25 protein-coding genes and 26 pseudogenes are annotated in these 45,202 nt (G+C 72.4%); 26 read left to right on the top strand and 25 right to left on the bottom strand.

The window, feature by feature from the left end:
• The 5 genes and pseudogenes from RBJ77_RS54845 to RBJ77_RS54825 all read right to left on the bottom strand — a co-directional run.
• Positions 1–384: pseudogene (locus RBJ77_RS54845) on the bottom strand (hypothetical protein); the annotation flags it as partial.
• 909 nt (positions 385–1,293) lie between these two features.
• Positions 1,294–1,365 (bottom strand): annotated as a pseudogene (locus tag RBJ77_RS54840) (hypothetical protein); the annotation flags it as partial.
• Positions 1,366–1,565: 200 nt separating this feature from the next.
• Positions 1,566–1,766, bottom strand: coding sequence for a hypothetical protein (locus RBJ77_RS54835; protein ID WP_372351866.1), 201 nt, complete (start codon positions 1,764–1,766; stop codon positions 1,566–1,568).
• A 630-nt stretch (positions 1,767–2,396) separates the two neighbouring features.
• Positions 2,397–3,570, bottom strand: a pseudogene (locus tag RBJ77_RS54830) (SPFH domain-containing protein).
• A gap of 467 nt (positions 3,571–4,037) precedes the next feature.
• Positions 4,038–5,079 (bottom strand): annotated as a pseudogene (locus tag RBJ77_RS54825) (MBL fold metallo-hydrolase); the annotation flags it as partial.
• A 1,077-nt stretch (positions 5,080–6,156) separates the two neighbouring features.
• Here RBJ77_RS54825 and RBJ77_RS54820 point away from each other — a divergent pair.
• The 3 genes and pseudogenes from RBJ77_RS54820 to RBJ77_RS54810 all read left to right on the top strand — a co-directional run.
• A pseudogene (locus RBJ77_RS54820) lies at positions 6,157–6,378 on the top strand (hypothetical protein); the annotation flags it as partial.
• 119 nt (positions 6,379–6,497) lie between these two features.
• Complete coding sequence (locus RBJ77_RS54815) at positions 6,498–6,734, top strand: aldehyde dehydrogenase family protein (protein WP_372351865.1); 237 nt, start codon at positions 6,498–6,500, stop codon at positions 6,732–6,734.
• The gene (locus tag RBJ77_RS54810; protein WP_372351864.1) at positions 6,731–7,120 is read left to right on the top strand and encodes an aldehyde dehydrogenase family protein; all 390 of its coding nucleotides are present in this window, start codon (positions 6,731–6,733) and stop codon (positions 7,118–7,120) included. Before RBJ77_RS54815 ends, RBJ77_RS54810 begins: the two co-directional genes overlap by 4 nt.
• Positions 7,121–7,767: 647 nt before the next feature.
• On the opposite strand, the pseudogene RBJ77_RS54805 reads toward RBJ77_RS54810, so the two are convergent.
• Positions 7,768–8,277, bottom strand: a pseudogene (locus RBJ77_RS54805) (TetR family transcriptional regulator); the annotation flags it as partial.
• 636 nt (positions 8,278–8,913) lie between these two features.
• On the opposite strand from RBJ77_RS54805, the pseudogene RBJ77_RS54800 reads away from it, so the two are divergent.
• The 4 genes and pseudogenes from RBJ77_RS54800 to RBJ77_RS54785 all read left to right on the top strand — a co-directional run.
• Positions 8,914–9,105: pseudogene (locus RBJ77_RS54800) on the top strand (glycosyltransferase family 1 protein); the annotation flags it as partial.
• Between the two features lie 15 nt (positions 9,106–9,120).
• The gene (locus RBJ77_RS54795; RefSeq protein ID WP_372351863.1) at positions 9,121–9,366 is read left to right on the top strand and encodes a hypothetical protein; all 246 of its coding nucleotides are present in this window, start codon (positions 9,121–9,123) and stop codon (positions 9,364–9,366) included.
• Between the two features lie 461 nt (positions 9,367–9,827).
• Positions 9,828–10,587: pseudogene (locus tag RBJ77_RS54790) on the top strand (class I SAM-dependent methyltransferase); the annotation flags it as partial.
• Positions 10,566–11,657 (top strand): annotated as a pseudogene (locus RBJ77_RS54785) (prenyltransferase). The pseudogenes RBJ77_RS54790 and RBJ77_RS54785, both read left to right, overlap by 22 nt.
• A 48-nt stretch (positions 11,658–11,705) precedes the next feature.
• On the opposite strand, the pseudogene RBJ77_RS54780 reads toward RBJ77_RS54785, so the two are convergent.
• A pseudogene (locus RBJ77_RS54780) lies at positions 11,706–12,005 on the bottom strand (hypothetical protein).
• A 153-nt stretch (positions 12,006–12,158) separates the two neighbouring features.
• On the opposite strand from RBJ77_RS54780, the pseudogene RBJ77_RS54775 reads away from it, so the two are divergent.
• From RBJ77_RS54775 to RBJ77_RS54765, 3 genes and pseudogenes are all read left to right on the top strand, one after another.
• Positions 12,159–12,711, top strand: a pseudogene (locus tag RBJ77_RS54775) (hypothetical protein).
• 724 nt (positions 12,712–13,435) lie between these two features.
• Positions 13,436–13,561 (top strand): hypothetical protein, encoded by a 126-nt coding sequence (locus RBJ77_RS54770; protein WP_372351862.1) that lies wholly within the window; start codon positions 13,436–13,438, stop codon positions 13,559–13,561.
• A 51-nt stretch (positions 13,562–13,612) separates the two neighbouring features.
• On the top strand, positions 13,613–14,092 hold the full coding sequence (locus tag RBJ77_RS54765) for a hypothetical protein (protein WP_372351861.1): 480 nt from the start codon (positions 13,613–13,615) through the stop codon (positions 14,090–14,092).
• 187 nt (positions 14,093–14,279) lie between these two features.
• On the opposite strand, the gene RBJ77_RS54760 is transcribed toward RBJ77_RS54765, so the two are convergent.
• Positions 14,280–14,708 (bottom strand): hypothetical protein, encoded by a 429-nt coding sequence (locus RBJ77_RS54760; protein ID WP_372351860.1) that lies wholly within the window; start codon positions 14,706–14,708, stop codon positions 14,280–14,282.
• Positions 14,709–15,856: 1,148 nt separating this feature from the next.
• On the opposite strand from RBJ77_RS54760, the gene RBJ77_RS54755 reads away from it, so the two are divergent.
• Positions 15,857–16,507 (top strand): hypothetical protein, encoded by a 651-nt coding sequence (locus RBJ77_RS54755; RefSeq protein ID WP_372351859.1) that lies wholly within the window; start codon positions 15,857–15,859, stop codon positions 16,505–16,507.
• Here RBJ77_RS54755 and RBJ77_RS54750 read toward each other — a convergent pair.
• From RBJ77_RS54750 to RBJ77_RS54715, 8 genes and pseudogenes are all read right to left on the bottom strand, one after another.
• Positions 16,497–17,505: pseudogene (locus RBJ77_RS54750) on the bottom strand (LLM class F420-dependent oxidoreductase). The gene RBJ77_RS54755 and the pseudogene RBJ77_RS54750 overlap by 11 nt on opposite strands.
• A 115-nt stretch (positions 17,506–17,620) precedes the next feature.
• Positions 17,621–18,491: pseudogene (locus tag RBJ77_RS54745) on the bottom strand (DUF5336 domain-containing protein).
• Positions 18,492–18,616: 125 nt separating this feature from the next.
• A pseudogene (locus tag RBJ77_RS54740) lies at positions 18,617–19,557 on the bottom strand (N-acetylmuramoyl-L-alanine amidase).
• A 100-nt stretch (positions 19,558–19,657) separates the two neighbouring features.
• Positions 19,658–20,146: a hypothetical protein gene (locus RBJ77_RS54735; RefSeq protein WP_372351869.1), complete on the bottom strand. Its 489-nt coding sequence runs from the start codon at positions 20,144–20,146 to the stop codon at positions 19,658–19,660.
• 203 nt (positions 20,147–20,349) lie between these two features.
• Positions 20,350–21,678, bottom strand: a pseudogene (locus RBJ77_RS54730) (M20/M25/M40 family metallo-hydrolase).
• Positions 21,679–22,524: 846 nt separating this feature from the next.
• Positions 22,525–22,818 (bottom strand): hypothetical protein, encoded by a 294-nt coding sequence (locus RBJ77_RS54725; RefSeq protein ID WP_372351858.1) that lies wholly within the window; start codon positions 22,816–22,818, stop codon positions 22,525–22,527.
• Positions 22,819–23,233: 415 nt separating this feature from the next.
• On the bottom strand, positions 23,234–23,410 hold the full coding sequence (locus RBJ77_RS54720; RefSeq protein ID WP_372351868.1) for a DUF1177 family protein: 177 nt from the start codon (positions 23,408–23,410) through the stop codon (positions 23,234–23,236).
• A 94-nt stretch (positions 23,411–23,504) separates the two neighbouring features.
• Positions 23,505–23,834, bottom strand: a pseudogene (locus RBJ77_RS54715) (DUF1177 family protein); the annotation flags it as partial.
• Between the two features lie 353 nt (positions 23,835–24,187).
• On the opposite strand from RBJ77_RS54715, the pseudogene RBJ77_RS54710 reads away from it, so the two are divergent.
• The 3 genes and pseudogenes from RBJ77_RS54710 (at position 24,188) to RBJ77_RS54700 (ending at position 26,237) form a co-directional block, all read left to right on the top strand.
• Positions 24,188–25,011: pseudogene (locus tag RBJ77_RS54710) on the top strand (IclR family transcriptional regulator).
• A 43-nt stretch (positions 25,012–25,054) separates the two neighbouring features.
• Positions 25,055–25,768, top strand: a pseudogene (gene pepE / locus RBJ77_RS54705) (dipeptidase PepE); the annotation flags it as partial.
• A 133-nt stretch (positions 25,769–25,901) separates the two neighbouring features.
• A complete protein-coding gene (locus RBJ77_RS54700) occupies positions 25,902–26,237 on the top strand; it encodes a hypothetical protein (protein ID WP_372351871.1) in 336 nt (111 codons plus the stop codon).
• A gap of 1,198 nt (positions 26,238–27,435) precedes the next feature.
• Here the strand turns inward: RBJ77_RS54700 and RBJ77_RS54695 are convergent.
• The 4 genes from RBJ77_RS54695 to RBJ77_RS54680 all read right to left on the bottom strand — a co-directional run bounded on the left by RBJ77_RS54695 (position 27,436) and on the right by RBJ77_RS54680 (position 29,795).
• Complete coding sequence (locus tag RBJ77_RS54695) at positions 27,436–27,780, bottom strand: hypothetical protein (protein ID WP_372351857.1); 345 nt, start codon at positions 27,778–27,780, stop codon at positions 27,436–27,438.
• A 426-nt stretch (positions 27,781–28,206) separates the two neighbouring features.
• Positions 28,207–28,431, bottom strand: a complete 225-nt coding sequence (locus RBJ77_RS54690; protein ID WP_372351856.1) for a hypothetical protein — start codon at positions 28,429–28,431, stop codon at positions 28,207–28,209.
• A complete protein-coding gene (locus RBJ77_RS54685; RefSeq protein ID WP_372351855.1) occupies positions 28,428–28,736 on the bottom strand; it encodes a hypothetical protein in 309 nt (102 codons plus the stop codon). The genes RBJ77_RS54690 and RBJ77_RS54685 overlap by 4 nt, the downstream gene beginning before the upstream one ends.
• Before the next feature lie 264 nt (positions 28,737–29,000).
• Positions 29,001–29,795, bottom strand: a complete 795-nt coding sequence (locus RBJ77_RS54680) for an MFS transporter (protein ID WP_372351854.1) — start codon at positions 29,793–29,795, stop codon at positions 29,001–29,003.
• Positions 29,796–30,125: 330 nt separating this feature from the next.
• Here RBJ77_RS54680 and RBJ77_RS54675 point away from each other — a divergent pair.
• Both RBJ77_RS54675 and RBJ77_RS54670 read left to right on the top strand, forming a co-directional pair.
• A pseudogene (locus RBJ77_RS54675) lies at positions 30,126–31,187 on the top strand (acyl-CoA dehydrogenase family protein); the annotation flags it as partial.
• Positions 31,186–31,770, top strand: a pseudogene (locus RBJ77_RS54670) (acyl-CoA dehydrogenase family protein); the annotation flags it as partial. The pseudogenes RBJ77_RS54675 and RBJ77_RS54670, both read left to right, overlap by 2 nt.
• 562 nt (positions 31,771–32,332) lie before the next feature.
• On the opposite strand, the gene RBJ77_RS54665 reads toward RBJ77_RS54670, so the two are convergent.
• A complete protein-coding gene (locus RBJ77_RS54665) occupies positions 32,333–33,004 on the bottom strand; it encodes a hypothetical protein (protein ID WP_372351853.1) in 672 nt (223 codons plus the stop codon).
• Between the two features lie 400 nt (positions 33,005–33,404).
• On the opposite strand from RBJ77_RS54665, the pseudogene RBJ77_RS54660 reads away from it, so the two are divergent.
• Positions 33,405–34,362 (top strand): annotated as a pseudogene (locus tag RBJ77_RS54660) (LysR substrate-binding domain-containing protein).
• Between the two features lie 268 nt (positions 34,363–34,630).
• Here RBJ77_RS54660 and RBJ77_RS54655 read toward each other — a convergent pair.
• Positions 34,631–34,783, bottom strand: coding sequence for a hypothetical protein (locus RBJ77_RS54655; RefSeq protein ID WP_372351852.1), 153 nt, complete (start codon positions 34,781–34,783; stop codon positions 34,631–34,633).
• 7 nt (positions 34,784–34,790) lie between these two features.
• Here RBJ77_RS54655 and RBJ77_RS54650 point away from each other — a divergent pair, with 7 nt between their 5' ends.
• From RBJ77_RS54650 to RBJ77_RS54615, 8 genes and pseudogenes are all read left to right on the top strand, one after another.
• The gene (locus RBJ77_RS54650) at positions 34,791–35,156 is read left to right on the top strand and encodes a hypothetical protein (protein ID WP_372351851.1); all 366 of its coding nucleotides are present in this window, start codon (positions 34,791–34,793) and stop codon (positions 35,154–35,156) included.
• 265 nt (positions 35,157–35,421) lie between these two features.
• Positions 35,422–36,315, top strand: a complete 894-nt coding sequence (locus tag RBJ77_RS54645; protein ID WP_372351867.1) for a hypothetical protein — start codon at positions 35,422–35,424, stop codon at positions 36,313–36,315.
• Between the two features lie 236 nt (positions 36,316–36,551).
• On the top strand, positions 36,552–36,761 hold the full coding sequence (locus RBJ77_RS54640) for a hypothetical protein (RefSeq protein ID WP_372351850.1): 210 nt from the start codon (positions 36,552–36,554) through the stop codon (positions 36,759–36,761).
• Positions 36,743–36,856, top strand: a pseudogene (locus RBJ77_RS54635) (acyl-CoA dehydrogenase family protein); the annotation flags it as partial. The gene RBJ77_RS54640 and the pseudogene RBJ77_RS54635, both read left to right, overlap by 19 nt.
• A gap of 100 nt (positions 36,857–36,956) precedes the next feature.
• Positions 36,957–37,088, top strand: a pseudogene (locus RBJ77_RS54630) (acyl-CoA dehydrogenase family protein); the annotation flags it as partial.
• Between the two features lie 191 nt (positions 37,089–37,279).
• Positions 37,280–37,525: a hypothetical protein gene (locus RBJ77_RS54625; protein WP_372351849.1), complete on the top strand. Its 246-nt coding sequence runs from the start codon at positions 37,280–37,282 to the stop codon at positions 37,523–37,525.
• A gap of 295 nt (positions 37,526–37,820) precedes the next feature.
• Positions 37,821–38,339, top strand: a complete 519-nt coding sequence (locus RBJ77_RS54620; RefSeq protein ID WP_372351848.1) for a hypothetical protein — start codon at positions 37,821–37,823, stop codon at positions 38,337–38,339.
• A 1,749-nt stretch (positions 38,340–40,088) separates the two neighbouring features.
• Positions 40,089–41,359: pseudogene (locus RBJ77_RS54615) on the top strand (beta-ketoacyl synthase N-terminal-like domain-containing protein).
• Here the strand turns inward: RBJ77_RS54615 and RBJ77_RS54610 are convergent.
• On the bottom strand, positions 41,291–41,434 hold the full coding sequence (locus RBJ77_RS54610; RefSeq protein ID WP_372351870.1) for a hypothetical protein: 144 nt from the start codon (positions 41,432–41,434) through the stop codon (positions 41,291–41,293). The pseudogene RBJ77_RS54615 and the gene RBJ77_RS54610 sit on opposite strands and share 69 nt — an antisense overlap.
• A gap of 585 nt (positions 41,435–42,019) precedes the next feature.
• Here RBJ77_RS54610 and RBJ77_RS54605 point away from each other — a divergent pair.
• On the top strand, positions 42,020–42,685 hold the full coding sequence (locus RBJ77_RS54605; protein ID WP_372351847.1) for a hypothetical protein: 666 nt from the start codon (positions 42,020–42,022) through the stop codon (positions 42,683–42,685).
• 952 nt (positions 42,686–43,637) lie between these two features.
• Here RBJ77_RS54605 and RBJ77_RS54600 read toward each other — a convergent pair.
• Both RBJ77_RS54600 and RBJ77_RS54595 read right to left on the bottom strand, forming a co-directional pair.
• A pseudogene (locus tag RBJ77_RS54600) lies at positions 43,638–44,260 on the bottom strand (DNA-binding response regulator).
• Between the two features lie 553 nt (positions 44,261–44,813).
• Positions 44,814–45,202: pseudogene (locus tag RBJ77_RS54595) on the bottom strand (hypothetical protein); the annotation flags it as partial.

Genomic DNA, 45,202 nt, shown 5'->3' with positions numbered 1-45,202 from the left:
AATTTGGGTGTTTAACCGTTTCGCATTTATCGTGAAACGCGCGGTGCCGCTACGGCGACCTGCTCGCCGCAGCCGGTCCGCGGATGGCCGGAGATGGCGCGCAGCGGCGCGCTGCTGTCGTAGCGCAGCGGCGGCGACGGCGGCGAGCGCGTCGGCGCTCGTGGCGTCCTCGCCGACCCGCGCGCACGCGGTGCGCGGCTTCGGCGGCGTCTCGCCGGACGGCGCGCGTCCTGCGCGGTGCCGGGGTCGATTGACGAGCGCGACCCGCTTCGTGCCGTCGCTTCGCGGGGGTGTCCGCGCGGGTGGCGGCGAAGGTCGGCGGCGCCCGCGCGGCTGCGTGGCGTCCTTCAGTCCGGCGCTCACCGCGAGCCGGAACCCCTGCACGGCGCCGTCGTCCGGCGGTCTGCGGGGCCCGGTCGACGCGTACGTCCCTGCCGCCGCCGTCCCGCTCCCAGAACGACCGAGTACCGGTACCCGGCGGCGCTGGGCCGGGGCGACGGCAGCCGCGCCGAGCAGCACGGCGAGCGCGCCGGCCAGTGCAAGCGCGCAGACCCCGGTACCGGCGGGTCGGGGCCGTCACGACTGCTTCTTCTTTGCGGCCGCTGAGCATGATGCCGAACACCGACGGCCGCGATGAACTTTATGACGCCGACGATCCACCACGACGCGCCGCTGCCGTCGTCGTCCTTCTTCTTGTGTCCTCGTCCGCGTCGCCGGCCGAGGCGCGGCGCGAGCTGCGGGGCCCGTCCTGTTCAGGGCCTTCACGAGTCGGTGCCGCCGAAGTCACGCGGGTCGTTGCCGGTCGCGTGCGCGGCGAAGACCAGCTGGGCGTATGAGCGGCGGGACCCGCTCTGCTCGGCCCACGCCTGCGCGTTCTTCTCCAGCCGAGGCGTACGGGTCCCTTCGTGTGCGAGTGCCCTCGGCGGCCGCGACGGCGGTGACCGCGTCCGCGTGTGTTGCCGTAGTCGGGCTGGTCCTCGGCGCCGGCCAGCTGGGACTTCAGGTACGGGTGGGTGGAGAGCTTTGGTTCTGCAGGTAGACGGCGCCGTTGTGCGCGAGGCCCTCGGCGCTGCTGTCGTCTCGCACGTGTACGCGTCCGCCTCGCGCCTTGCCGGAGCGCAGAGACCGGCGGTGCCGAAGCGCGCCGAGGACGCCGGCGGCCGTGGCGTCGGCGTTCGCGGTGAGCTCGCCTTCTTGTCGGGCTGGTAGGCGAGGGCGCCACCGCTCTTGCCCCTCGGAGCAGGGAGCGCGAGGGCGGCGAGCGCGTCGACGCCGGACTTACCGGGCCCGACGTCACGTCGGCGGGCTCTCGCCGGCGGCGGCGAGCGCCCCCAGCACGACGGAGGTGGAGTTGGCGTCGCTGGCGCCGCCGGGGTTGTATCCCCAGCCGCCGTCCGCGTTCTGGTTGCTTCTTCAGCCAGGCGACGCCCTTGGCGACCTCGCCGTCCCGGCCGCCGACCGCGACGAGGGCCTGCACGGCGGCGGCCGTGCTGTTGCTGTCGACGACGGTCTTCTTGTCGCAGGCCTTGCCCGGCTCGGCACGGAACGCGGCGAAGCCGCCGTCCTCACACTGCTGCCCCGGCCAGCCAGTCCACGGCCTTCCCGGCGGGCTTCACACCCACCGTGTCCTGCGCCACGAAGGCCAGGGACTGCCGCCACGCCGTCGTACGTCGGGTCCGGACGTGCCGTACAGGCCGCTCGGCACGACGACAGGGGAGGGAGGCGCTGTCCGCGGCGGCGACCGGTGCGGCGGCGGCGCCGATCACGACGGTCGCGGCGACGAGCGCGGCGCTGCGGCGAGATGTTCATGGTGGGGCGGGTGCCTCTCCCTGCGGGGAGCCGGGCGGCACGGCACGCTCAGGCACCGGGCGGCTCCGGTTCCGTATGCCTCGACGGTCCCTGAGCCGATCGCTGACGCGGGTGAGAGCAGTCCGGCTGTGACGGTTGCGGGTCAGCGCGGACTTCCACCGGCTTCCCCTCACGAGCGCATTATGACGACCAGCCCACTGTACCGGCCGCCCCACCCGCCTCCCCAGGGGGAACGCCCCAGGGCTCCGCCCCGGCCCCCGCTCTCAATCGCCGGAGGGGCTTGAGGGTGGCCGGCGTCCGTGGCCGCCCCAGGGCGCGGGGAACTGCGCGACCAGCCACGACGGAGCTGCACTGGCCGACGTATCCTGACCGGCAACGGTGCCGGGCCCAGGGCTCCGCCGGACCCGCTCCTCAATCGCCGGAGGGCTTGAGGGTGGCCGGCGTCCGTGGCCGCCCCAGGGGCGCGGGGAACTGCGCGACCAGCCACGACGAGGCCGCACCCGCCGACGCATCCCCGACCTGCAGCGGCGCCGAGGCCGACGAGCCGCACTCGCCGACGCGTCAGAGACCCGCAACCGCGCCGAGGCCTACCGGATGTCGACGGGACCGTCGTCCTCGCCCGCTCGCCGCCCACCCACGTACCGCTCGACGGCGGAGCCGGCGTCCCCGTTCTCGCCGCCCAGGTTCTTGCGGACCGAGTCCAGGATCGTGAGGCCCCTGGCCGACCAGACCGGCGGCGATCTCGCCGAGCCACGTCCGCCCCGTTCAGCACGTTCACGTTGGCCCCGGCCAGCCCCGCCGACGCCTCCTTCACGATCTGCGGCAGCTGGTCGATGAAGGCATCCGGTCCAGCGCGACCCGGTCGTACGACGCCGCCGCCTCCGCCTGGATCTTCATCCGCTCGGCCTCGGCCAGCGCCAGCACCCGGATCCGCTCGGCGTCCGCCTGGGCCGGCTTCACGATCTCCCGCCACCGGCTGCTTCTCCGCAACTCGGCCTGCCGCAAAGCGAGTTCCGTCTGGGCGGCGGAGCACCTCCTGCTGGGCATGCGCCTGGGCAGGCGAGCGCCGGCCTGCGCGGCCTGCGCCTTGGCCAGTCGGTCTCGAAGAAGCGTTGTACTCGGCCTGCACCACCGCGGTCTGCCGCGCGCGTACTCGGCCTGCTGCGCGCCGCCGCCGCCTGCTCGGCCTCCGTCGCCGCCTGGGTGGCCCGCGCCTGGAGCGATCTGCGCCTACCGCTGGATGGCGGCCTTGTGCGGCCGGGACATCGCCTCGATGTATCCGGTGTTGCCGTCGTCGATGGACTGGATCTGCAGCGAGTCGACGTGCAGCCCGATCTTCGCCATCTCGGCCTTCGACGTGTCGAGGACCTCCGTCGCCAGCTTCTGCCGCTCGGTGACGATCTCCTCGACCGTCATCGAGCCGATGATCGACCCGCAGGTGTCCGGCGAAGATCCGCCCGGTGGCACGGACATCTGCTCCTGGTCGGACAGGAACCGCTGCCCGGCGTTCACGATCGACTCGTGGTCGTTGCCGACCTTGAACGCATGACGGCCCGTACCGTCAGGGCGATGCCCTGCCGGGTGACGCACTTCTCGACGACCTCCGACTCGCTCATCGCGAGCGACAGGAAGCAGGTCTTGCGGAACACGGGCGCACGAACTTCCGTGATCGGTGACGACGCGGAACGGCGTCCCAAGTCCCCCGCCTGCGCCCGAGATCAGCATCGCCTCGTCGGGTGCGAACGCGATATCCGGGAACATCCCTGGTGTCTCCTTAGCGGGCGCCGTCCTCGTCACCGGCGAGCAGGGATCGGCCCAGGCCGTGACTCACGACCTGCCGGCTCCCGCAGGGACTCGATCACGGTGGAGCCCCGTTCCGGGGTTCGTCGGGTACGCGAGAAAGGTCTCGGTCCGCCCTGACCCGTACCAGCACCTCACCCGGACCACCGGCCCCACGCGTGCCGACGACCAGCTTCCCCGTACAGCCGACAGCCTCGTCCGGCGCCATCGGCGGCCGCCCGCTGTCGTTCCGGCTCGTGAGAGGCCCTGAGCCCAGACCATACGCCTGCGCCGACACCCGGACCATCTACGCTCGGCAAAGATCCGCCGCCGTGCCGAAGGGATCGCACGGGCCGCCACGGCCCGCGCCCCGACCGCCTGCCGTACGGCCCCGACGGACTCCCGGCCTTCGCGAACCGGCCGCCCGTCCCCGCCGTCCCGCTCAGGGAGACCGCCGCGTACGTCACCGGATCGCTGCCGGTCACCGCCTCCGCCCGCCCCGACTTCACCAGCCTGCGCAGATGAGGCCTCCGCCTCGGAGACCGCGATGTTCCAGGAGCCGTAGGGGATGTCGGCCCAGGGGCGGTTCCACTCCATCCGTTCCGCGAGCTGCCAGGGCGTGAGGGCGTCGCCAGCAGGGCCAAGCAGATCGGTGAGGCAGGACTCGTGGTGGTCGAGCACGACTCCTGTACGCGGGCCGGGGCGTCGGTGAAGGTGTGCGCTGGTGGGCTGGGAGGACCTCGGCACGCGAGACGCTGCCGGCGCGCTCCAGGGGTCGAGGCGAGTCGCCGAGCGGATCAGTGACGGTGGCGTCGTCCGGGGTCGTACAGGAGCCGATGTGCAGGCTGATACCAGGCGGGACGTGGTCGCCGCTGAACAGCCGTCCGTTGCCCGGGGTTGGGCATGAGTGGTCCTCTTCGGGTGGGCAGACGTGGCCCGGGGGGTGGCGGCCGGTGAATCGCGCACAGCTACAGCCAGCAGAATCCGAGCAGGTCGCCGGGGGTGATGTGCAGTCAGGCAGCGCGCCAAGTCCGAAACCAAACGGGCGGCGCAGGCAGCCCACATCTAAGCTGCTGGCACGGCAGGCACGGCAATCACTTCGTCGGGGCGCCGAAGCCGCCCGTCGGCTTCACCGCCGCCATGTAGGCGTACCGGCGGGCGGGGCGTTCTCCGGGTGCGCCGCACCGCCGCGGCGATGCGACTCGTGCATCGCGATCCCCGCGGTTGCCTCCGCACCTTCGCCGACCAGGGCCGTGGTGGTCCGGTGTGATGGGTGATCAGGACGCGCCCGTGAGGTCGGTGGCTCAGGTGCCGCGCGCGGTCGGCGCCGCGGCGAGGGCGTCCCCAGGACGTCGGGTCGTCCCAGCCGGTGTCGACGACGGCACGGGGCGCGTCGGTGTCGAGGAGGTAGACCAAGGTGCTTACCCGAGGGGGTTGTCGGGGATCGAGCACGCGGATGCTCCGCACGCCGCCGCCGCGATCGGATTTCACCTGCGTCGCCTCTGTCGCCTTCTGCCATATCGGGCCGCCTCTCGATCGCCAAGCGCACCTGGACGCCTGGACGCCTGACGTCGCGCGCCGAACTCGTCACTGTAATGGAACTTGTAGAACTGTTTCAATGGTCGCCCGGGCCGACCGTCTGTCCGGTCCAGGTAGATCTCCCGTCGGCGTCACGAGGAGCGCCATGCGCCGGCGCGTCGAGACCGAGCGCGCGGGCGCCGCCGCCGACGCGTGGTGGTCCGGAGTGGATGTGCGCAGTGAGCTCCCTCGTCCCGTGCCCGGCCCGCCTACCGTGCCGCTGCCGAGCGCCGCCTCCCGCGCTACCCACGATGCGGCCCTGCCAGGTGACAATGACCCAGGCGGCCTCGGCCGTGCGCCCCGCCGTGACCGTGGCGCTGCACGTACCCGGCCAAGCGGGCCTGCGCGTCCCCTGCGTCCCTCCGTGTGGCCACGCGCACCACGGCTGAGCCGGTCGGTGCCGTCGGGCGGGCCTCGCCACCTGCCGGGCGTGCAACCGGACCCTGCAGCGCCGCGGCGGTCGGGGCCTGCCGCCGGGTGGAAGGCGTAGGAGCGCGGGGTCGGCGAGAAGCACGGGCCGCCGGCGTCGGCGTGCGCGACCTCCAGCGTGCAGCTGAGGGTCAGGCGCTCGGTGCGGATCGGCCTGGGAATCATCCCGCACCCTATGCCGCGCCTCGTCGCCTTCCGCATCGACCGGACTGGTATCGGTCTCGCACCGTCAGGAAACCGTACGCAAAGGACGCCTCACGGAAGCTGAAGTCCTACCATGCCCGAAGCTCTTCGTGGAACACGGACATTAGCTGTTCATCGGCCGGGAGATGGCGATCCCACTCGGCAAGGACGTCATCGAGGCCGTTCGCACACCGGCGAGAAGTCTTCGGGCGGGTGCCGCACGCCGCGCCCGCCGGCAGTCGGCCAGGCCGTCGCCGTGGCCCGCCGCGCCTGACGACGGGCTCCCTGGCCGCGGACGACCCTCGAGCGAGCGGATCTGCCGTCGTCGCGGATCAAGAACGCCAGCCGCTGGGCCGCCGCGAGAGCGTCGCCGGATACATGCTCTGCAGGAGAGCGGCTCCAGCGTACCCTGGTCCGTCCTCGCCCCAGGCGCTCGGCGCGATGATGGTCTGGGACTCGGCGATCAGCGTCGCCCGCGACTTCACGTCTGGCGGGGAGACGCGCGACGGCGCCCTCGGCAAGCTGCTCGTGCGCCGCGAACCGGTCGGCGTCGTCGCGGCCGTGGTGCCCTGGAACGTCCTGCGGCCTGTCGCCGCCGCCACGCTCGCGCCCGCGCTGCTTGCCGGCTGCACCTGTCGCCGCAAGCCGTCGCCCGGAGTCAGCACGGCGCGTGCCTCTCCTCGGCGAGATCGCCCAGGGAGGCCGGGCTGCCGGAGGGCGTGCTCTCCATCCTCCCCGCCGACCGCGAGGTCAGCGAGTACCTGGTCGGGCACCCGGGCATCGACAAGATCTCCTTCACCGGCTCCGTCGGCGCGGGCAAGCGCGTCATGGAGGTGGCGGCCCGCAACCTCACGCGCGGTGACCCTGAGCTGGGCGGCAAGTCGGCGGCCGTCGTGCTGCCCGGACGCGGACGCCGAGTCGACCGTCGCGGGCGACCATCCCGACCGCCTAGATGAACAACGGCCAGGCCTGCGTCGCCCTGACCCGCATCCTGCTGCCCCGCTCCCGCTACGACGAGCTCGCCGAGGCGATGTCACGCGGTCGCCTCCGCCCTCGCCGGTCGACGTCAGACGGGCCCGCCACCCAGGTCGGCCCGCTCGTCGCCCGGCGCCAGCGCTGCCCGCAACCCTCGACTACATCCGCATCGGCCGGGAGGAGAGGCGCCAAACGTCGCTGCTGCTCGGCGGCGGGCGTGCCGAAAGGGCCTGCAGGCGCGCGCTGCGTACGTCAAGAACCGGCGCTCTTCGGCGGCGTCACCAACGCATGCGGATCGCCCGCGAGAGAGATCTTCCCGCCCCGGTCGATCTGCCTGCTCCGTACGGGGACGAGACCGAGGCCCTGAAGGTATAACAACTCCGACCACGGGCTCAGCGGCAGCGTCCTGGATCCGACGTCGCGCACGGCATCGGCGTCGCGCGGCAGACACCGGCACCTACAACGTGAACACCTTCAGCCTCGACATGCTCAGCCCCCTTCGGCAGCTAAAGGCAACGGCGTGGCGGGAGTTCGGGCGGGAAGCTCGGCGCGTACCTGGAGCACAAGATAATCCACCTGCCAGCCGGTTGGAAGGCTGAGCATGGGGACGGTGGCGCGTGAGGTCGACCGGAGCGATATACACATCAAGTCAAATATAATGCGCGTGAACACACGCAGTACATTCCGCCTCGACTCGGCGGCAGTCCCCACCAGACAGAGCGGACGGTCGGGCGCAGGCTGAAAGTTCTCGCAGCAGCAGAGGGTGTCCCGTCGAGCGTCACGCTGGCGCTGGCGGCCGATTGGCGGAAGTCGTCTTCCGCCGGAGATTAACCAACACACGCTGCGCGGTGCGCACGCTCTCGGGAGCTCCACCAGGCCTCCTCTATCGCCAGAGAGCTCTCTTTGCCGATTCGGGGAGCTGTGAGGAGTCAAATCAGAGCAACAAACCATTTCGATCGTCTTTTGCCTGTTGCGTGCCGGCCCGAGAGCGGGTGATCGTGGGCCGAGTGCCCGGGTGTGCTCGATGACCCGGGACGCAATGGAGAGCCGCTCGGGCGTCGGCCGTCCCAGTTCCATCGCGTCCAGGATGATCGCCGTCGTCCGCCGGGAGGAGCCTTGGTCGACCTCAGGGCTGACGCTGCGGTCCGCGAACGTCAGGGCGCGCACCGTCGCGATCCGCGAGGTGCGGCTCGCGCGCTGCGCGCGGAAGGCGCGCGTCAGCTGAACTCGGCGACCTTTCGCCCGGCGAGGCGGCGGACGGCGGGCGCTTGCGGACCGTGGTGTGGCATGTAGCTGGAGCTGGTCCTGCATGGTGGCGACCAGCAGGTGCACCTTGCTCGGGAAATAGCGGTACAGCGTGCCGAGGGCGACCTGGGACGACTCCGCGATCTCTCCCGCATCTGCACCGCGTCGAAGCCGCCGCGCGCCGCCAGCTGGGCGCTCGTGCAGGGATCCGCGGCGCCTGGCCTCCTGCCGCTCCGTGAGCGCGTGTCGAGGGCGGAGGAGTTTCTGCGTCCGGAGCAGTCATCTGTTCGCTTCCGTGTCCCGTCGTCCCAGCCGTGGCGTGAATCACCTGATCCACCTGTCACAGGCTGGCTACCTGCCGGTAGATTCGATCCTCATTGAACGATCAAAGTCTGAAGCTTGTTCTAGATTAGCGTCCCCACGTGGTGTCCACGGGCAGCAGGGGTCATGTCCACGGGCAAGCAGGAGAGAAGCGTGCCCTGGGTGACCGCGGGAGTCGTTGCGCATCGCTCTCCTCACGTACAGAGGGCAACCCGTTCTGCGGTGGCCCAAAGGCGTGTACGTACGGCACCTCTCCATGGCTGGCCCGTCTCGGGCACCGCGTGGAGTCACTCGGCGCCCAGCGCCGTACCCCGTGCTCGACGAGGGCGAGGAGCTGGCAGGGCTCTGCTCACCGAGCTGCCCAGCCTCGACCTGTACCGCAGCCACCCGACCCCTTCGCACGCCGAAGCGCGACGAGTACCGCGACTGGATCGACGCGCTGGAAGTCGGGACGATGTGGACCGGCAGATTCGGAGCCGCTGACGCCTTCTCGCTGCGCGCCCGCCGCCATCTGCGCGCCCGGCGCGGCCCGGTTCGACGTCGTGCACGACAACCAGACGCTCGGGTACGGGCTGTTGGGCGGCTCGCGACGCCCTGGGCGCGCCCCTCGTCACCACCATCCACCACCCCATCACGGTGGACCGGCAGCTGAGCTGGACGCCGCCGAGAGCTGGCAGCAGCGGATGTCCAAGCGCCGCTGGTACGCGTTCACGCGGATGCAGAAGCGCGTCGCGCGCCGGCTGCCGTCCGTGCTCACGTGTCTCCGGCACCTCGCGCGACGAGATCGCCGACCACCTCGGAGTGCGCCGGGACCGGATCAGCGTCGTCCACGTCGGCGCCGACACGCGATCTTCTCGCCGGATCCCGCCGTGGCGGGAGGTGCCCGGCCGGATCGTGACGACCTCCAGCGCCGACGTCCTCAAGGGACTCGTCTTTCTCGTCGAGGGCGCTCGCCGGGGTGCGGGCCCGAGCACCCGGACGCGCACCCTCGTCGTCGTCGGCACGCGCCGGAGGACGGCCTGGTCAGCCGCGGCTATCGAGCGGTAGCGGCGCCTGGAAGGCGCCATCCGGTCTCGTCGGGGCATCACCGACCAGGGAGCTCGTCGACCTGGTGCGGTCCGCAGGTCGCGTGCGTGCCCTCCCCTCTACGAAGGCTTCGCTGCCCGCCGCGAGGCCATGGCCACCGGCACCCCGCTCGTCGCCACCGGCGGCGACGTCCCGAAGTCGCCGGGCCGGACGGGGACCTGCCTGGCCGTGCCGACCGGTGACGCGGGCGCCCTCGCCGCGGGCCTAGAGCGGCCTCGCGGCGCGAGGCTGCGGGCCGGGACTCGGCGCCGCGGGCCGCGCCCGGGTCCTGGAGCGCTTCATCGGGCCGCGCGCCGCCCGGGGAGCACCGCCGAGCTGTACCCGCGCGGCCATGGACGTCGCGCCGCGGCGCTCCGCCGCCCCCACCTCACGTACGACCTCACCAGGGAAAGCCGCTCAGGAAAGCAGGGGCCACGCGCGGGACCGTCGACTTCACCCCGCTTCCGCTCGCCGCGGGCGACCGCGTACTCGATCTCGGGTGCGGGGCCGGACGGCACGCCTTCGAGTGCTACCGGCGCGGGGCGCAGGTCGTCGCGCTCGACCAGAACGCCGAGGAGATCGCCGGGGTCGCCAGTGGTTCGCCGCCATGAAGGAGGCCGGCGAGGCCCCCGCAGGGCGCCACCGCGACGGCCATGGAGGGGCGACGCGCTCCAACTCCCCTTCCCCGACGAGTCGTTCGACGTCGTCATCATCAGTGAGGTGATGGAGCACATCCCCGACGACAAGGGTGTGCTCGCCGAGATGGTGCGCGTCCTCAAGCCGGGCGGCCGCATCGCCGCTGTCACCGTCCCGCGCTACGGACCCGAGAAGGTCTGCTGGGCGCTCTCCGACGCGTACCACGAGGTCGAGGGCGGCCACATCCACGCACTAGCAAGGCCGATGAGCTGCTCGGCCGGATGCGCAGGCAGCCCAAGCCGTACGGCACCCACCGCGCCCACGCGCTGCACTCGCCGTACTGGTGGCTCAAGTGCGTTCGGCGTCGACAACGACAAGGCGCTGCCGGTCAAGGCGTACCACAAGCTCCCTGGTCTGGGACATCATGAAGAAGCCCGCCCTGACCCGGGTCGCCGAGCAGCTGCTCAACCCGGTCATGGCAAGAGCTTCGTCGCGTACGCCACGAAGCCGCACCTGCCGCACCTGCCGAACCAGCCGAAGAAGCGATGCCAGCAGGGCGCTGCGTGAGCAGTCCGGAGCGGACCGAACTCCTCGTCCTCCCAGGCGTCCTGACGGCCGATCAGGCCGCACAGACGATTCGCGGGCTGCTCGCCGTGCAGCGCTCCGGCGGAGCCATACCCTGGTTCCGCGGCCACCACCTCGACCCGTGGGACCACACCGAGGCCGCGATGGCGCTCGACGTGGCCGGCGAGCACGAGGCCGCCGAGCGCGCCCTACGACTGGCTCGGCCGGCACCAGAACGACGACGGGTCCTGGTACGCCGCCTACCAGGACGGCGACGCCGGCGACGTCACGGACCGCGGCCGCGAGTCCAACTTCGTCGCGTACGTCGCCGTGGGCGTCTGGCACCACTACTGTCGACGGGGGACGAGGCGTTCCTCGACCGGATGTGGCCGACGGTGCGGTCAGCCGTCGAGTGGGGTGCTCGCTGCAGCAGCCCGGCGGCCAGATCGGCTGGAAGCGCGAGGCGGACGGGACGCGTCGACGACGCGCTGCGCTGACCGGCAGTTCGTCGATCCCACCACGCGCTGGGCTGCGCACTCGCCATCGCTGGGACGCGGTCGAATCCCGCAGCGACTGGGAGTTGGCGCTCGGCGCGCGTGAGGCACGCCATCCAGCGCCACCCCGAGCGGTTCCCTCGACAAGAACCGCCACTACTGATGGACTGGTACTACGGTGGCTCGGCGGCGCTGCGCGGCGCCCGGGGCGAGACCGGATCGAGGCCGACTGGGAGAAGTTCTCGTCGTGCGGCTCAGGGGTGCGCTGTGTCGTGCACCCAACCCCGTGGGTGACGAGGCGGCGAGAGCGCCGACTCGCCCTCGCCCTCTGGGCGATGGGCGAGTCCGGCCGTGCCCTCACGATCCTCCAGGACATCCAGCACCTGAGGGATCGCGGACCGGCCTCCTACTGGACCGGCTACGTCTTCGAGGACCGGGCCGTGTGGCCCGAGGAACTACGACGTGGACCGCAGGATCGGTGCTGCTCGCCGTGGCGGCGCTGGGCGGGGACGACGCGACGTGCCGGAGTGTTCGGCGGAGCTGCTCCCGTCCGGCGTCGAACCGGATTGCTGCGTGTAGCTCCGCTCGGTTGCGGGAGGAGCTTCTCGCCGAGTGGGGCCTGGCTCGTCAGTACCTGCGCATCCTGTTCGCCACGGCGTGCCCGACGAACAGGTGAGCGACAGCACGAGCGCCGTAGCCGGCGTCACCCGCGCCCACGCCTCGTCGGACGTGAAGAGGTCGTGGGACCAGCCGGCCAGCCAGCTCGCCGCGTCGTGGACGAACTGCACCGAGGTCGTTGCCCCGGTTCGCGTCCAGTAGGTACATCAGGATCCACAGTCCCAGGGGATCACGGCCCAGGACGTCCGCGACGATCATGATGACGCGGGCTGCTTCGTTGGTGCCTCTGTAGTGCCGGTTCGGAGACATGTATTTCGGTTGTCCCAGATTTCGCCGGGAAACACGGACGGGCTCGCCCGGGTGGCGCAGCGCCCGACCTCAGGGTGACGCGTGCAGGAAGTGCAGCCCCAGCCGCCCCGGAGGTACCCGTGGTGACCCAGTTTCGCCCAGCCCGTACGCCGCATGGTCGTGGCCGTCCTCCTGTGCGGCGCCCTGCTCAGCCGGAACCACGGCGTGCGGCGGAGACGACAGCGACGCGGCCGCCAGCCCGACGGCGACCAGCTCCGCCGAGCGGCAGAAGTTCGCGGAGACCCGGTTCGTCGGGCGAACGCCGGGCTCGCGGCCGGGGACCAGCTACCAGTGGATCAGTGAAGCCGTGGCGCGCGGGCAAGTTCAAGAACGGCGCCGACGGCCGTGAAAGTTCGCCCTGATCAAGGCCGGTGTCGCGGGCGCCTTCACGTACAGCCGGCTGAAGGCCGCCGTAGAAGAACGCCGAGGGCGACCCGACGCTCTCCAAGGCGGTCGCACCGCTCGCGGCCGGCATCGAGTCCCTGAAGGACCTGCCGAGCAAGCTGCGCAAGGGCGACGGCGTCGACTTTCGGTCTCCTCGTCGTTCGACGACATCATCAACAACGTCAAGGGACGCGCCGGGAAGAGCGCCGGTGCCACAGTGACGGACAAGGTGCCGTCGGCACTCCCAACTCGCCGGCTCCTGAGGGGAGTTGACGGGGATTGACCTCCCGTCTCGTGACGGGTGGTTCGCCTGGGAGTTCGCCGCTCCGCCGCACGCCGTTCGCTGTGGTCCCTGATGATCCTGCCCCCGGGAGAGGCAGGAGAGTCCGGTGGCCGACCACGGCACAGCACCGCCCATCACCGTCACGGAGCCCCGGCTCGCCACGCGAGCGCGCGGGGGGCCAGCGACGTCACCCGTGGCACATCCTGGTAGCCACGCCGCTGGCCGTCGCCGGCCTCGTCGCGCTCACCGTCACGGGCAACGCGCTGCGGCCCTTCGACCGCATCGACGTCATCGAGGCCAAGATGGCCTCAAGTCGGACTACTTCAAGGACCCCGAGGTCCAGCGCCTGCTGCTGAAGCACGGCATCGCGTCGACATCCACCGGCTCGCTCGCGCGGCCATCGCCGAGCAGTCCTTCGAGGGCATGGACGTGGTGTTCCCGTCGGGGCAGCCGGCGGCGAGAGCTGGTCATGGCCCGCGAGGCTCGCTCGATGCGCACGGCCCGGCCGTTCGTGACCCCGCTCGTGCTCGGACGTTCGGGACTACGCCCAGACCCTCGTGCGCGCCGGGGTCGCGACCCCGCAGAAGGCGCCGGGCGGTGGCCCACCCTACTACGACCTGCGCATGGACGCGTTCCTCGAACGGATCGAGGCCCGCAGGACCTGGAACGACATCGTTTACGACGAGGGTGGCCCGCGGCCGCAGCAGCAGCGGCCGCGTCCTGGGTGCGCACCTCCAGCGTCTGCGAGTCCAACTCGGCGGGCACCTACCTCAGCCTCGTCGCCTTCGTCCGCAACGGGAACCAGGCCCCCGGCACCCAGCCCCCGCACCCGCCCCGAGGCGGCCGGTGACCCGGTCCTCGCCGTCGCCGACGACATCAAGCCCTCATCAACCTCCAGGGCATGGCCGCGGACGAGCAGGCCGACAGCTACTTCTCGGACGAGGGCGAGAACATCGCGCCGGTCTCCCTCATCTACGAGCACCAGTACCTGGCCCACCAGGTCTCCCACCAGCGCCGGCACCACGAGCAGGACACCAGCCGGGTGCTGCTCTACCACCCACGCCGCAGGCCCTCCCACCGAGCCCGAGCTGATCGCGATCGACGACAGGGGAACGGAGCTCACCGACCTCATGGAGAGCGACCCCGAACTGCGCCGACGGGCCATCGAGCTGGGCTTCCGGGTCCGCTTCTCCGGCGAGACGGGCACCAGCGGGCAGCTCAACGACTACCTGCGCTCGCGCGGCATCACAGGTCCCCACGCCGAATCCCGACCGGACCAAGGTCGACGCCCCCGCACCTGGACGACCTGGAGCGCATCATCAACCGGGTCGGCAACTGCCCGCCCGTACCGAAGGAAGCGCAGCAGGAGACGCAGAAGTGAGCGGGGACGCGGCCGCCGCGAGGGGCAGGAACGGCCCGCTCGCCGTCTGCATGCTCCTCCTGGCGTGCGCGGTACTGGCGGCGGGCGGCTGCTCCGGCGGCCCGGACAAGGTGACCCTGAGGGTCCTGGCCGGGCCCGAACTCGCCGATGTGCGGCCCCTGTTGAAGGATCTCGCGCGACACCGGTGTCACCCTCGACATCGACTACACCGCCACCCCCCGACCTCACCGACCGTGCCTCCTACGATCTGGCGTGGCCCGCCTCCGACCGCTCCTTCCTGCTCGCCCGCCAGGCGGCTCGGCAGGGCGGGGCCCGCCCCCGAGTCCACCACGATCATGCGCTCGCCGGTCGTCGTCGGAGTCGACGCCGACGCGGCCCGCAGGCTGCGGGCCCGCACCGGCGGCGGCCGCCGACCTGGGCCGACCTCGCCGACGCCGCCGCCGACGGCGCGCTCCGCTTCGGGATGCCGGACCCCCGGCGCAGCGACACCGGCCGCGCCGCCCTCGTCGGCGTCGCCACCGCGGCGGCCGGCACCGGCGAGCGCCCTGCGCGTCCAGGACGTGTCCTGCGACCGGCTGCGCGGGTTCAAGTCGGGCCAGGTGATGACGGGACCCACGACCGCCGACCTGATCGACGCCTACGTCCGTCGGCCCGACCGCGCCGACGCGCTCATCGCCCACGAGAACGAACTGCTCGCCCTCAACGCCGCGGGCCGCCTCGCACACCCGCTGACCATCGTCCCGGCCCGAGGACGGCACGGTCCTGTCCGACTTCCCGCTGCTGCTGCTCGACCCGGCCCGGCACGACGCCTACCGCAAGGTCGTCGACTGGCTGCTCGGCGCCGACGTGCAGCAGCGGCTGATGCGGACCACGTGGCGCCGCCCGGCCGGCCAGGACCTGCCGCGGGTGCGCGAGCTGAGGGCGCCGATCGGCAACGCCCTGTCCTACCCCGACCGGCGTTCCGTCGTCGACCGGCTGCTCGCGGACTACGGCGACCCGGCCCGCGGCGCCACCTCCGACCACATCGTCTTCCCTGCTGGACTTCTCCACGTCCATGCGGGGCACGCGGATCGCCGCGCTGCGCTCCGCGTTCGCCGGACTCAGCGGCGCCGACCGGACGGCCTCGGGCAAGTTCGCCCGCTTCTACCGGGGGCGAGCGGATCACGGTGGTGCGGTTCGGCGGCACGGTGCTCGACGAGCGCACGGTCACGGTCCGCGGGCGGCGGGACCTGGACGCGCTCGACTCCCTCGTGGCGCGCGGCGACTTCGCGAACGCCACGGCCGTCTGGTCGGCCCTGGACCACGGCCGCGCCGTCGCGGCCCGCTCCCTCGCCGAGGACCCCGGCCGTCCCGTCGCGATCGTCCTGATGACGGACGGCGCCAGCAACGCGGGCATCAGCTATGCCGAGTTCACGGCCCGCGCCGCCGGGCAGCCCCGGACCCCGACGTACCCGGTCCCGATCGGCGAGGCCGACACGGCTGCACTGGCGCCGCGCGGCCCTGGGACACCGGCGGCCGCACCGTCGCCGCCGCCCCGTCCTCCTCCCTCTCCGACGCCTTCAAGGAGATCCGTGGGTGTCTTTGACCGTACGTGGTGGAGCCTGTGGCTCTGGCCCGAGATGGCCCTGTGGTGCGTGACCGCCGCGCTCTGCCTGGTCGTCGTCCGGTACGCGGCGGCCCGCGCGCTCGGCGCGCGCCGCGGCCAGGGCCCCGAACCGGGGCACCATCCCCGGCCTGTGCTTCTACCTCCACGAGCAGCGCATCATGAACCTCTACAAGTCCAGCGGCTTCCTGGCGGCCATGGAACAGGAGGTCGCCGAGTCGACGAAGACCAGTCATCGGCATCGGCGCCAAGGCCCAGAGTCCCCCGGTCGTGGAGGGGCCCAGTTGGATGGCTCAACGACGCGGGAGACGCTCACCACGTATCTGAAGGAGATCACGCCCATCACGGTCATCCGGCTGCTGATGGACACCCTCCGCAAGGAGGACAACGTCGTCGACGTGGACCTGACCACCGGCCGGCTGACCCCACCCGGCGCCTCGCGCACGTGCTCACCGGAGGACGCCGAGGACGCCGAGGAGGGGCAGGCGGGCGCCGGGTCACCAGTTCCCCCTGTCCAGGGTGACCACCGAGTTCGTCTCGAGTCACGGGCCGCTTCACCGCCACCGAGACGCCCGACCACGACGTCATCCTGTACGCCCCGTACGGCGGCCGGGACTCCGGCGCCAAGGTCAAGAGTCACCTGTTTCAAGGAGGGCATCGCCGAGGAGCTGAAGAACGAGGACTACTACACGGGCGAGTTCCGGGCGCGCTGCCTCGGCAAGGTACGCGCCTGGAACCCGGCGGCGGGCGGAGCTCACGCTGGACGCGGTGGCCATATTCCGCTGAGACGGGCGGCCCGGCTCACGCGTTGAGCCCGGCCAGCACCTTGAGGGTGTGGGGGTCGGGCGACAGGACCAGCAGGTCCGTCACCGGCCCCTGCGCCACAGGTCGAGGCGCTCGGCGATCCGCTGCCGCGGGCCCGACGAGCGAGATCTCGTCGGCGAACGCGTCCGGCACGGCGAGCACCGCCTCCTCGCGCGCCCCTCGGCGAACAGCGCTCCTGGATGTGCCGCGCCTCGGCCTCGTACCCCATCCGTGCCATCAGGTCGGCGTGGAAGTTGCGGGTCGCGTGTCCCATGCCGCCGATGTAGAAGCCGAGCATCGCCTTGACGGGCAGCAGCCCCTCGGCGACGTCGTCGCAGACCTTGGCACGGGCCATCGGCGCGATCATGAAATCGTCGCGAAGATCGGTGAGGGACGCCTCGTAGACGTCGGTCCGGGTCGGCGACCAGTACAGCGGCAGCCAGCCGTCGGCGATCCGCGTGGTCTGCGCGATGTTCTTCGGGCCCTCGGCGCCGAGCAGCAGCGGCAGATCGGCGCGCAGCGAGTGGGTGATCGGCTTCAGCGCCTTGCCGAGCCCGGTCAGTCCTCGCCCCGGTACGGATGGGAGTGGAACCGGCCCTCGACATCCACCGGCCCCTCGCGCCGCAGCACCCTGCCGCACGACGTCGACGTACTCGCGGGTGGCCGTCAGCGGCGACTTCGGGAACGGCCGCCCGTACCAGCCCTCGACGACCTGCGGCCCGGGCACAGGCCGAGCCCGAGCATCATCCGCCCGCCCGACAGATGGTCGAGGGTGAGCGCGTGCATGGCGGTCGTGGTGGGGAGCAGGGCGGCCATCTGCGCGATGGCGGTGCCCAGCCGGATCCGGGACGTGTGCGCGGCGAACCAGGTGAGCGGGGGTGAACGCGTCGCTGCCCCACGATTCCGCGGTCAGACCGAGTCGTAGCCCAACTCCTCCGCGTCGCGCACCAGTTGGAGGTGGTCCGGGTTCGCCGCGCAGTAGCCGAGTGCGACTTCCTAGCCGCATGCGCGCCCTCCAGGTCAACTGACGGTGCGTCAGGTCTGTTTCTCCGAGGGACTGCACGCAAAAGCGCCCCTCGCCCGGAAGACGGGCGAGGGGCCTCTGCGGCTCGGCGGGCGCGTCAGCCGCGCTGGATGCCGGTGGTGTCCTGAGGACGCCGCGACGGCCGCCCTGCGTCTCGCGACCAGGCCGGGACCGCGCTGCTCGACGGCCAAGTACCAGGTGCCGGGCGCCAGTTCGGCGATCGGCGACGGCGAGCCGTCCTCCGCGTACAGCGGGCGCGGCACCGGCACGGCGAACCAGAACGGCGAGAAGTCCGCCGCACCCGGCTGCCCGCCCCTGCGACGGCTGCCGCGGCGCCGGGAGCGGCGCCCTGCTGCGGCTGACCGCCGTAGGGCTGGCCCGGGCCGGGCTGGCCGGGCTGGGCACCGTACGGCTGGCCGGGGGCCGGGCTGCTGGGCGCCCGGGTACCCGTAACCACCCTGCGGCTGCCCGCCGTACGGCTGCGGCTGCTGCGGACGCGGCGCACCGACGAGGGGCCCGCCTTGAGGGGCGGGGGGACCAGGGGGGTGGCGACGGCCGCGGCGGCCATGACCAGCGTGGCGATGAGGGCGAGGATGAGGCCGATGCCGGCGTCGACACCGGAGTCGCTCGAACTGCCGAGGTTGTTGACGCCGCTGAACGGGTCGAAGATGTTGGCGAGCGCGCCCCACGCGGCGAACACCGTGGCGGCGACGCCGAACTGGCCGAGGTCGAGACCGGCGACCTTGCGCGGCTGCGGCAGACCGCGGGCCACCACGATGAGGGACGGCTCCGATGATCCCCGAGAGGACGACGCTCATCAGGATCGGGCCGCTTTCCCACGCGTTCGGGAAGTCGACGCTGTCCGGAGCGTCGTCGGCGGAGTAGATATCGAGGAACGAGGCGATGAACAGCAACACCGCTGCTCCGATCACCACGCCGTCGCCTCGAGTGAGGGAGCGGATATTCACTTCAGGTCCTTCTCAGTCGTCTCGTCTTCGGAGGAGGCGGCGCCAAGCACGGGGTGGCCCTCATCGTACGGAGGACACTATCGTCCGCCGACTGGAGGTGTCTGCCGAGATCCATAGCGTGACGGTCACCCGCGCAGGAAACTCACGATTCCCCTCAGACAGGCCCTGAGCCGCCTTCGCCGCCAGGAGCCGGAGGTCAGCCGGCCCGCGTCCTGGGGAGTCCCGCATGTTGCCACATTCGACGAAGACCTTGGGAACCTTCGACAGATTGAGTCCGCCCAGAGTCACTACGGGTGTCCAGGCTGGTGCCGCCGCCGATGAGTTCTGACGGGGGCTGCCCGTGACCTGGAGGAACTTGCCCGCGACCCGCTCGCCGAAAGTCGCGCGAGGAGGCGATCGGACGGGTGTTCGCGGCGCCCGCGTGCATGGATGCGGGAAGGATCACATGGAAGCCGCGGTTGCCCGCGGCGGGGAACCGTCCCGCGTGGACCGAGACCACGGCATCGGCCTCGGCGCTGTTGCCGATCCGCCCGCTCGTCGACGCAGGGGCCCCAGGCCCGGTCACCGTTCTGCGTCAACTGCACGGTGGCGCCCTGCTGTTCGAGGATGACCTTCATGCGGCGCCACGTCCAGAGTGAACTGGGCTTCCGTGTAACCGGCGTTGGTGGACGTCCCGGTGGTGTCGCACTCGTGGAGCCGTTGCCCACGTTCACGCTGCGATTGATATCGGCCGGGTGCCGAAAGTTACCCGGATTGTGACCCGGGTCGATGACGACGACCTTGCCCCGCGAGCGGTCCCTGAGCCGCCCCCGCGGGCTTCGACGACTTCTTCGGCGCGGACTTCGACGGCGACGCGGACGACTTCGGCGCGCGCGGCGACGCGCTCGGCTCCTTCGCGTCCGACGGCGACGGCCGACGCCGCCGACGACGTCGACGACTGACCGGGGGCCGAGCAGCACCTTCGGCGGTTCGCTCTCGGCCGGACCGCTCACGACCTGCCAGATCAGCCACGCGGCGAGCGCTCGTCGGGGACGAGCGCGGCGAGGCGATCAGCATCGGCCGCCAGTTCAGACAGGACGTGCGGAGTTCGCGAGGTTGTTGTAGTAGTCATCAAAGCCATCGGGATCCGGACCGTCGTACGACACCAGGCGAGCCTAACCGCGCCCTCAGATCCCCCGCGCCCGTTCGGCGCAGGACGCGCAACGAGTCGCACACCGAGACCTCGGTGAAACGCCCCGGACGCGAGTGCCCGCTGGTACACGCAGTGCCTGTCCCGTCCACTCGTCGTACGCGACGGGGAACACGTCGTGGATGAGGAGCAGCCCGCCGTCGGCGACGTGCGGGGCCCAGCCCCTCGTAGTCGGCGGTGGCGTGCTCGTCGGTGTGGCCCGCCGTCGATGAAGACGAGGCCGAGCCTGCCGCCCCACACCTTGGCGACCTGCGGGGGACCTTCCGACCAGTGCCACCGCGTGGTCCTCCAGGCCCGCCGCGTGCAGCGTGCAGCCGGAAGGTGGGCAGTGTGTCCATGCGCCCGACGGCCGGGTCGACGGTCTCCGGGTCGTGGAAGTCCCAGCCCGGCTGCTCGCTCCGCTGCCCCGGTGGTGGTCCACGGTCAGGGCCGTGACCCCGGCGGCCCGGGCGGCGTCGGCGAGCAGGATCGTCGAGCGGCCGCGGTACGTGCCGACCTCCAGGAGTGGCAGCCCGAGCGCCGCGGCCTCGACCGCGGCGGCGTACAGCGCAGGCCCTCGCCGAGGGGCATGAACCTTTGGCGTTCTCGAAGGCGGCGAGGACGTCGGCGGCGGGACGGGCGCTGGTCGTGGTCATGCCCACATGCTGCCGTACGCCGCCGGCCGGCCGCTCAGCAGCCCTGCCACAGCCGGGCGTCATCACCCGCGCGAAGCGCAGCCCTCCAGCGGGACCCGCTCGTCGACGCCGTGGAAGAGGCGCCCGTAGTCGAGGTCGGCCGGCAGCTTCAGGCCCTTGAAGCCGAAGCAGCGGATGCCCAGCTTAGGTGAAGGCCTTGGCGTCGGTGCCGCCCGGGTTGCAGTACGGGACCAGGTGGCCGTCCGGGTCCTCGGCGCGCACCGCGTCGCACATGGCGTCGACGAGCGGGCCGTCGAACGTCGTCTCCATGGCGATGTCGTGGTTGACCCACGCGCGGGAGACATGGACGAGGGAGCAACGCGTCGATGGTGTCGACGAGTTCCTGCTCGTGGCCGGGCAGGGAAGCGGCCGTCGACGCGGGCCGTCGCCTTCCCGGGATCACGTTCGTCTGGTAGCCGGCCGTGAACATGGTCGGGTTCGCGGAGTTGCGGAGCACCACCTGCATGAAGTCGGCGACGTGACCCAGCTAGCCAGTTCGGCGTCAGGTCCTCCGCCTCCCGAAGTCGAGCTTCCACGCCCTTGAGGTCGGCGGCCTCCTGGAGCAGGGCGCGCACCGGCTCGATGAGACGGACGGGGGAACGTGTGGCGGCCGATGCGGGTGAGGACTCGGCGAGGTCCGTGACGGCGTTCTCGTCGTTCGGCGACGATCCGTGCCCGGCCCGGCCGTTCGCGGTCAGCTCCATCAGGCCATGCCGCGCTGCGCGTTCTCCGATCGGGTAGAGGCGCCGGGTGTCGTCGAGCGCGTACGAAGCCCGCCGCCCTCGCCGATCGCCTCGGTGACGCCCTCGAACAGGTCGGGCCGGTGCTCGACGAGCCGGGTGCGCCGAACTTGCCCCTGCTTCCTCGTCCGCGAGGGAACGCGAGCGCAGGTCGCGCGACGGCTTCGTGCCCGTCCGCGCGAAGTGCCGGGCGGTCGCCAGCATCACGGCGACCGTGTCCTTCATATCGATGGCGCCGCGGCCCACAGGAGTAGCCGTCGCGGATATCGCCGGAGAACGGCGGCACCTGCCACTCGGCCGCGTCGGCCGGGACGACGTCAGATGACCGTGGACGGGAGCGGGGCGCACCAGCGCGAGCGATCGGCGCCCTCGTACGGGCATGACGCGCTGGCCCGAGCCCGGGCGCGCTCTCGACGAACTCGGACGCGATGCCGGCCTCAGCCAGCCGGCCCTCGACCCAGCAGGCGCAGGCCGCTCGTCGCTCGTCGGGTTCGACGTGTCGAAGCGGATCAGCTCGGCGCGCAGAGCTCGACGACCTCGCGCTGGGCGTCCTCGGAAGCAAGGGTGGTCGTGCACCGCTCCACGGGGGTCTGCTCGGCGGCGGCGGGGAGGCGCGTCCCTCGTCGTCCGCCAGGGTGGTGGTGCCGTACACGTCCTGACCCAGCCGAGGCAGGCCGAGGCACGGTAGCCAAGAGGACGGGACGCGGTGGCCGAGGGAGTTCCAGGGCCGGGATGCCTGCCGTCGGTAGAACTTTGCCGACGCAGAAGGCCGCGGCCCAGATTGATGACGGGGACATCGGCACCCGGAGTGCGAGGGCGTATGGTGGGCGGCGTGCCCGCCTCCGAGTCGTAAATCGAGGCGACGCGCATCCGGCGCGCACCGCGGTACTCGGCGGCGACGACGATGCCGCCGGTGGGCCGGGATATGGCCACGCCGAGGACCGTCCAGGGAAGTCGGTGAAGTGGGTTCATGATGCCGACCGCCGACAGGACGGTGCCCGCGATGCCGAGGGCGATGGTGACGGCGCCGCGCGCAGGCGCTTCTTGAAGAACTGGCCTGGAAGAAGTTGACGACGCCGAGGCGAGGAGGCCGTACAGGGTTCCAGTCGTTGATCTTCGCGGTCGAAACATCAGGACGAGCAGAGGACGCCGAAGACGCCGGACGTGGAGGCACGATCTGCGAGACCTCGGTGCTCTTGACTTCATGTGGCCGAGGGCGCCGGTCGGGCCGACGATCGCCGCTCGGAGGAGCATCGCCGAGGACGCGCGTCTCTGCGGGGAAGACGTGGCTGCCCTTCTTGTTGCGGGGTCATCTCCGGGGCGACGATCGCGCCCGTCATGCAGCCGCCCGCGATGGCGGTCGCGGCGACCAGGCGGGATATGGCCTGGCCGGGCGGCAGGGAGGCAGATCGAGGTCGCCGAGCGAGTGCTCACGCCCAGGCGCGTCGATCCACGGACCAGAGCGACCATCGCGAAGAGGGCGTCACGATCTTTCGCTGAGATCGCCATATGCGCGAGCCGAAGATGACCAGGACCGTGATGGCCAGGCCCGCGACGACGCACGCAGCCCGGTACGACAGGGCCGCCGACTGAGCGACGAGACGCTGTTGCCGAAGATCGTGTTCTGTACGCCGAACCAGCCCACCAGGCTGACCGCGATGACGAAAGCTGACGAGCGCCGAGCCGTTGCGCCCGAAGCCGACCCAGCGGGTCAGCAGCGGCATCGCGAGCCCCCTCGCGCATGCCCGCCATGCCGATCAGGAAGATCACGACTTCGAGGATGACCGCGCCCAGTGTGAGAGGCGAGGAAGGCGTCGCCGAAGGTCATGCCGACGCCGATGGTGGCGCCCAGCGTGAAAGCTACGAGATGGACCCCGACTGGGCGAGCCACTGGAGCAGCATCGTCCAGAAAGCCGACCGCTTGTCCCGAAGACTCTGGACGGCGCGTGGTCGTCCGCTTTGCCCACGTTCTTCTGCTGTGCGAGTAGCCATGGCGTGCGGCATCCCGTGGATGCGCCGCCGAAGGACTGCCGAATTGGGCGCGAAGCGGATGCCGTGGCAGCTCCACGCGGGAGCGTCGAACTCCGCGGCGTCGTGGAAGTCAAGGGAGGCGCCCGCCGCCAGGGATGGCCGCGTGGGTCATCTGACGGCAGGACCGGATGCCGCGGCCGCGATGTCGTCGCGTGGCTGGCTGCTGCCGGTCGGCAGCCGACCGCGGCGGCCAGAGTGACCGCAGGCGGCGACCGGGGCGGCGGTCGCCGTGGCCGGCTGCAGGATCGAAGTGATGTGGTGTGCACCGTTACCGTACGGGGTGATGTCCTGCGTAGTGCAGGGTACGTGACCAACAGCTCACCGGTGACGACGGCGAGCAGCTCGCCGAGCTGCTCGCTCACCGCAGCACCACCCTCCTTCACGGTGGGGGGACAGGGCGAGGCCCTTGTGGTTGATGATGCGGTTGCCCTTGGTGAGGTGTCGATGGAGGCACGGCCTCCATGTCCTCGGTCACCTCGTGCCGGTTCATCGTGGCGATGTCGACCGGCGAGTCCATGAACGGGACCGGGTCGTGCGGCGCGGTCGGCGCGTCCGGGCAGACGTGCGTGGCGACCACGTCCCCGTCGAGCACGTCGCCGCGGCGGCGCATGTCGAGGAGCTTGGCGGCGGTCGCGAGCGCGGCGGCGGCGCCGTCCGCGTCGGAGACCAGGCCGGTCATCTCGGGCCGGGCGCCGACCCCGCCGAGGCGGCCGACGACACCGAGCGTGCGGGCGCTGCCGCCGCGGCTGCGGCCCTGGCCCCCTGATGCGGACGCAGCACGAAGTCGGTGGACCCGCGCTCGCCGTCGACGGTGGTGACCTCGGCGCCCGAGCCCTCAGGGCCCGCGACCGAGTCGAGATAGGCGACGGCGCGCTTGCCGTCGGCATCGGGGGTCGTCCAGCAGCTCGACGACGTCGAGGACGTACTTCAACATGCGGGTCCCTCTCACTGCGCTGCGCCCGGTCGCGGTTTCCACCGGTGCTGACAGCAGATTCGGGATCGGATAGCGTTGTCGGCAACTGTTTCCCGTTATTGCAATTCAGGTCTGGATGGTGAGATGGCGTGCCGGAGATCCCGCTCGACCGGAAGACCCCGGCCGGCGCGCTGCAGACCGTCGACCGGGCCCCTGCTCGCGCTGCTGGCCTTCGAGCGGACGCGCCCCGACTGGGGCGTGACGGAGGTCGCCGCCGAGTTCGGCTGGGACACGTCGGTCGCGCAGCGCTGCTGTCGACGCTGGCCGGACGCGGCTTCCTGGTCTCCGACCCGGCGACGCGGCGGTACCGGATCGGCCCGGCGGTGCTGCGCTCGGCCGGCTCTGGGAGCGCTCGGGCCCGCTGGAACTGCTCGCCGGACCGGTCCTGGAGGAGCTGCGCGCCGCGACCGGCGGCACGGTCCTAGTCCTGCCTCCCCGACAACTTCCACATGCGGTGCGTGGCCGCCGTCGAGGGCGAGGAAGGACCGCTGCGCTACTACCCGCTGGTCGGCGAGCTGTACCCGGCGCACGCGGGCGCCACCAGCAAGTCGTACTACGCGTTCCTCCCCGACGAGCAGCGCCACCGCCTCTTCCGGGGCCGCCCCATGGCCCGCTTCACGGAGCGCACGCACGCAGACCGAGACCGGATGAGCTGGAGCGGGAGTTCCTCGCCATCCGGGCGCAGGGGTACGCGTGGACGGTCGGCGAGTACGACGCCGGGATCGGCACCGTCGCCGTCCCCGTCTTCGCTCGGCCGCGAGCCGTACGGGAGCCTCAGCCTCGGCGCCGCCAGAGGCGCGCTTCCCGACGGGCCTGACAGTCGCCTCGACGCGCTGCGCCGGGCCGCCCGGCTCCTGGGCGCCGCCTCACCCATCCGCCGCAGCGCACCCGCCGCGCCCGCGCCACCGACTGACCCACCCGCACCGCCCGTTGATAGGAGCGACCCTGTCGTAGATCTGCTGCTGCTCTCCAACTCCACCCAGTACGGCCGGGGTTACCTGGAGCACGCCCTCGACACCGTCACCGGCTTCCTGCCGCCGCAGGCCCGCCTCGCGTTCGTGCCGTACGCGCTCGCCGACCACGACGCCTGACCACGGCGAAGTGCGCGCGCGCGCTGGAGGGCGCCGGGATCGAGGGGTGCACCGGCGTCCACGAGGGCGGCGACCCGCTGGCCCGACTGGCCTCCCGCGGACGCCGTGTTCATCGGGGCGGCAACTCCTTCCGGCTGCTGAGCGCGCTGTACCGCACGGGTCTGCAGGACGCCCTGATCAAGGCGGTGGGGGCCGGTCTGCCGTACATGGGCGCCAGCGCGGGCACCAACATGGCCGCGCCGACGCTGCGCACGACCAACGACATGCCGATCGTGCAGCCCCGTCCTTCGCGACGCTGGGCCTGGTCCCCTCCAGATCAACCCGCACTACCTCGACCTGGATCCGTCCTCCACGCACAAGGGCGAGACCCGCGAGGAGCGGCTCACCCGAGTTCCTGGAGGAGAACGACGTGCCGGTGCTCAGGCTCCGGGAGGGCTCGTGGCTGCGGGTCGACGGGGAGCGCGCCACGGTGGAGGGCGGGCGCCCGGCCCGGCTGTTCCGCCGCGGCGCCGGGCCGCGCGAACTCCGGTCGGCGCCGACGTGTCCAGGCTCCTCGGCTCAGAGCCGGGGTTCGACGCCGAGCGCGACGGCCTGCGGTACCAGTGCACCGCCGCGCCCAGCGCGACGGGCACCCGCGACGACAGGCACGATCCACCACGGGATGCCCAGCACACGGCGGGCAGTCCCACCCCGAAAGGTGACGGCGAGGATCGTGAAGAACAGCCGCGCGCCGTACCGGTCCCAGGTGAAGGGGCCGGATCGCGCGGCCTGGCCGAGCGCGCACCGCACCGAGCACGAAGGTCTGCACGGCGAGCAGCGCGGCGCCCGTGCCCAGCGCGGCGTTCATCTGGAGCTCGTCGCCGCGGGGGCGCCCTCGGAGGTGTTCTGCCGGACGCCGTCGCTTGTCGAGCGCCATGATCTCGCCGCGCCGGGCGGTCGCGGTGACCCGGTCGTCCTTCCGCAGCCGCTCCAGGAGCGGGCCGGGGTCGCCGAAGTCGACCTCGCCCCGCCGCGTCGCCGTCCTTCAGCGTCGCCTCGTGCCGGCTGAGTCTTGCCCGAGCTCTCGTCGACCACGTCCACGACGGTGAGGTGCCAGATGCTCGAGCAGTCCAGCCGCGGCGCGTGCGCCTGGCACGACAGGGGCCGCGCCGTAGGCCTGGTAGCGCCCCGGTCGTGGGGCAGCCACACCCGCGAACGCGAGGGCGCCAGGCACCGCCGCCGCGAGGGACGCCAGGGATCAGCGCGACGCCGGTGCTCCGCACCCGCCCGCCGACCGCCGGTCCGCGCCGCTCCTCCTCGGCCGCGTGCTCTGCGCCATGGCCCTCGTCCGTGTCGTCATCGTCCGCCCCCGGCCTCATTGTCCGCGCGGGGCAACGGCAGGACACGAGGCCCCGCGGCGGTCTGCGCGGGACACCGGGCTGCCGTGGCCCGGCAAGGACGTGCAGGGACGGGCCAAGGGCGTGCCAGGGACGCGCTTACGGGAGCTGCGGCAGCGCCAGCCAGTCCTGCCAGCCGATGTCGCGGCCGATGAGCCCAGGGGCTGCCGGAACGGCCAGTCGGCGGCGATCCAGCGCGGGGACCAGCGCGTCGACCGCGCGCGCTCACTGCTCTCGCTGCCCACGAGGTCGTCCACCACCCACCAGGGAGATCTCGCCGTCGGCGCACGGCGCGCTCGGGCGGGTCGATGTACACGCAGCCGGGAGGGCGGTCTCGTCCTCGTCCAGAGGCGCGTAGTTGAACGACTGGTGCGCGGCGATCTCGCTATCTCGTGCCGCAGCAGGTCGACCCGGTCCGCCTCGTAGCTCATCGTCTCGGCAGGCCAGCCCAGGCGGGGCCGAAGATCTCCACAGGCGCTCGCGGGAGCCCATCACGGCAGGATGGTCGATCAGGGCGTCCGCCTCCCGGATCGGGGCGGAGGTGCAGTGCCGTGCCGGGCACGAGGACGTGGACGGGTGGACGAAGTCGTCGGGCAGCCAGCTCATGACGGGCGAGGCTACTGTCCGGCCTGGCTTGTCCTTCGAGTTTCCGCGCGGGCAGCCCGCGCCGTTCGGGAACGTGCCGAGGTCGGCCACCTTAGTAGCCGTTCGGATAGCCCCGCACGTTGCGGCTCTCGCGGGCGTGGTGCGGCGTGCGGCGGGCGGCAGCAGCCGGACGAACCGGCCGCGCAGCCGTATCCCGCCGCGGACCGCTCCTGGACGGCGCCGGGCGGGTCCTGGTAGCCGAACGCGGCGCGCAGCGGCGGTCCATCAGGCACAGGGACGCCGTGCGCATCGCCGCGCGGAACGGGCCGGGAGTAGAAGGACGCCATCAGGTCGAGGGTCGCCTCCGACACCGCGAACGCGCCCTTGTCGTAGGCGAAGTGGCGGCGCTCGTAGTCGTCCATGAGCGTCTCGAACCCGGCGTAGGTCTCCGATGCCGGAGATGTTCATCGTCGTCCCAGCCCGTAGTAGTTGGTGCTCGCCCGCACCTCGTGCGGGGGACAGCTTCCGCCAGCCGTAGTCGTCGATCCAGCGCGGGACGACGACGAACGTGGCCAGGACGTAGCGGAGGTCGTCGTCGGGGATGTCGTAGGCGCGGTGCATCTGGTTCATCCGGCGGATCGCGGTGCGCCCTGCTCGGACTCCATGCCGTGCTCGCCGATGGCGTCGAGGATGAGCACCGTGTCGTCGTAGCGTTTCTGCGGCCGCCCGGTGAACTCGCCCGTCCCGGCGAGGGCCGGCCGATGCTCGGCACGGCGTACGTGCGGTACAGGGCGAACCCGAGGGCCTGCATGAAGTCCCAGGGGAACTCGTGGGCCGTGCTGATCCCGTAGATCTCGTGGTAGTCCCGATCGGGGTCGAGCCGGTGGATCCGCCGTAACCAGTCGTATCGCCGCACTGCGATCGTCCCCCTCTGCTCGGCCGTCGGCTCGGCACGGTATCGGGAGCCGCCGGACAAGGAAAGACGCGTCGCACACCTGTGCGCGACGCGTCTCCTCGTCGGGACCGACCGAGCTGCCCGCAGCTCCGCCGGCCGCCCTACCGGACCGATTCGGCGAGCGCCTCCAGGGCCAGGTCCACGTCGACCGCCCGGTCCTCCCGCCGTGGTGCGTGGCGGCCGAGGCGCGCGGGGCGCGTGGCCGGAGGCCGTGGCCGCGAAAGGACGTACGAGGCCGCCCGTCGGGACAGTGAGCGCGTAGGGCCGCCGTCGGCGTCCGTGAGGGCCGCGCCCGCCTGGCGGCCGCGACGGTCGATCAGGGTCACCTGGCACGGGCCACGGGAGCGCCCGCCGGGTCGAGGACCCGGCCGCGGGCGGCGAGCAGCTCCTCGGCGCGGGCCAGGTTGGCGCTCCTCTCGCTGCTGGCCCGCAGCTGTCCGGCGAGCCGTGCTGCGCTTCGGCAGGAAGACGGCGGCAGGACGCCCACCGCGACTCGCGGCGGTGGCGATCCAGGAACGAGATGTGGAAAGCCGTGCATCGTGGGGACGGCCACGCCGTGCGCCTGGTGCGCGGTGTTGGCCAGGACCATGCCGATGACCGCCGACGACACCGAGGTGCCGATCGACCGCATCAGGGGTGTTGAGGCCGTTGGCCGCGCCCGTCTCGGACGGGTCGACCGCGCGCGTGATGATCAGCGCGGGGGAGCGAGGAGTAGGCGAGGCCGATGCCCGCGCCCACGACCACCGAGATCACGATCGTCTCGCCAGGCGGCGCTCATCAGGCCGAGGCCCGCGCCGTAGCCGATCGCGATGATCAGCATGCCGAGGATCAGCGTGACGCGGGCCGGAAACTCCGCGGACAGGCGGGCGTAGACCGGCGCCGTGAGCTATCATCGTCAGGCCCAGCGGCGCCACGCACAGACCCGCGACGACCATCGACTGGCCGAGGCCGTGGCCGGTGGCGGACGGCAGCTGAGCAGCTGGGGGAGGACCAGGAGATCGCGTAGAAGGCGACGCCCACCATGATCGACGCGAGGTTGGTGAGAGCACCTCGCGGCGGGCCGTGGTGCGCAGGTCGACCAGCGGCGCCATCCAGGCGCAGCTCCATCGCGCCCCAGCCGAGGGAGCACGACGAGCGCCGCGGGCGTGACACAGGCCGAGCGTGGTGCCCGACCCCAGCCCCAGTCGCTGCCCTTGGTGATCGGCAGCAGGAAGAGGACCAGGCCGAGGGGGAGGCCGAGGGCGCCGGCCACGTCGAACGTGCCCTGCGCGCGCAGCGCGCTCTCCGGGACGAAGACCAGGGTGAGGACGATCGACCGGACGCCGAGTCCGCCGCGCCGAAGAACAGCGCGTGCCAGTCGGCGTGCTGGGCGACGAGCGCGGCCAGCGGCAGCGCGAGGACCGCCGCCGACGCCGATGGAGGAGGACATCAGGGCCATCGCCGAGCCGAGCTTCTCGCGCGGCAGCATGTCGCGCATCAGGCCGATGCCGAGCGGGATCGCGCCCATGGCGAGTTCTGCAGCGCACGGCCGACGATCATCACGAGCAGGTTGTCCGATGAATCCGCAGACCAGCGAGCCGACGACCATGATCGCGAGGCTGGTGAGCAGCATCCGGCGCTTGCCGGCGAGGTCGCCGAGGCGGCCCATGATCGGGGTGGAGACGGCGCCGGCGAGGAGGGTGGCAGTCATCACCCAGAGTGGCGTTCGAGGGGGCGGTGCCGAGCAGCTCGGGCAGGTCCTTGATGACCGGGACGAGCAGGGTCTGCATCACCGCCACGACGATGCCGGCGAAGGCGAGGATGGGGACGACGCGCGCCGGTTCGGCGGTCTGTGGTCGTCGGCTGGGGCATCAGGGGAGGCCTCCGGAAGGCAGGTTCGGGGGTCTGTGCACGGCGGCGTGCGGGCAGGTTTCGTGTAGGTCGAACCTGTTTCCCCTCGGGCGACTATTCCGACGATCGTCGTACGAGCGGCAACCTTGACCTTTTTTCATTACGCGGGCCGGACCCTGAACGCCCTCGGATGGTTTCTGACTTGGCGTCAGATTCGGTCTTCCGCTCTACTGGAACGTGTTCTACCGTGCGCCGCATGGGCATCGCCATCACGCAGGAACAGCGGGAACTCGCGGACGCCGTGCGCGGCTGGATCGCGCGCGCCGTACCGCCCGACGAGGTGCGCAAACTGCTCGACGCCCCCGGCCGCCCCTGGCCACCGCCCGTCCCACTGGGACGGACTCGCCGCCCAGGGACTGCCTCGGCGTGCACCTGCCCGAGTCGTACGGGGCGGCGGCGGGACCCTCCTCGATCTCGCGGTGGTCGCCGAGGAGGGCGGGCCGGGCGGCGCTGCCCGGCCCGTTCCTGGGCAGCGCCCTCGCGGCCGAGGTGCTGCGCCGGGCGGGTGCCGGGAGCTCGCCCGCGGCCTCGCCACGGGGCGACCGGATCGGGGCCGTCGCGTTCGGGCCCGGCGGGCTCACGGCCGTGGCCGGGCCCGACGGACTCGTGCTCGACGGGACCGCGCCGCCCGTCCTCACCGGAGCCGACGCCGACCTGCTCGTCCTGGCCGCCGAGAGCGCCGAGGGGCCCGTCTGGATCGCCGTCGACGCCGACACCCCGGGCCTCACCGTGCGCGCCCACGAGAGCGCCGACCCGACCAGACCTCACCGCGGGGATCGCCGCGGCCGGCGCGGGCCGTCCCCGCCGACCGGTGCTCGCCGTGGACGGCTCCCTCGTCCGCGACCTGGCGGCGGTGCTGCTCGCCGCCGACGCCTGCGGCACCGCCGGGTGGGCGCTGCGCACCGCGGCCGACCACGCCAAGGTGCGCGAACAGTTCGGGCGGCCCATCGGCCAGTTCCAGGGCGTCAAGCACCTTCTGCGCCGACATGCTCGTCCGCGTCGAGCAGGCGGGCGCGCTGGTGTGGGACGCGGCCCGCGCCCTCGGCGAGACGAGGCCGCCGACGACGTCCGCGGACTGGTCGCCGCGCTCGCCGCCGGCGCCGCGCTCGACGCCGCGTACGGCTGCGCCAAGGACTGCATCCAGATCCTCGGCGGCACCGGCTTCACCTGGGAGCACGACGCCCACCTCCATCTGCGCCGGGCCGTCGTCGCCCGCCAGCTGCTCGGCGCGGGCGACGCGCACCGGCTGCGCGCCGTCCGGCTCGCCGAGTCCGGCGCCCGCCGGGAACTGCGGCTCGACCTGCCCGCCGAGGCCGACGCGTACCGGGAGCGGACCCGCGCCGTCGTCGGGGTGGCCCGCGGCCTCGACCCGGCGCCGCCCGCCGCGCCCTCGCCCCCCACCGGGATACGCGGCGCCGCACCTGCCCCCGCCGTACGGGATCGGTGCGGGGCCCGTCCAACAGCTCGCGGTCCAGAGCGAGTTGACGGCGGCCGGGGTGAAGGTCAGCGACCTCGGCATCGCCACCTGGGTCGTCCCCTCGCTCCTCACCTACGGCACCGAGGCCCAGCGCGACCGCTACCTCCCGCCGACGCTCCGCGGCGAGCTGCTGTGGTGCCAGCTCTTCTCCGAACCGGGTGCGGGATCCGACCTGGCCTCGCTGCGCACGAAGGCGGAGCGGCTGCCGGACGGGCGCTGGCGGATCAACGGCCAGAAGGTGTGGACGAGCGCCGCGCAGTGGGCGGACCACGGCATCCTGCTCGCCCGCACGAACCCGGACGCCCCCAAGCCACAGGGCCTCACCTACTTCGTCGTCGACATGAAGCACACGACGGGGGATCGACGTCAGGCCGCTGCGCGAGATCACCGGGGACTCCCTCTTCAACGAGGTCTACTTCGACGACGTGCTGCTGCCCGCGGACGCGGTGATCGGCGACGTCGACGACGGCTGGCAGGTCGCCCGGCACACGCTCGGCAACGAACGCGTCCACATGGCCGACCAGTTGACGTTCGACACGGGCCTGGAGGCGCTCCCTCGCCCGCTCCGGCGACCTGGACGGCGCCCACCGGGCCAGGATCGGCGCCCTGGCGACCGAGGCGCACGCTCTGGCCTGCATCGGGCTGCGCACGACTCATGCGCCAGGTCGCGGGGGAGGAGCCGGGGCCGGGGCGTCCGTGCGGAAGCTGGTGCAGACCCCGCACCAGCAGAAGGTCGCGGAGCTGGCCCTCGGAACTCCTCGGCCCGGCGGGCGCGTTGCGGAGGCCCGGGCGAGCGGGCGCTGCACGGGTTCCTGCTGTCGCGCTGTCTGACCATCGCCGGGGGACCACCCAGGTCCAGCTCAACGTCGTGGCCGAGCGGATCCTGGGGCCTGCCCAGGGACTGACGTCCGGTGCCTTCCGGCGGTCAGTGGCCCGCCGGAGGGCAGGTCGCAGCCGACGTGGTCGGGGTAGCTGCCGAAGGCGCGTCGGCCCGCAGGCCCGCCGGGTACAGGGCGCCCTCCACGCACAGTGGCGTCCGGTCGACGGTGACGAGGGAAGTACACCCCGGCGCTGTCCCGCTGCGCCCGCACGCCACCGTCGGGAAGCTGGGAACGCGACCAGCGCCCGCTGGCGGCGCTCTTCGCGGTGAAGTCGCCGCGCTCGCGCAGCGGCCGGAGCGCGTGCTCCACCCGCCGCACCGCGGCCAGTCCGTCGCACCGGCGCTGCCCGTGCAGCGCGAACGGCACGCGGAAGCCGTGGTTCTCGGCGTAGTGGTCGCCCGGCTGCGCGGTGGCCCCGTCGGGGACGGGGAGCCGGTCGGCGAGGGCGACGGGTCCTCGCCGGGACAGCGGAAGTCCTTCGGGACGCGCGCGCGACGAGACCGCGGTCGGGGCCGGGTGGGCGCGCCGGTAGGCGTCGCCCGCGCCCTCCGGCCGGTGCACACCGTGCGCCACCGCCATCACCAGCAGGACGAGTGCCACCGCCCCCACCACGGGCAGCAGCACCCGCCGGGCACCCTGACTTCCGGTCATCGTCGCGTCCCCCGTCGGCCTCGGTCTCCACGCCGGGCGGCGTGAGCGCGAGCATGCCACAGGGCGGCGCGGCGGGAGCGGGATCAGGCCGACGTGGCGACGCCCCCGGCTCCCGCTCGGCTCCGGCCGCGCCGGCCCCAGCGCGACGCCTTCCGGCCCCCCGGCCGTCTTCGCCGGAGTCCGCCCGGACAGCGGGACGGGCCCCGCGAAGGCACGGCCGCCACGGGATCCGGCGCGTCCTGAGGACCGGAACCCCTGGAGCCTGGCCCGCCACGGACCGTCCGCCCTCTCCATCCGGACGACCAGCACGCCGGGGCCGCGCCCCTCCTGCCACGCGCCGGCCGGCCGCCGGGCCGCGGTGAGCGGCAGCACCGTCACCTGCCCCCGTATCGTCGCCCCCGTGGAGCTCAAACACCTCACCGGATTCGTGGCCGTGGCCGAGGAACTGCACTTCGGGCGGGCCGCCGAGCGCCTGCACATCGCGCAGTCGCCGCTCAGCCAGCAGATCAGGCTCCTCGAACGGGACCTCGGGGTCAGGCTCTTCGACCGCACGACCCGCACCGTCCGCCTCACCCCGGCCGGGCAGGCGCTCGTGGAGCCCGCGCGGCGGCTGCTCGCCGACGCCTCCGCCGTCCGCCGCACCGTGCGCGCCGCGCACCTCGGCGAGGTCGGCCGGGTCACGGTCGGCTTCGCGGGCGCCAGCAGCTACTCCCGCGCTGCCGCTGCTCACCCGCGCCGTCACCTCCCAGCACCCCGGGATCGAGCTGGTGCTGATGGGACAGACCTACACCGGTGAGGCGCTGCGCCGGGTCACCGACGGCACCCTCGACGTCGGCTTCGTGGCGCTGCCGGTGCGGCGCGGCATCACCGCCCGCGTCGTCCGCATGGAGCGCCTCGTGCTCGCCCTGCCCTGACAGTCATCCGCTCGCGGCCCGCGACGAGGTGCCCGTGCGGGAGCTGGCGGGCGAACCCATCGTGACGTTCCCGCTCTCCCGGGAGTCGGCGGTGCGCGAGGCGATGGTGCAGGCCTGCCACGACGCCGGGTTCGCGCCCCGGATCGCGCAGGAGGCCCCGGACTCGTACAACATGCTGCCCTGGTGGGCGCCGGTGTCGGGGTCGCCGTGGTCGTCGAGTCCGCCCGCAGCATCCATCTCGAGCACGTGGTGTTCCGGCCCCTCGTCGGGGACGAGGTGCCTGTCCTGCCGATCGCCCTCGGCTGGCGCACCGGCAACAAGTCGGCTGCCCTGGAGGCCGTGCTGCGCGTGGCGGAAGAAGTGCTGCCGACGCCGCCCGACTGCGCAGGATCATGCTGGATGACGTCTCAATCCAGGGCGTTATTGGTCTTGGACACCACCTAATGGCGCGGTGCAGAGTGATCCACGTCTCGCGACGGAGCGAGGGCGGGCCGCACCTGTCGTTCTCCTCGCAGCGGGACCTGCCGCTACGAGCGGACGCTCGTCATGCCGCAAGCCGCCCCCGTCCCCGGGGGACGCAGCGAGCCGGGCCCGTGACGCCCGCCGCGCCGGCGTCACCGCCTTCGTCGGCACCACCATCGAGTGGTTCGACTTCTACATCTACGGATCGGCGTCCGCGCTGGTCCTCGGCAAGATCTTCTTCACCGGCGCCTCACCGGCCGTCGGCACCCTCGCCGCCTTCGCCACCTTCTGGGTCGGCTTCCTCGCCCGGCCGCTCGGCGGCCTGATCTTCGAACACTTCGGCGACCGGTACGGCCGCAAGAAGGCCCTCGTCACCACCGCTCACGATGATGGGCGCCGCCACCTTCTGCGTGGGACTGCTCCCCGGCTACGACCAGATCGGCGCCGCCGCCCTGGTCCTGCTGATCCTGCTGCGCATGATCCAGGGCGTCGCCATGGGCGGCGAGTGGGGCGGCGCCGTGCTCATCGCCACCGAGTACGCCCCGCCCAAGCGCAAGCTGCTCTACGGCGCCTTCGCCCAGCAGGGCTCCCCCGGTCGGCAACCTGCTGGCCACGATCGCCTTCCTCGGCATCGCCCAACTCCCGGACGCCGCCTTCGAGTCGTGGGGCTGGCGCGTCCCGTTCCTGTTCTCGGCCGTCCTGGTCGCCGTCGGCCTCTTCATCCGCCTCGCAGGCTCGCCGAGACGCCCGAGATGCAGGCCGCCCCTCGCCCGTGACAAGCCGGTCAAGCTGCCCATCAAGACCGTGCTGACCCGTTTTTCCGCTGCTCGTCGTCCTCGGCGTTTTCGCGGGCACCGCGGGCGTCGCCATCACCTATGTGAAGACGACGTTCGCCCTGTCCTGGGCCACCTCCGACCTCGGCTTTCGACCGGTCGGCGTTCCTCACGGTCATCGCCCTCGCGCTCGTCGTCCAGGTGGTCGTGCAGCCCTTTCGGCGCGGTGCTGGCGAGCAAGTGGCCGGTGCGCAAGGCCGTGTTGTGGATGCTGCTGCCCGAATTCGTCGTGCTGCCGCTGATGTTCGTCCTCGTCGGCACCGGCAACTTCTGGCTCGCCGTCCTCGGCATGGGCCTCGCGACCTTCCCGCACGCCATGTACCACGCCGCACTCGCCGGGATCCTCGCCCGCGTGTTCCCCGTCGAGGTCCGCTACACCGGCATGTCGCTGTCGTACCAGCTGTGCACGACCCTCTCGCCCGGCACCGCGCCGATCGTCTCCCAGTACCTCGCTCACCGCCTTCGGCTCGATCTGGCCGGTCGTGGCGCTTGGCCTGGCCTACACCGCGATCACCCTGGCGGGTGTGCTGCCGCTGCTGGCCCGCACGGAAGAGAGCGCGCCCGCCCACATCGAGCCCCCTGCGGCGATCGAGCAGCGGGGTCGGGGGCAGCGCCCCGTGACGGCACCCCTCCCACCTCACACCTGGGAAGTCCCCTTGAACTACGCCGACCGCGACCCCGCCCTGCGCCCCCTCCTCGACCGCGTCCTGTCCGCGGCGGACCGCACCCGCGTCGAACCCCTCCTCGCCGAGCTCGGCGAGCTCGCCGCGGGAGACCTCGACCGGCAGGCCGCCCCGCCGACGCCAACCCGCCGCGCCTCGTCCAGTACGCCGCCGACGGCACCCGTGTCGACGAGATCGCCTTCCACCCCGCCCACGACCGGGCGGCGGCCATCGCCTACGAGCGCTTCGACTCGCCGCGATGTCGCACGGGCCCGGCGTCCTCGGCTGGCCCACGAAGGTCCCGCACACCGTCAAGTACGCCCTCTCCTACCTGTACGTGCAGGCCGAGTTCGGCATGGCTCCGTCCGCTCTCCATGACGGACTCCGCCGCCCGCATCCTGCGCCTGTTCGACCCTCGAGCGGGTACGCCGACGAGATAGCGGCCCTGTCCTCCACCGGACCTCGAACTCCGCGCCACCGGCGCGATGTTCATGACGGAGAAGCAGGGCGGCACCGGACGTCGGACTCACGGAGACCGTCGCCACCGACCGGGGCACGCACTGGACGCTCACCGGCCAGAAAGTGGTTCGCCTCGAACCCGTCCGCCGACGTGATCACTCACCCTCGCCCGCGTCCCGGGCCAGGGCGACGGCACCCGCGGCCCGGCATGTTCCTGGTGCCGCGACTGCGCCCCCGACGGCAGCCGCAACGCGATCCGCATCGACCGCCTCAGGACAAGCTCGGCTCGAAGTCCATCGCGAGCGGCGAGGTGACCCTCGACGAGGCGTACGCGACCCCCGTCGGCCGACTCACCGACGGATTCCGGCAGATGGCCGAGATGCTCAACGTCTCCGGCTCTCCAACGCCATGCGCGCCACCGCCCTGATGCGCCGCGCCGTCCGCGAGTCGGTCGACCACACCCGCGTCCGCCACGTCTTCGGCAAGCCCCTCTTCGACCAGCCGCTGATGCGGGCCACGCTGCTCCCGATGATCCTCGACACGGAAGCAGCCCTGCACCTGGTGATCGAGGCGGCCCGCCCGCCTCACGGAGGCCGACGGCGGCGATGCCGACGCCCGCGCGCTGGTCCGCGTCCTCACCCCGCTCGCCAAGCACACCCCATGCAAGCGGGCCCGCACCGTCACCGGCGAGGCCATGGAGATCCGCGGCGGCAACGGCTACATCGAGGACTGGGTCAACCCGCGCCTGGTGCGCGACGCCCACCTGGTTCCATCTGCTCAGTCGAACGTCATCGCCCTCCGACGTGCTGCGCTGCGCGCGCCGCCAGCAGGCCCACACCACCCTCGCCGACACGCCTACGGCGACCGCCCGGCCACCCGTGACCGCTGGGAACTGTTCCGCAAGAAGGGCGACGCCTCCTCCAACTCCCGCCCGACGAGCAGGAGATGCGGATCGGCCGGTACGCCGACGAGGCTGACGCGCCGTCGTGGGACGCCCTGCACGACCAGGCCGACCACGAGACGCGCACCACCGGCGACGGCCGCGCCGCCTCGTCGCGCGCACCTACAGCGCCGTCACCGATTTCGACCCGGGCCGCGCTGCGCCGCCCCGCCCTGGAACACTTCGCCGCGCTGGCGGACGGTGGCCGGGTCCCGCTCGCCGAACCTTACTCGAGGACCGACCGTGCCTGACCAGAGCCGGCGCCCCCGGACGGGCATGAAGGTCGCGTCGACCTCTCCAAGGTCCTTCGCGGCGGGCCCGTACGTCACCATGTCGCTGGCCGACCTCGGCGCCCGACGTCATCAAGGTCGACGCACCCCGACGGCGGCTGGCACTGGACCCGCCTCCTGCGCCCTTCAGCGGCCCTCGACGCCACGTGCTTTACCTGGCCGCCAACCGCAACAAAGCGCTCGGTGACCCTCGACCTCAAGTCCGCGGGCGGCCAGGAGGCCGTGCACCGCATGCTCGCCGACGCAGCGGACGTCTGTGGTGGAGAACTTCCGCCCCGGCACCTCCGCTGGCCCGGCTCTTCGACTACAAGTGAGCTGGAGCGCGCGCTACCCGCGCCTGGTCATCCTGCACATCTCGGCGTTCGGCGACACCGGACGCGCTGCGCGACGAGCCCGGCTACGACATGGTGGCTGCCCGTGGCGAGCGCGCGGGGCCTTGATGTCCACCGGCGAGCTCCGACGGACCGCTCCGTCAAGGCCGGCTACGCGATGGGCGACCTCGCGCCGCCCTCTTCGGCCTCATCGGCGTGAACGCGGCCCTCTCGTCGAACGCGAGCGCACGGGCCGCGGCGGTACGTCACGACGTCCTTGTACGAGTCGCAGCTCGCCCTGCAACATCAACTGGGCCACCCGGTTGCTTCGCCACCGGCGAGCGGCCCGCCCGCCTGGGCTCCCGGCCACCCCAGCCTCGTCCCGGCGCCAGGCGTACCCGGCCGCCGGCGGCCCACTTCGTGATCGCTGGTCGTGCGACGACGCCCTGTTCGCCGCCTGGTGACCGCCTGGTCACGCGAGGTGGGCGGACGCCGACCCGGTTCGCGGCCAACCGCGACCGCGTGGCGCACCGCACGGCGCTCAACGCCAAGCGAGTCCGTCCTTTCGTCGACGAGCCGGTCGCCCACTGGACCGCCCTGCTCAGAAAGCCTCCTCGGCGTGCCCGTCGCCGCCATCCGCACCCATCGGCGGGTCTACGCCTCGCCCGCAGACCGCGGCCCTCGGCATGGTGCAGACGGTCGACCACGCCGGGCGTGGGCCCGCTCCAGCAGGTCGCGTCCCGTCACGTTCCGCGGCGAGCGCCCGCCGGTCCCGCAGCGCCCCCGCCCACGATATTGGGCCGGGACAGCCGCGCGATACTCGCCGAACTTCGGGTACGAGGAGAAGCGAGATCGACCGTCTTCTGAACCCGTCCGACTGGAGCCAGCACCCACCACCCTCACCGCAAGGAGCCTGGGTCCCATGCCGTTCCCCGTGCGACCCCGTCGACCCGCTGAACTCTCGAAGCACTCCTCACCGACGAGGAGCGCGCCGTGCGCGATTTCACGGTGCGCCAGGCACCTCGGCGGCAAAGGTCGAGCCGCACATCGCCGACTAATGGTCTCAGGCGGGCGAGCTGCCGTGACCTGCCCGACCTCGCGCAGGGAGTTCGGCAAGATGGGCCTGCTCGGCATGCACCTGGAGGGTACGGCTGCGCCGGCCTGTCGGCCCGATGCGTGCGGCATCGCAAGCCGTAGACTGGAGGCCACTGGACTCCGGCCTGCGGTCCTTCGTCTCGGTCCAGGGGTCCTCCTGGCCATGTTCGCGATCCACCGGCGCTCGGCTCCGAGAGGGCAGAAGCAGGAGTGGCTGCCGCGGATGGCCGCGGGCGAGTGCCATCGGCACCAGCTTCGGCCCGGCGAAGCCCGACCACGGCCCGACCCGGCCTCCATGACGGCGCGGGCGCGCCGGGACGGCGACGACTGGATCCTCGAACGGCACGCAGTGATGTGGGTCACGAACGGCTCGGTGGCGGCCGTCGCCGTCGTCTGGGCGCACAGACCGAGTGACGGGGTGCGCGGCTTCGTCGTGCCCTACCGACGCGGCTACTCCGCTCACCGCCCAGTCAAGCCACAAGATGCCGCTGCGCTTGCGTCGGTGACGAAGCGAGCTGGTGCTGGACGGCGTCCGCCTCCCCGGCCTCGGCCCAGCTCCCCGGGGCGCGCGTGCGTGCCGGAGCGCCGCTGACCCGCCTGAACGAGGCCCGGTACGGCATCGTCTCGCGTCACCGGCGCGGCCCGCTCGGCCTGGACGGCGGCGCGGGGACTGGCACGCCCTGCAGCGCGAGCAGTGTCTGGGCAACGGCCGATCGCGGGCTTCAGCTCACCCAAGCAGAAGCTGGTCTGACACCGCCAACCTCGAACTCCACAGGCGACGCTCACCGCGCTGCACCTGTCGGCCCTGAAGGGACTCGGACGCCGGGGTCCACCCGGCCCAGATCAGGCTTCGGCAATGCTGGACAACGTCCGCGAGGTCATCGAGATTCCGCCGCACTCGCCCGCACGATCCTCGGCGCGAACGGCATCTCGCTGTCGAGTGCCGGTGATCCGGCACGCCAACAACCCGGAGTCCCGTCCTCACCTACGAGGGCACCTCCGAGATGCACACGCTCAAGCGCTCGGCCAGGCGCCGACGGGCGCGCGGCGCTGCGTTACCGCCCTCGCCCTGCCACTATCTGACGGTCCGTCAGGTAGTGGCAGGAGAGCTGCGAGCCATGAAGTCGTACATAGTCGGCGTCGGCGCATGACCAAGTTCGAGAAGCCCGAGAGCCGGGACTGGCAGTACTGGGACATGGTGAAGGAGGCCGGCGGCGCCGCGCTCACCGACGCCGGGATCGCCTACGGCGACGTACAGCAGGTCCCCCGTCGGCTACTGCTTCCAGGCCTCCACGGCAGGCCAACGCGCCGTCTACGAACTGGGGTTGACGGGCGTCCCCGTCTACAAACGTCAACAACAACTGCGCGACCGGCTCCACCGCCCTGATGATGGCCCGCCAGTTCGTCGAGGGCGGCGTCAGCGACTGCGCTCGCCGTCGGTTTCCGAGAAGATGCAGCGCGGCGCGCGCTCGGCGGCAGGGGCCGACGCCGGAGCCGACTTCAAGACGTCCCCGGTCGCCCGCCACTACGGCATCATGGCCGCCCGGCACGGCTTCGAGATGAGTCCGCCCACCCGCCCAGATCTTCGGCGACGCGGCCCGCGGGCACATGGAGGTACGGCACGACCGCGACCCCAGCTCGCGGCGGTCGGCGCCAAGAACCACCGGCACTCGGTCAACAACCCGTACGCGCGGTTCCAGGACCCGTACGGTCGACGAGATCTCGCCGCGAAGGCCATCCACACCCCGCTCACCAAGCTCCAGTGCTCGCCGACCCCCGACGGCGCGGCGGCGGCCGTCGTCGTCTCCGAACGCTTCGTCGAGGAACGGGGCCTGGGGAGAAGGCCGTCGAGATCGTCGCCCAGGCGATGACCACGGACACCGAGGGTCCTTCGCGTCCGGCTCGTGCGTCGACGTCGTCGGACAGCCCATGTCGCGGGCGGCGGCCCGTCATCTGGGCGTCGGGCACCGGCATCGACGGCGTGGACGTCGTCGAACTGCACGGCTGCTTCCGTCAACGAACTCCTGCCTACAGGGCGCTCGGCATGTGCGGCGAGGGCGGAGTCGGGCAAGCTCGTCGAGTCCGGCGACGACGTACGGCGGCCGCGGGTGGTGAACCCGTCCGGCGGCCCGCGGTCGCAGGAGCCATCCGCTGGGGCGCCACGGGCGCTCGCCCAGGTCCGCCGAGCTGACCTGGCAGCTGCGCGGCGAGGCGGGCGCCCGGCAGGTCGCCGGGGCGCGCACCGGACTCGCGCGCAACATCGGGCTCGGCGGGGGCGGCCGTGGTGACGATCGTGCGGCGGCCTGACGGCGGCCGACGCTCAGCGGGCCCGCCAGTCGTCGGCGACCGCCATGGTGCCTCGTCCTGCCAGACGCCGTCCCGCAGCTGACTGCTGCGGTGCGCGCCAGGGACAGAAGCCGACCTTCTCGTACGTGCCGGGCCGGTGGTTGTCCGCGAACGCCATCAGCTGGATGCGGTGCGGTCCGGCGGTCGAGGCCGTACCCGGCGATCGGGGCGGTCGCCTCGGTGCCCAGACCGCGGCCGGCCGCGCGGGCCCATCAGGGTGCGGAAGGTGGCGCGCCGCGGTGGGGCCGGGTCCCACTCGTTCAGGACTGACCTGCGCCGACCAGCTCGCGTCACGCGGTCCGTGACAGCCAGGTCGAGCCGGTCGTCCTGCGCCCGCGCGGCCGTACCACTCGCGCAGCCGCTCCAGGGGTGGACGTTGCCTGCCGGTGTTGAAAGTGCGGCACCTCGGGATCGCGATGATCCCGGCCCGCTGGTCTCGGCGTCGGCCTCGGTGGACGGCCGCAGCGCGACCCGCTCGACCGGTCAGCACGGGCTTTGTGGGGAGAAGGCGGTGGAGGTCACCCGGGTGACTGTCGGACCGGACCGCCCGGCGGCAACGCAATATCGGGTCCTAGGTCCCGGGCCCGTAGACCGGGGGCCCCGGGACCGCTGCGCCGAAATCTGATGTACGCGGGCGCGCTCGCCCTGCGACCACGACATCCATGCTCCAGACCCCGACCGCCGCAGATGCCGCGATGTGCACGTGACCGAGGCCCGCACCGCCCACCTGGCTGGTGGTCGCCGTGGCCACAATGCCGGACGAAGTTTCCTCGTCGTTAGCATCGGCGTCTCCGTCGTGAACGTCGCGCGCTGCCTCGCGCGCGCCGACCTCGGGCTCAGCGCCTCGGGCCTGCAGTGGGTCGTGAACGCCTACTCGATCGCCTTCGCCGGTTTCATGCTGCTCGGCGGGCGCGCGGGCGACCTGTTCGGGCGCAAGCGAGATGTTCCTGGTCGGCCTCGGTCTGTTCACCCTCGCCTCGCTCGCCGGCGGGCTCACCAGGACGACTGGCGGCTGCTCGCCGCGCGGGCCGTGCAGGGCCTGGGCGCCGCGGTCCCTCGCCCCCTCCACCCTGACCATCCTCACCCTCCCGCCGTCCCCGAGGGCGCGGCCCGAGCCCAGGCCATCGCCACCTGGACCGCGGTCGGCGCAGGCGGCGGCGCGGCCGGCGGCCTGGTCGGCGGCGTCCTCACGGAGGGGCCTGAACTGGCGCTGCGGGTGCTCCTCGTCGCGTGCCGCTCGGCGCCGTCGTCCTCGCGCGGCGCCGCCCCGCTGGATCAAGAGGTCCCGCGCGGGCGGCGAGCGCGCCGGCTTTCGACCTGCCGGGCGCGCTGCTCGTCACCGCGGGCACGGCGACCTCTCTACATATGAGTGCCGGAATGGGCCGAGGGCTGGAGGCGCCGCGGCGACCCTGTTGCCATCGGCGCGACCCTCGCGCTGATCGCGGCGTTCCTCGTCGTCAGGCCCGTGCGCGCTGCCGCTGAACAACTCGCCCTGTTCAAGGTCGCTCGGTGGCGGCCGCGAACGCCACGATGTTCGTGTGCGGCATGGGCTCGTTCGCCATGGTTCTTCCTTGACGCTGTACGCGCAGAACGTCCTCGGCTACACGCCGATCGAGGCGAGGCCTGGCCTCGTGCCCTTTCGCTCGCGGTCGTCGCGGCGGGCTCCAATGCCGCATGATCCTCCCGCGCGGGGCACGGAACGTGGCGGTGGCCGGTGTCCTCGTGACCGCGGCCGGGTTTCGCCTGGCGGTCGACTGACTGGCACGCACCGACGGCAGTTTACGTCGTGACTCGCTCATGCTGCCGGGCATCGTGATGATGGCGGGCGCGAGGCTGCGACTGTTGCTGGCGTACGCCTGGCGCCCGCGTCGGGCGCGCGCGCTGACGCGGGCCTGGTGTCGGGCCTCGTCAAGCACGTCACGGACGCTAGCGCGCGCTGGGCCTCGCTGATCGCTCGACCGTCGCGGCAGAAGGGCGCTCGCCGGTGCGGCGGATCACTGCCGCGCTCACCCACGGTACGCGGCGGCCTGCAGGCGAGTGCGCCGGGATCCTGCTCGTCGCGGTCGCGGTGCTGCTCCTCTGGATGCCACTCTCGGCCTCGGCGACGACGAAGCATCATGGCCGGGCACCTGGTTCCACGCTAGCACGCCGTGCAGCGGGTGACCGATAATGGTCGCCAGGATCTCGTCGCGCTCTCATTTCGCGATTGAGGAGCGGGGTCGGGGGCTGCCCGTGACCCGTCACTCAATTGGCCGTTTCGTCGTGGCGCGCAGTTCCCCGCGCCCCCAAAAAGAGCACGCCACCCGATGCAGCGGTGACCGTTACAGCCAGCCCTGTTGACGTGCGGAACATCGCCTCCATGCGGTTGCGGGTCCCGGTCTTGCCGATCGCCGACGACGAATAGTTGCGCACGGTCGACTCGGGAGGGGTGGCTGACGGCGATGTCAGGAGACGGTCGCCCGTCGCGAGGCCGCAGCGCGCCGCCTGCGCTGGACGATCAAGCGGACTGGGCCGCCGACAAAGCGCGGCGGCGGCCAACACCGGGTCGACGACGGTCTCGCCGCTGGCACCTTGCGGATGGACTCGGCGATTACTCGACCGGGCCGTCCTTGACCAGGAACCCCGCCGCCCCCGCCTCCATCGCCCGGCGCAGGCTAAGCCCGGGCCGTGCGGCGTCGTGAGGATCCAGGACCCGGCAGTCGGGACCTCGTCGCGCAGGTCGGCGGCGGCATCCAGACCCGCGGCGGCAGCTCGTGTCGAGGAGTGCCTACGTCAGGGTGGCATTCAAGGCGCTGTCGCGGTGACGTCGCCCGCCGCGACCTGCGCGACGACTTCCATGCTCTCCTCAGACCGAGGAGAGGGCGAGAACATACGCGCGTCATTCCCCTGGTCCTCCGCGAAAAAATTTACGCGCATACCCGGCCGGGCGGTGGTCTGAAGGCATCTCTGTCACAGGATGAGATTACGCAGGCAGCGCCGGGTCAGACGACTTCCCGCTCGCCACCGGCAGTTCGGCGGTCACCGTGAACCCGCCCGCAGGCCGGGGCCCGCGCTTCCGGGAGCCGCCCGCCGTCGCGAGCCGCTCGGTGAGCCTGGAGACCGGTTGCCGCCGATGCCGGGGGCCGCGGCGCGGCCGGCCGAGCCGTTGTGGAGACCCGCAGCCGGGCGCTTTCCGGCGTGCTGTCGTGATCGTGCAGGTGGTGGCACCGCTGGCCTGCCGGACGGTGTTGGTCACGGCCTCGCGCACCGCAGCCCTGGGAGGTGCCTCGTCTGCGCGGACAGCGGCCGGCCCGACTGTGGCGTACCACAGGGGAGATCCAGCGGCGGTCGGCGCCGGTGCGCCCGGTCCAGCGCGTGGCGGGCTGCCCTCGCGGTAACCGGTGGCGGCCTCGCGGATCTCGGTGGCCCGGCGATGCTGCCTCGATGTCGGAGACCTGCTCCAGGGCAGCGTCCATGCTGCGGCGCGAGCCTGGGCCGCCTCCGCGACTTCACCACGATCACCGACAGGGTGTGGCCGAGCAGGTCGTGCGGGTCGCGCGAGAAGCACCTTTCGCTCCTGCTCCACGGCCCGGCGGGCCAGCTGCCTCGCGGGCGTCCCGCAGTTCCCGTACGGTCTCGGACAGCGACAGGTTCGCCGCCGTCACCATCGTGGACAGGAACGTGCCGTACGAGACGCTCACCGCGTCCCAGCCCTCGCGCAGTCGGCCACTGTGCCTGCGAGCACGGTCAGCGAGCCCGATCTTGCCGAGGTACGGGCCCCGGAGATCGCTGGCGGCGAGCCCGACGCGGCGGGAAGCAGCGCCAGCCGAGCCCCGCCGTACGTGCCCGCGCGAGACCCGCAGGCGAGGAGCGTCATCACGCCGACCGCGACCCGGGTCGACGTCGC

It is taken from the genome of Streptomyces sp. KL116D (genome assembly GCF_030766975.1).
In the GTDB taxonomy this organism is placed as follows: domain Bacteria; phylum Actinomycetota; class Actinomycetes; order Streptomycetales; family Streptomycetaceae; genus Streptomyces; species Streptomyces longispororuber_A.
The sequence above is the reverse complement of the archived record's forward strand: the minus strand, read 5'-3'. Positions and strand labels throughout refer to the sequence as shown.

Bases quoted from the DNA above. Each gene is read 5' to 3' on its own strand.
- RBJ77_RS54810 (WP_372351864.1), top strand. From the start codon at position 6,731: ATGAACAACGGCCAGGCCTGCGTCGCCCTGACCCGCATCCTGCTGCCC.
- RBJ77_RS54765 (WP_372351861.1), top strand. From the start codon at position 13,613: ATGGCCGCGGACGAGCAGGCCGACAGCTACTTCTCGGACGAGGGCGAG.
- RBJ77_RS54755 (WP_372351859.1), top strand. From the start codon at position 15,857: ATGAACCTCTACAAGTCCAGCGGCTTCCTGGCGGCCATGGAACAGGAG.
- RBJ77_RS54725 (WP_372351858.1), bottom strand. From the start codon at position 22,818: ATGCCGCTGCTGACCCGCTGGGTCGGCTTCGGGCGCAACGGCTCGGCG.
- RBJ77_RS54695 (WP_372351857.1), bottom strand. From the start codon at position 27,780: ATGAACCAGATGCACCGCGCCTACGACATCCCCGACGACGACCTCCGC.
- RBJ77_RS54685 (WP_372351855.1), bottom strand. From the start codon at position 28,736: ATGCGGTCGATCGGCACCTCGGTGTCGTCGGCGGTCATCGGCATGGTC.
- RBJ77_RS54680 (WP_372351854.1), bottom strand. From the start codon at position 29,795: ATGACTGCCACCCTCCTCGCCGGCGCCGTCTCCACCCCGATCATGGGC.
- RBJ77_RS54665 (WP_372351853.1), bottom strand. From the start codon at position 33,004: ATGACCGGAAGTCAGGGTGCCCGGCGGGTGCTGCTGCCCGTGGTGGGG.
- RBJ77_RS54645 (WP_372351867.1), top strand. From the start codon at position 35,422: ATGCTGCTGCCCGAATTCGTCGTGCTGCCGCTGATGTTCGTCCTCGTC.
- RBJ77_RS54625 (WP_372351849.1), top strand. From the start codon at position 37,280: ATGCGGATCGGCCGGTACGCCGACGAGGCTGACGCGCCGTCGTGGGAC.
- RBJ77_RS54610 (WP_372351870.1), bottom strand. From the start codon at position 41,434: ATGGCGTTCGCGGACAACCACCGGCCCGGCACGTACGAGAAGGTCGGC.